This window comes from Sinomonas sp. RB5 (assembly GCF_054063535.1).
In genome coordinates, this window is the sequence record NZ_JBSSGJ010000002.1 from 333,256 (window position 1) to 388,295 (window position 55,040).

General features: G+C 72.4%; 55 protein-coding genes (2 of these 55 only partly in view). 25 read left to right on the plus strand and 30 right to left on the minus strand.

From position 1 onward, the window contains the following. A protein-coding gene (locus tag ACVWWH_RS04240) for an alcohol dehydrogenase catalytic domain-containing protein (protein ID WP_457315744.1) crosses the window boundary here: on the plus strand, positions 1–527 show its 3' end. 568 nt of this gene lie to the left of the window's left edge; 527 of the gene's 1,095 nt are visible here — the last part of the coding sequence; its start codon lies beyond the left edge, outside the window; it ends in the stop codon at positions 525–527. Next, entirely contained in the window at positions 524–2,191 is a 1,668-nt protein-coding gene (locus tag ACVWWH_RS04245) for an FAD-dependent oxidoreductase (RefSeq protein ID WP_066501419.1), read from the plus strand. Before ACVWWH_RS04240 ends, ACVWWH_RS04245 begins: the two co-directional genes overlap by 4 nt. Here ACVWWH_RS04245 and ACVWWH_RS04250 read toward each other — a convergent pair. Continuing rightward, the gene (locus ACVWWH_RS04250; RefSeq protein WP_457315745.1) at positions 2,161–2,958 is read right to left on the minus strand and encodes an IclR family transcriptional regulator; all 798 of its coding nucleotides are present in this window, start codon (positions 2,956–2,958) and stop codon (positions 2,161–2,163) included. The genes ACVWWH_RS04245 and ACVWWH_RS04250 overlap by 31 nt on opposite strands. 23 nt (positions 2,959–2,981) lie before the next feature. Between ACVWWH_RS04250 and ACVWWH_RS04255 the strand changes: the two genes are divergently transcribed. Beyond that, positions 2,982–4,160, plus strand: coding sequence for an MFS transporter (locus ACVWWH_RS04255; RefSeq protein WP_457315746.1), 1,179 nt, complete (start codon positions 2,982–2,984; stop codon positions 4,158–4,160). A 32-nt stretch (positions 4,161–4,192) separates the two neighbouring features. Here the strand turns inward: ACVWWH_RS04255 and ACVWWH_RS04260 are convergent, their stop codons facing one another. Beyond that, positions 4,193–4,498 (minus strand): hypothetical protein, encoded by a 306-nt coding sequence (locus ACVWWH_RS04260; protein WP_066501421.1) that lies wholly within the window; start codon positions 4,496–4,498, stop codon positions 4,193–4,195. A gap of 253 nt (positions 4,499–4,751) precedes the next feature. Here ACVWWH_RS04260 and ACVWWH_RS04265 point away from each other — a divergent pair, with 253 nt between their 5' ends. The 4 genes from ACVWWH_RS04265 to ACVWWH_RS04280 all read left to right on the plus strand — a co-directional run bounded on the left by ACVWWH_RS04265 (position 4,752) and on the right by ACVWWH_RS04280 (position 8,040). Continuing rightward, on the plus strand, positions 4,752–5,126 hold the full coding sequence (locus ACVWWH_RS04265) for a cupin domain-containing protein (protein ID WP_457315837.1): 375 nt from the start codon (positions 4,752–4,754) through the stop codon (positions 5,124–5,126). Positions 5,127–5,196: 70 nt separating this feature from the next. Continuing rightward, entirely contained in the window at positions 5,197–6,285 is a 1,089-nt protein-coding gene (locus ACVWWH_RS04270; RefSeq protein ID WP_457315747.1) for an NADH:flavin oxidoreductase/NADH oxidase, read from the plus strand. 475 nt (positions 6,286–6,760) lie between these two features. Then, on the plus strand, positions 6,761–7,726 hold the full coding sequence (locus ACVWWH_RS04275) for a patatin-like phospholipase family protein (RefSeq protein WP_457315748.1): 966 nt from the start codon (positions 6,761–6,763) through the stop codon (positions 7,724–7,726). An 89-nt stretch (positions 7,727–7,815) separates the two neighbouring features. Next, positions 7,816–8,040 carry a hypothetical protein gene (locus ACVWWH_RS04280; RefSeq protein ID WP_066501429.1) on the plus strand — a complete coding sequence of 75 codons (225 nt, stop codon included), beginning with the start codon at positions 7,816–7,818 and terminating at the stop codon, positions 8,038–8,040. A gap of 100 nt (positions 8,041–8,140) precedes the next feature. Here ACVWWH_RS04280 and ACVWWH_RS04285 read toward each other — a convergent pair whose 3' ends face one another. The 8 genes from ACVWWH_RS04285 to ACVWWH_RS04320 all read right to left on the minus strand — a co-directional run bounded on the left by ACVWWH_RS04285 (position 8,141) and on the right by ACVWWH_RS04320 (position 15,679). Further along, positions 8,141–8,338 carry a hypothetical protein gene (locus ACVWWH_RS04285; protein WP_457315749.1) on the minus strand — a complete coding sequence of 66 codons (198 nt, stop codon included), beginning with the start codon at positions 8,336–8,338 and terminating at the stop codon, positions 8,141–8,143. 100 nt (positions 8,339–8,438) lie between these two features. After that, positions 8,439–9,470, minus strand: a complete 1,032-nt coding sequence (locus tag ACVWWH_RS04290; protein WP_066501437.1) for an aldo/keto reductase — start codon at positions 9,468–9,470, stop codon at positions 8,439–8,441. Between the two features lie 260 nt (positions 9,471–9,730). Beyond that, positions 9,731–10,933 carry an MFS transporter gene (locus tag ACVWWH_RS04295; RefSeq protein WP_457315750.1) on the minus strand — a complete coding sequence of 401 codons (1,203 nt, stop codon included), beginning with the start codon at positions 10,931–10,933 and terminating at the stop codon, positions 9,731–9,733. Next, on the minus strand, positions 10,933–11,916 hold the full coding sequence (locus ACVWWH_RS04300; RefSeq protein ID WP_457315751.1) for an aldo/keto reductase: 984 nt from the start codon (positions 11,914–11,916) through the stop codon (positions 10,933–10,935). Before ACVWWH_RS04300 ends, ACVWWH_RS04295 begins: the two co-directional genes overlap by 1 nt. A 40-nt stretch (positions 11,917–11,956) precedes the next feature. Then, positions 11,957–12,568, minus strand: a complete 612-nt coding sequence (locus ACVWWH_RS04305; protein ID WP_457315752.1) for a TetR family transcriptional regulator — start codon at positions 12,566–12,568, stop codon at positions 11,957–11,959. 5 nt (positions 12,569–12,573) lie between these two features. Continuing rightward, positions 12,574–14,643: an MDR family MFS transporter gene (locus ACVWWH_RS04310; protein ID WP_457315753.1), complete on the minus strand. Its 2,070-nt coding sequence runs from the start codon at positions 14,641–14,643 to the stop codon at positions 12,574–12,576. A gap of 162 nt (positions 14,644–14,805) precedes the next feature. After that, a complete protein-coding gene (locus ACVWWH_RS04315; RefSeq protein ID WP_066501450.1) occupies positions 14,806–15,147 on the minus strand; it encodes a hypothetical protein in 342 nt (113 codons plus the stop codon). Positions 15,148–15,226: 79 nt separating this feature from the next. Continuing rightward, a complete protein-coding gene (locus ACVWWH_RS04320; RefSeq protein WP_457315754.1) occupies positions 15,227–15,679 on the minus strand; it encodes a MarR family winged helix-turn-helix transcriptional regulator in 453 nt (150 codons plus the stop codon). Between the two features lie 132 nt (positions 15,680–15,811). Here ACVWWH_RS04320 and ACVWWH_RS04325 point away from each other — a divergent pair, with 132 nt between their 5' ends. The 3 genes from ACVWWH_RS04325 (at position 15,812) to ACVWWH_RS04335 (ending at position 18,409) form a co-directional block, all read left to right on the plus strand. Next, the gene (locus tag ACVWWH_RS04325) at positions 15,812–17,017 is read left to right on the plus strand and encodes an MFS transporter (RefSeq protein WP_457315755.1); all 1,206 of its coding nucleotides are present in this window, start codon (positions 15,812–15,814) and stop codon (positions 17,015–17,017) included. A gap of 206 nt (positions 17,018–17,223) precedes the next feature. Continuing rightward, on the plus strand, positions 17,224–17,391 hold the full coding sequence (locus tag ACVWWH_RS04330) for a hypothetical protein (protein WP_457315756.1): 168 nt from the start codon (positions 17,224–17,226) through the stop codon (positions 17,389–17,391). Positions 17,392–17,464: 73 nt separating this feature from the next. Continuing rightward, positions 17,465–18,409 (plus strand): aldo/keto reductase, encoded by a 945-nt coding sequence (locus tag ACVWWH_RS04335; protein WP_457315757.1) that lies wholly within the window; start codon positions 17,465–17,467, stop codon positions 18,407–18,409. 72 nt (positions 18,410–18,481) lie between these two features. Here ACVWWH_RS04335 and ACVWWH_RS04340 read toward each other — a convergent pair whose 3' ends face one another. The 7 genes from ACVWWH_RS04340 to ACVWWH_RS04370 all read right to left on the minus strand — a co-directional run bounded on the left by ACVWWH_RS04340 (position 18,482) and on the right by ACVWWH_RS04370 (position 26,248). Further along, a complete protein-coding gene (locus tag ACVWWH_RS04340) occupies positions 18,482–18,706 on the minus strand; it encodes a hypothetical protein (RefSeq protein ID WP_066501459.1) in 225 nt (74 codons plus the stop codon). A 312-nt stretch (positions 18,707–19,018) separates the two neighbouring features. Then, the gene (locus ACVWWH_RS04345) at positions 19,019–21,019 is read right to left on the minus strand and encodes a TIM barrel protein (protein WP_457315758.1); all 2,001 of its coding nucleotides are present in this window, start codon (positions 21,017–21,019) and stop codon (positions 19,019–19,021) included. Further along, entirely contained in the window at positions 21,019–21,924 is a 906-nt protein-coding gene (locus tag ACVWWH_RS04350) for a shikimate dehydrogenase (RefSeq protein ID WP_457315759.1), read from the minus strand. The genes ACVWWH_RS04345 and ACVWWH_RS04350 overlap by 1 nt, the downstream gene beginning before the upstream one ends. A gap of 47 nt (positions 21,925–21,971) precedes the next feature. Beyond that, entirely contained in the window at positions 21,972–22,793 is an 822-nt protein-coding gene (locus ACVWWH_RS04355) for an IclR family transcriptional regulator (protein ID WP_457315760.1), read from the minus strand. 97 nt (positions 22,794–22,890) lie between these two features. Beyond that, positions 22,891–23,658 (minus strand): enoyl-CoA hydratase/isomerase family protein, encoded by a 768-nt coding sequence (locus ACVWWH_RS04360; RefSeq protein WP_457315761.1) that lies wholly within the window; start codon positions 23,656–23,658, stop codon positions 22,891–22,893. Next, the gene (locus tag ACVWWH_RS04365; RefSeq protein ID WP_457315762.1) at positions 23,655–24,926 is read right to left on the minus strand and encodes a CaiB/BaiF CoA transferase family protein; all 1,272 of its coding nucleotides are present in this window, start codon (positions 24,924–24,926) and stop codon (positions 23,655–23,657) included. The genes ACVWWH_RS04360 and ACVWWH_RS04365 overlap by 4 nt, the downstream gene beginning before the upstream one ends. Continuing rightward, complete coding sequence (locus tag ACVWWH_RS04370) at positions 24,923–26,248, minus strand: MFS transporter (protein ID WP_457315763.1); 1,326 nt, start codon at positions 26,246–26,248, stop codon at positions 24,923–24,925. Before ACVWWH_RS04370 ends, ACVWWH_RS04365 begins: the two co-directional genes overlap by 4 nt. Before the next feature lie 227 nt (positions 26,249–26,475). On the opposite strand from ACVWWH_RS04370, the gene ACVWWH_RS04375 reads away from it, so the two are divergent. The 3 genes from ACVWWH_RS04375 (at position 26,476) to ACVWWH_RS04385 (ending at position 29,868) form a co-directional block, all read left to right on the plus strand. Beyond that, entirely contained in the window at positions 26,476–27,324 is an 849-nt protein-coding gene (locus tag ACVWWH_RS04375; RefSeq protein WP_084249836.1) for an IclR family transcriptional regulator, read from the plus strand. Between the two features lie 125 nt (positions 27,325–27,449). Then, complete coding sequence (locus ACVWWH_RS04380; protein WP_457315764.1) at positions 27,450–28,424, plus strand: LacI family DNA-binding transcriptional regulator; 975 nt, start codon at positions 27,450–27,452, stop codon at positions 28,422–28,424. Between the two features lie 79 nt (positions 28,425–28,503). Next, positions 28,504–29,868 carry an MFS transporter gene (locus tag ACVWWH_RS04385; protein WP_447420312.1) on the plus strand — a complete coding sequence of 455 codons (1,365 nt, stop codon included), beginning with the start codon at positions 28,504–28,506 and terminating at the stop codon, positions 29,866–29,868. 124 nt (positions 29,869–29,992) lie between these two features. Here ACVWWH_RS04385 and ACVWWH_RS04390 read toward each other — a convergent pair whose 3' ends face one another. After that, positions 29,993–31,831 carry a glycoside hydrolase family 15 protein gene (locus ACVWWH_RS04390; protein ID WP_457315765.1) on the minus strand — a complete coding sequence of 613 codons (1,839 nt, stop codon included), beginning with the start codon at positions 31,829–31,831 and terminating at the stop codon, positions 29,993–29,995. A gap of 1 nt (position 31,832) precedes the next feature. Further along, positions 31,833–32,882, minus strand: coding sequence for a glucose 1-dehydrogenase (locus ACVWWH_RS04395; RefSeq protein ID WP_457315766.1), 1,050 nt, complete (start codon positions 32,880–32,882; stop codon positions 31,833–31,835). 215 nt (positions 32,883–33,097) lie between these two features. On the opposite strand from ACVWWH_RS04395, the gene ACVWWH_RS04400 reads away from it, so the two are divergent. After that, the gene (locus tag ACVWWH_RS04400; RefSeq protein ID WP_457315767.1) at positions 33,098–33,952 is read left to right on the plus strand and encodes a VanW family protein; all 855 of its coding nucleotides are present in this window, start codon (positions 33,098–33,100) and stop codon (positions 33,950–33,952) included. A gap of 85 nt (positions 33,953–34,037) precedes the next feature. Here ACVWWH_RS04400 and ACVWWH_RS04405 read toward each other — a convergent pair whose 3' ends face one another. The 5 genes from ACVWWH_RS04405 to ACVWWH_RS04425 form a co-directional block, all read right to left on the minus strand. Continuing rightward, entirely contained in the window at positions 34,038–34,442 is a 405-nt protein-coding gene (locus tag ACVWWH_RS04405; RefSeq protein ID WP_066501489.1) for a DUF779 domain-containing protein, read from the minus strand. Next, positions 34,442–35,485, minus strand: coding sequence for an alcohol dehydrogenase AdhP (adhP, locus tag ACVWWH_RS04410; RefSeq protein ID WP_457315768.1), 1,044 nt, complete (start codon positions 35,483–35,485; stop codon positions 34,442–34,444). The genes ACVWWH_RS04405 and adhP overlap by 1 nt, the downstream gene beginning before the upstream one ends. Before the next feature lie 109 nt (positions 35,486–35,594). Next, positions 35,595–37,118, minus strand: a complete 1,524-nt coding sequence (gene adh, locus ACVWWH_RS04415) for an aldehyde dehydrogenase (protein ID WP_457315769.1) — start codon at positions 37,116–37,118, stop codon at positions 35,595–35,597. A gap of 130 nt (positions 37,119–37,248) precedes the next feature. After that, positions 37,249–37,485: a hypothetical protein gene (locus ACVWWH_RS04420; RefSeq protein ID WP_457315770.1), complete on the minus strand. Its 237-nt coding sequence runs from the start codon at positions 37,483–37,485 to the stop codon at positions 37,249–37,251. Continuing rightward, a complete protein-coding gene (locus ACVWWH_RS04425; RefSeq protein WP_457315771.1) occupies positions 37,482–37,688 on the minus strand; it encodes a hypothetical protein in 207 nt (68 codons plus the stop codon). Before ACVWWH_RS04425 ends, ACVWWH_RS04420 begins: the two co-directional genes overlap by 4 nt. A gap of 78 nt (positions 37,689–37,766) precedes the next feature. On the opposite strand from ACVWWH_RS04425, the gene ACVWWH_RS04430 reads away from it, so the two are divergent. Next, the gene (locus ACVWWH_RS04430; protein ID WP_066501502.1) at positions 37,767–38,429 is read left to right on the plus strand and encodes a response regulator transcription factor; all 663 of its coding nucleotides are present in this window, start codon (positions 37,767–37,769) and stop codon (positions 38,427–38,429) included. A 39-nt stretch (positions 38,430–38,468) separates the two neighbouring features. On the opposite strand, the gene ACVWWH_RS04435 is transcribed toward ACVWWH_RS04430, so the two are convergent. Both ACVWWH_RS04435 and ACVWWH_RS04440 read right to left on the minus strand, forming a co-directional pair. Next, positions 38,469–39,428 carry a CapA family protein gene (locus tag ACVWWH_RS04435; protein ID WP_457315772.1) on the minus strand — a complete coding sequence of 320 codons (960 nt, stop codon included), beginning with the start codon at positions 39,426–39,428 and terminating at the stop codon, positions 38,469–38,471. A gap of 24 nt (positions 39,429–39,452) precedes the next feature. Continuing rightward, a complete protein-coding gene (locus ACVWWH_RS04440; RefSeq protein ID WP_066501507.1) occupies positions 39,453–40,166 on the minus strand; it encodes a hypothetical protein in 714 nt (237 codons plus the stop codon). Positions 40,167–40,290: 124 nt separating this feature from the next. Here ACVWWH_RS04440 and ACVWWH_RS04445 point away from each other — a divergent pair, with 124 nt between their 5' ends. Next, positions 40,291–40,794: a LysM peptidoglycan-binding domain-containing protein gene (locus tag ACVWWH_RS04445; protein WP_066501510.1), complete on the plus strand. Its 504-nt coding sequence runs from the start codon at positions 40,291–40,293 to the stop codon at positions 40,792–40,794. Positions 40,795–40,828: 34 nt separating this feature from the next. On the opposite strand, the gene ACVWWH_RS04450 is transcribed toward ACVWWH_RS04445, so the two are convergent. Together ACVWWH_RS04450 and ACVWWH_RS04455 are read right to left on the minus strand one after the other, a co-directional pair. Then, a complete protein-coding gene (locus ACVWWH_RS04450) occupies positions 40,829–42,634 on the minus strand; it encodes a glycoside hydrolase family 15 protein (protein WP_457315773.1) in 1,806 nt (601 codons plus the stop codon). 11 nt (positions 42,635–42,645) lie between these two features. Next, positions 42,646–43,122, minus strand: a complete 477-nt coding sequence (locus ACVWWH_RS04455; protein WP_066502927.1) for a hypothetical protein — start codon at positions 43,120–43,122, stop codon at positions 42,646–42,648. Between the two features lie 275 nt (positions 43,123–43,397). Here ACVWWH_RS04455 and ACVWWH_RS04460 point away from each other — a divergent pair, with 275 nt between their 5' ends. The 9 genes from ACVWWH_RS04460 to ACVWWH_RS04500 all read left to right on the plus strand — a co-directional run bounded on the left by ACVWWH_RS04460 (position 43,398) and on the right by ACVWWH_RS04500 (position 54,183). Beyond that, entirely contained in the window at positions 43,398–44,768 is a 1,371-nt protein-coding gene (locus tag ACVWWH_RS04460) for an MFS transporter (protein WP_457315774.1), read from the plus strand. A 111-nt stretch (positions 44,769–44,879) separates the two neighbouring features. Further along, positions 44,880–45,527 carry a GntR family transcriptional regulator gene (locus ACVWWH_RS04465; protein ID WP_066501516.1) on the plus strand — a complete coding sequence of 216 codons (648 nt, stop codon included), beginning with the start codon at positions 44,880–44,882 and terminating at the stop codon, positions 45,525–45,527. A 38-nt stretch (positions 45,528–45,565) separates the two neighbouring features. Next, positions 45,566–46,354, plus strand: a complete 789-nt coding sequence (locus ACVWWH_RS04470; protein ID WP_457315775.1) for an aspartate/glutamate racemase family protein — start codon at positions 45,566–45,568, stop codon at positions 46,352–46,354. Further along, positions 46,351–47,859, plus strand: a complete 1,509-nt coding sequence (locus tag ACVWWH_RS04475) for a dihydroorotase (protein ID WP_457315776.1) — start codon at positions 46,351–46,353, stop codon at positions 47,857–47,859. The genes ACVWWH_RS04470 and ACVWWH_RS04475 overlap by 4 nt, the downstream gene beginning before the upstream one ends. A 2-nt stretch (positions 47,860–47,861) precedes the next feature. Further along, positions 47,862–48,587 (plus strand): maleate cis-trans isomerase family protein, encoded by a 726-nt coding sequence (locus tag ACVWWH_RS04480; RefSeq protein ID WP_457315777.1) that lies wholly within the window; start codon positions 47,862–47,864, stop codon positions 48,585–48,587. A 156-nt stretch (positions 48,588–48,743) separates the two neighbouring features. After that, positions 48,744–49,349: a dihydrofolate reductase family protein gene (locus ACVWWH_RS04485; RefSeq protein ID WP_457315778.1), complete on the plus strand. Its 606-nt coding sequence runs from the start codon at positions 48,744–48,746 to the stop codon at positions 49,347–49,349. Between the two features lie 126 nt (positions 49,350–49,475). After that, positions 49,476–50,498 (plus strand): 3-oxoacyl-ACP synthase III, encoded by a 1,023-nt coding sequence (locus ACVWWH_RS04490; RefSeq protein WP_457315779.1) that lies wholly within the window; start codon positions 49,476–49,478, stop codon positions 50,496–50,498. Next, complete coding sequence (locus ACVWWH_RS04495; protein WP_457315838.1) at positions 50,492–53,191, plus strand: alpha/beta fold hydrolase; 2,700 nt, start codon at positions 50,492–50,494, stop codon at positions 53,189–53,191. The genes ACVWWH_RS04490 and ACVWWH_RS04495 overlap by 7 nt, the downstream gene beginning before the upstream one ends. Next, on the plus strand, positions 53,188–54,183 hold the full coding sequence (locus tag ACVWWH_RS04500; protein ID WP_066501530.1) for an NAD-dependent epimerase/dehydratase family protein: 996 nt from the start codon (positions 53,188–53,190) through the stop codon (positions 54,181–54,183). The genes ACVWWH_RS04495 and ACVWWH_RS04500 overlap by 4 nt, the downstream gene beginning before the upstream one ends. Before the next feature lie 10 nt (positions 54,184–54,193). On the opposite strand, the gene ACVWWH_RS04505 is transcribed toward ACVWWH_RS04500, so the two are convergent. Beyond that, complete coding sequence (locus tag ACVWWH_RS04505) at positions 54,194–54,484, minus strand: hypothetical protein (protein ID WP_457315780.1); 291 nt, start codon at positions 54,482–54,484, stop codon at positions 54,194–54,196. A gap of 100 nt (positions 54,485–54,584) precedes the next feature. Further along, on the minus strand, positions 54,585–55,040 hold the 3' portion of the coding sequence (locus ACVWWH_RS04510) for an SDR family NAD(P)-dependent oxidoreductase (RefSeq protein WP_457315781.1). It continues 264 nt past the right edge of the window; 456 of the gene's 720 nt are visible here — the last part of the coding sequence; its start codon lies off the right edge, out of view; it ends in the stop codon at positions 54,585–54,587.

Sequence of the window (55,040 nt, forward strand, 5' to 3'; positions counted from 1 at the left end):
CGGTGCTCGACACCTACACAGAGCGCCTCGGCCTCGCGGCCGGGCTCGGCGCCGCCCACACGTTGGCCGTGGAGCGGGGGTTCCCCGACGTCGCCCACCGCGCGGTCCTCGATGCCTGGACCGACGGACAGGGCCCCTCCCTCGTCATCGACGCAACCGGAGCCCCCGCCTCGCTCGCTACGGCAGTGGACCTCGTGGCCCCCGCCGGGCGAGTGGTCGCGGTCGGCATCAGCGACCGCGAGCTCACCCTGTCCATGCGCTCGCTGCCCATCAAGGAAATCGACCTGCTCGGCTCGCGCAACTCCCTGCATCTCGACGACGCGCTCGCGCTCCTGGACCGCAACCAGGACGCGTGCCGGCCCCTCATCACCCACCGCTTCGGCTTCGCCGAGCTCGACGGCGCCTTCCGGCTCCTGCGCGACCGCACCCAGCGGGTCGGCAAGATCGCGGTCGACCTGCCGGCCGCGGCCCCCGACCCCAGCGCCCGGGATGCCACTGCGCTCTGCGCCCGAGGCGGCCGCTCGTGACCGCGCCCTTCCTGACCCCCGTCGCCGAGCTGGCTCCGGCCTACGACCTCGCGGTCATGGGCTCCGGCGCCGCGGGGCTCGTGGCGGCGTGCCGGGCCGCCGCGGCGGGGCTGCGCGTCGTCGTCCTCGAGAAGGCCTCCCGGCTCGGCGGGACCAGTGCCACGGGCGGCGGCGTGATCTGGGCGCCCGACAACCCACTCATGTCCCCCGGCACCGACTCGCCCGGGCGCGCCGCGGCATACCTGCGTGCGGCCACGGAGGGAGCGATGACGGAGGAGGAGATCGACTGGTACCTGCGCACCTCGCGCAGGGCCATCGAGTTCCTCGACCGGGAGACCCATGTTGCGCTCAGGCCCCTCGACCGGCCGGACTACCACATGGAGTGGCCCGGCGCCGTGGCAGCGGGCCGCAGCCTTGACAACGACCCCTTCAACCCGGCCGACTTCCCCGGCGCCCCCGGCCTCGCCGAGGCCCTTCGGCCGCCCACTTACCTGCCGCTCATCTCGATGAACGAGCGCGACCACCTCCACGGCGCCTCCCCCGATCCGTCCTTGCTCCAGCGGCGCGCCGTCGCCGGGGTGCGCACCATGGGCGGGGCGCTCGTCGGCACCCTGATCGCCACCGCGCTCGAGCGCGGCGTGCACCTCGCCGTCTCGGCCCCCGTGACCGGGTTCGAGGCGCACGACGGCGAGGGCTGGCTCGTGCGCATCGGCGACGGTAGCGCACAGCCCGCCACGCTCGAGGTCCACGACGTCCTCATCGCCTCCGGCGGGTTCGAACGCAACGAGGCCCTCGCGGGCTCGCTCCTGAGGTTCCCCATCACCCCCATCGGCGCGCCGTCCAACACCGGCGACGGGCTGCTCCTCGGGCTCAGGGCCGGTGCCATGCTCGCCCAGACGGGGGCGATCTGGGGCGTTCCCGTGATCGCCCCCGACGGCTGGGAATACGACGGCGCGCCGACCGGCCGTATGGGCAACGTCGAGATGACCCTGCCCGGCTCCATCACGGTCAACGCGGCGGGGCGCCGGTTCGTGAACGAGGCCATGAACTACCACGACCTCTCCCGGGTCTTCGCGAACGTGGACTCGGGCACATCGAAGCCCGCGAACAGCCCTGCGTGGCTCGTGTTCGATGCCGCCTACCGGTCGCGGTACCCCGTGGCCGGGAGCCCGGTCGGGACGGTGCCGGAGTGGATGCACCGGGCCGAGACCCTCGCCGGGCTCGCCGAGGCGATCGGAGTGGACGCCACGGCCCTCGCCGTGACGGTGCGGAGGTTCAACGCCGACGCCCGGGCGGGGGTCGACGCGGAGTTCGGCCGGGGCTCCACCGAGCAGGACCGGCACCTCGGCGACCCGGCGGTCGGGCCCAACCCGTGCCTTGCCCCGCTCGAGACGGCGCCGTTCTTCGCGGTGCGCCTCCACGCCGGGGCGCTCGGCACCGCAGGCGGCCTCGCGACGGACCTCGACGGCCGCGTCCTCACGCCGGGGGGTGAGCCCATCCCGGGCCTGTACGCGGCGGGGAACTGCTCCGCCACCGTGTTCAAGGACGCCTACCCGGGCGGCGGTGCAACCCTGGGCTCGGCGGTCACCAAGGCGTTCGCCGCCGCCTCGCATCTCGTAGAACGGCGGGCCTCCTACCGTCGCATCCACGCCCCCACACCGTAGGGGCGGCGCTCGGCACCCATGGCCCGGGACAGGCCGCGGCCAGTGGCCACGAGGACCGGCAGCACGAGCTCGGCGCGGTCCTCGTCGCGTGGCATGACCACCGAGACCGCCCCGATCACGGCCCGTCCGGCGCCGAAGACCGGCACCGCGTAGCCCACGTTGTCCTCGCCGAGGGCGCCCACGAGCCGGCTGTAGCCGATGCGGCGCACCTCGGCGAGGGTCGCGCGGAGGTGCGGGCCGGCGTCGTGCGCCGAGGGCTCCGGAGAGGCGGCAGCAGCGGCGATCACGCGCTCGCGCACTCCGGGCTCCTCGTGGGCGAGGATGGCGAGGCCGGTCGAGGTGCCGGTCAGGGCCAGACGGGCCGCAACCTCGCCGAGGTTCCCCTCGGCGTTGCCGTGCCGGTCGAGGCGCTCGATGTACAGGACGGTGCCGCTCTCGAGGTCGGGGACGGCGAGGGAGACGTGCTGGCGGACGGCGGCGTGGACGCCCTCGAGGAACGGCAGGCCGCGGCGGCGGAACTCCTCGAGCGGGTTGGAGCGGGCGGCCAGCTCCCACATCCGCGCCCCCACCGCGAACCGGCCGTCCTCAGTGCGCGCCAGGAGCCCTTCTGCGGCGAGCCCGGCGGCGAGACGGTACGCCGTGGACGTCGAGAGGCCAGTGGCGCGGGCCAGCTCGGCCGAGGTGAGGGCCGGGCGCTCACGGGTGAAGGCCTCCATCACGCGCACCACGCGACGGATCACTGATTCGCCTGACGCGCTGTTGGCCATGGCTCCAGCCTAGGCTTGAGGCCGTGGCAGTGACCAAGGAAGGCGCGCAGCAGACAGCGCCGGGCACCATCCCGGACCGGGTGCTGATGTCGATCGGCTTCCTGTCCTTCTTCGACCGGTTCGCCACTCCCCCGATGCTCGTGGTCCTCGCGGCCCGCACGGGGCTGACCCTGGCCGAGGCCGTGGGGCTCGTGGCCGCCTACTCGCTCCTGTACGCGCTCGGGCAGCCGGTGTGGGGGTTCATCAGCGACCGGTTCGGCCGCGTGGCGGTGCTCCGCACGGCGCTGGTGGGCCTGGCCCTCGCCGCGGTGGCCAGCACCCTGTTCAGCGCGCACGCGCCGCTGCTCGTGGCTCGCTCCGCCGCCGGGCTCATGGCCGGCTGCCTGTACCCGACGCTCCTGACGGTCATCGGCGACACGCGCAGCGGCGTCGCCAAGGCCCGCGGCCTCTCCGAGCTGCAGGTCTACTCGGCCCTGGGCACCACGGCGGCCACCCTCGCGGCCGGCAGCATCGCCGCCTTCACCGACTGGCGCGTGGTGTTCGGGCTTCCCGCCCTCGGCTGCCTCGCCCTTCTGGTCCTCCTCCGCCGCGCGCACGACGGCGGCACGCACCGCCGCGGGCCCGTCGACTTCCGCGCGGCCTTCTCGGGCGCCGCGCTCGGGGTGTACGGGGTAGCGGTGCTCGAGGGCGCCGTGCTCATGGGCGTCCTGACGTACTTCGTGCCTGCCCTGCAGCACGCGGACGTGCCGATCGCCCTCGCCGGCGTGCTCGCGGCCGGGTACGGCGTCGGGGTGATCGCGGGCGCACGGCTCATGCGCCGGCTCGTGCAGCGACTCTCCCGCACGCGGCTCATGGGGCTGGGCGGGACGGTCCTGCTCGCCGGGTACGCGGCGTCGTCGGTCGCGCAGAATCCGGTGACGATCACGGCCACCGCGGTCCTCGTCGGCGCCTCGAACGCGATCCTGCACTCCTCGCTGCAGGGCTGGGCCACCGAGGTCGCGCCCGCGGCGAGGGCCACGGCGGTGGCCCTGTTCGCCTGCGCGCTGTTCCTCGGCAGCTCGGTGGGCACCTTCCTCACCGCGCCGCTCGCGGGCGCCGGCCAGTACGGGGCGATCTTCCTGCTCGGGCTCGGCGCCACGGCGGTGCTCATCGCCGTGGTGACGGCCGGGCACGCGGCGTGGGAACGGCGTCGTGCGCGGTGAGGGCGGCGGCCTTGATGGGCCGGGTGAGTCGGTCAGAACGAATCGGGTGAGTCGATCCGCTCCCCGACGGTGATCTGCGGGGCCGCGGTGAGGTCGGCGCCCACCGTCCCCATGAAGTCCCGCAGCTGGGGGTCGCTGAAGAAGCTCTCGAACTCTTGCGCGGACTCCCACTCGTCGTCAATGAGGATGTAGCCGTTTCCCACTCCGAAGCGGTGGTGGAGGGCGCCGTGCTCCTTGGCGCTTTCGGCGATTTTCCGGTACTCCTCCGCGCGGTCCTCGAGAGACTTCGTGAAGACGCCCGTGTCCCCTGGAACCTTGACGGTGACGATGACAGACATGGCAATCGACCTCCTGCTCAGTGAGACCGGTGCTCATGGTAGGAACCCCGGCACTGGCCTGCAAGGGCGCGCGCTGACCTCTTGGGGGCGCGCCCGGAGACGATTCCCGCAGCGCTTCGCCGGCCGAATCGCCCTTCCGGCCACCGCCGGGCGGCCCTACCCTGAAACCGTCCTGATAGACCGTCCCCGCTGGGAAGCTGGAGGCTCGTCCGGGGCGGCTTCGAGCCAGAAGGAGCGCGCCATGAGCACCCATATGTCCGTCAACGTCGTCACGAGCCTGAACGTGAAGTCGCACGACGATCCGGACGAGAAGCGCCGCCCGGACAAGTCCGAGATCGACCTGGTCACCGTGGGCGACTACACCATCGGGCGGTTCACCTTTGCCCCCGGCTGGCGCTGGTCGGAGTGCATCAAGCCGGTGGTCGGAACCGACAGCTGCCAGAACAACCACGTGGGCTACTGCGTGGCCGGCACCCTCGAGGTCCACCTGGCCAACGGCGAGACAGCCACGATCACGGCCGGCAGCTCGTACACGATCCCGCCTGGCCACGACGCGTGGGTGGTCGGCGACTCGGCGTTCGTGGGGCTCGAGTTCCTCAGCGCGGCGTCCTTCGCGAAGCCTGACTGACCCGGCCTAATCTCCGACGCCGACGGCCCGGCATTTGACGCTGCCGGTCCGGCGCGGAAATCTTGGCAGCATGCCTGCCGAGAAGCTCTTCACCCCCGTCGACATCCGGGGCGTCCATGTCCGGAACCGCCTGTGGGTCTCGCCCATGTGCCAGTACTCCGTCGAGGAATGGGACGGGGTGCCTACCGACTGGCACCTCGCCCACCTCGGCTCCCTCGCCCGCGGCGGCGCCGGCCTCGTGATGACCGAGGCCACCGCGGTCAACCCCGAGGGGCGGATCACCAACTGGGACACGGGGATCTGGAACGACACCCAGGCGGACGCGTGGCGCCGGATCGTCGGCTTCATCCACTCGCAGGGCGCCACCGCCGCGATGCAGCTCGCCCACGCGGGCCGGAAGGCCTCGACGTTCCGGGAGTGGAGCGGGAAGGGCAGCCAGGCGGTCGAGGACGGCGGCTGGGAGACCGTGGCGCCGTCCGCCGTCGCCTTCGACGGCTACGCCACCCCCCGCGAGCTGACCGTGGAGGAGATCAAGGGCATCGTCGCCGACTTCGCCGCCGCGGCGCGCCGGGCCCTGGATGCGGGATTCGACGGACTCGAGATCCACGGCGCCCACGGCTACCTCGTGCACCAGTTCCTCTCCCCGCTCTCCAACCTGCGCACCGACGAGTACGGCGGCAGCCTCGAGAACCGCGCCCGATTCCTGCTCGAGATCGTCCGGGCCCTGCGCGCCGAGGCGGGCGACGCCGTCCCCCTCCTCGTGCGCCTCTCGGCCACGGACTGGGTGGACGGCGGCTGGAACCTTGAGGACACGATCACCGTGGCCGGATGGGCCGCGGCGGCGGGCGCGGACTGGTTCGACCTGTCCTCCGGCGGCCTCGTGGCCCGGGCCAGCATCCCGGTCAAGCCCATGTACCAGGTGGGCTTCGCCACCGCCGTCCGCGAGGGCACCGGGATGCCGGTGAACGCGGTCGGCCTCATCACCACGCCGCAGGAGGCCGCCCAGATCGTCGGCAACGACGAGGCCGATGCCGTCATGGTGGCCCGCGAGTTCCTCCGCGATCCGCACTTCGGCCTGCGGGCCGCCCACGAGCTCGGCGTCGAGCTGGACTACTGGCCGCCGCAGTACACGCGCGCGGCCTGGCGCACCGGGGCCTAGTTCCCGCGGTCCCGGTCGGGGCGTCCGCTCCTGCCCTGATGGGCCGCTAACGGTCGGCGTGTCGTCCGGGACGCGCCGACCGGCTGGCCCAGTCCGGGGCCCAAACTGGCACCGGGCTCGCCAGCGGGGCCATCGCGGGCCCGGGCGAGATCGTGCTGTCCTTCAGGGACATGGACCGGATCCTCGAGGTCTCCTCCGCGAACCGGCTCGCCGTGGTGCAGCCCGGCATCCTCAACCCGGGCAAGGTCTTCGCCGACTAGCGCAGGCCTGGCGGCCGGCGGGGCCGGGGCGGCCGGCAGCCGGTTGCGCGCCCGGCACCCGTGTGCGATCGTTCAGGGGAATCGTGACCAACCGGCAGGAGGTGAGACCCGTGAACGCAGCATCAGTGGGTGCTCCCCCGCGGTCCACGATCACGCGGCTGGCATAGTCGCCACCGGGAGCGCCCTGCCGGCACCGTTTCCGAAAGGCGACTCCCATGGACGCAACCCCTTCATCACCTTCCCGCGCTCCGCTCCCCCACCCCGCTGGGGAGCAGATCGATGCCACGGGCCGGATCTCCGCCTCCGGCCGTGCGCTGGTCCTCCACGGCGGAGGTTCCGTGGGCAACGCCTGGGAGATCGGCGTCATCGCCGGCCTCTGCGAGGGCGGCCTGGACGTGACCGCGGCAGAGGTGATCATCGGCACCTCGGCCGGATCGACTGCCGCGGCCCAGATCACGGGCGCGAAGCCCGCAGAGCTGCTGGCCGCCATCCTCGATGCCGGACCCGGGCAGCCGCCCGCCAGCAAGGGGCGCCCCGGCTCCGGGCAGCCGGGGCGGCCCGCGGCGGACCACCTCGAGCGGACCGGGAGGATCATCGCCGCCGCCCACTCGGCCGCGGACATGCGCCGCCGGATGGGAGCCGCGGCCCTCGAGCTGGAAGGGGCCTCCGACGTCTCGGCCCGGGAGCGCTGGCGTGCCACGGTCGCCGCCCGACTGCCCCAGCAGAGCTGGCCGGACCAGACGATCCTCATCACAGCTGTGGACGCCCTCTCCGGCGAACCGGTCGTCTTCGACCGCCGCAGCGGCGTCGACCTCGTGGACGCCGTCGCGGCGAGCTGCTCGAGCGGCATCCCGTACATGATCGGGAACCGCCAGTACATCGACGGCGGCTACCGCCGCAACGAGAATGCCGACCTCGCGAGGGGCTGCAGTCGGGTGCTGGTGCTCTCACCCTTCGGCGGCAGGACGCGCCACCCGCTCGAGTGGCGCATGCAGCTCGCATCCCAGGTCGAGGAGCTGCGCGCCGCCGGCAGCGTGGTGGAGACAGTGTGCCCGGATGGCCCTTCACGCCAGGCGTTCGGCGGCAACATGATGGATCTGTCGGCACGGCCCCCGGCCGCCCGCGCGGGCCACCGCCAGGGCAGGGCTCTGGCGGATGAGCTCAGCGCCTTCTGGCGCTGACCCCCGCGGGATTGGGTGCCGCTCCGGCGGGTAAGTCGGCAGTGCGGGACGCGGCAGCGCCCCGCACCTGCGAACCGAAGGAGTGGATCATGATCGAACGCGGCAGCAACAAGCACGGTCCGGAACTCGACGAGCAGATGAAGCACGAGGTCGAAGAGGAGGTCAGGGGCGGACTGCCCTCTCCCGACCAGGACTGGCAGAATCCTGAGCCGTTCCCGGACGACACCGACGATGTGGAGACCCGGGCCGCGGTGGACCGGGACCTCGGGCCCGATTCCGACCCCGAGGCACGGGCCGCCCGCGAGACGGAGTAACGCCCAGAGGCTGACCCGGACACCAGAAACCGGGCACAGCAGATCCGGCCCCGCGACGCCAGGCGTTGCGTGGCCGGATCTGTGCTCTGTACGCGGACGGCTAGCCCGGGAGGGGCACGTTCGGCGGCTCGTCGTCGCCGCCGTAGGCCTTCTCCTCAAGGTCCTTGGCCTTCTGGTCGCCCTTGTCGGACGCGATGCCGGTGTCCCGCTGGAACCCGTCGAGGCGCTCCTGGTCGGACTGGAGCTCGTCGGGCTGGACGTCCTCGGGCCGGGTGTCCCGGGGCTGCTCTTCGCTCATCGTTCCTCTCCCTCTGCCGGTTGTCGGGTACGGACGCCCTTGCTCCTACCCGGCCCCGAGAAGATCAACCCCCGCGAGCAGGTCAACCCCGAGGCCGCCCCTACCGGCCGCCCTCGACCTTGCGGCTGCGCTGCTGGACCGCCTGGGTGCCGTAGGGGTACACCTCGTGCTCCGGCTCACTGATGCGCGTGAGCTCGGCGCTCTCCTCCGGGCTGAGCCGCAGGTCCGCAGCCGCGAGGTTGTCCGCGAGCTGCTCGCGGGTGCGGGCGCCGAGGATCACGGAGGTGACGGCGGGCTGGTCCGCGACCCAGCGCAGCGCAACCTGGGCGTGGGAGACCCCGTGCGCCTGGGCCACCGAGCCCACGGCGTCGATGATGTCCCACGTCTTCTCGCGGGCGTTGCGCGGCCCCCACGCCTCCATACCGCGCTGCGGGTTCTCGCCGAGGCGGGTCGCGCCGGTCGGCTCGGTGTCGCGCTGGTACTTGCCGCTGAGCCAGCCCCCGCCCAGGGGAGACCACGGGAGGAGCCCCATGCCGGCGTCGAGCGCGGCGGGCACGATCTCCGCCTCGATCCCGCGGACCAGGAGGCTGTACTGCGGCTGCAGGGTCACCGGCGCGGCCCAGCCGTGCGCCTTGGCCTCGTAGACCGCCTTGGTGAGCTGCCAGCCGAGGAAGTTGGAGAAGCCGTAGTAGCCGATCTTGCCCGCGGCGACGGCGTCGTCGAGGAAGCGCAGGGTCTCCTCGATCGGCGTGTGCGGATCCCACGCGTGCATCTGGTAGAGGTCGATGTGCTCCACCCCGAGGCGGCGCAGCGACGCGTCGAGGGCGGTGCGCAGGTGGCGACGGGAGGTGCCGAGGTCGTTGGGGCCCTCGCCCATCGGGAAGCGGCCCTTCGTGGCGATCACCATCTGCTCGGCCTTCGACGGGTTCGCGGCGAGCCACCGGCCCACGATCTCTTCGGAGGTGCCGCGCGTGTAGACGTCGGCGGTGTCGAGGAAGGTGCCGCCGGCGGCAGCGTAGTCGTCGAGGATGGCGTGCGACGTCGGCTCGTCGGCCTCCGCTCCGAACGTCATGGTTCCGAGGGCGAACTCCGAGACGATGGCGCCGCTGCACCCGAGCGTGCGGTACTCCATGGCTGCTCCTTTGTAGGACGGGGACTGGTGGGATCTCTGTCCACCCTAGGGGCGGCTGAGGTCCGCGGGAAGGGCGTTGCCGCCGCTGAGGGTGGGCCTGCGAGGTCCCCCCAGCCCCCGCCTTCTGAGAGTCACGTCCTGAAGGTCACCTCCTGGGAGTCACGTCCTGAAGGGCACCTCCTGCGGGTCTACTCGCAGGAGGTGACGTTCAGGAGCTGACCTTCAGGAGGTGCCTTTCAGACGGGAGGGGGCGCCGGGGCTCAGCCGGTCACGAGCGGCCCGCGGCGGCCGAGCCCCCACGCCGCGAGGGCCACGAGGCTCAGGCCGGCCCCGGCGAGGCTGACCGCCGTCCAGCCGCCGGCGGACCAGAGCAGGGCCGCGGCGCCCGAGCCGATGGCCCCGCCGATGAAGTTGGTGGTCACGTAGACCGTGTTGATCCGGCTGCGGCCCTCGTGCGAGAGCGAGAGCAGGCGCGTCTGGTTGAGCACGTTCTGGCCCTGGATCGCGATGTCGAGGAGGAACACCACGAGCACGAGCATCCACACGGCCGAGCCCGAGAACGCCCCGATGACGAAGGAGGCGAGCACGAGCACCCACGCGATCCCCGTGGCCGGCAGGGACCAGCCGCGGTCGTGGAGGCGCCCGGCCCGCTGCGCCGTCACGGCCCCGGCGATCCCGACCAGCCCGAACAGGCCGATGACCGATACCGGGTAGTGGAACGGCGGCCCCGCGAGCAGGAACGTCAGCGAGGTCCAGAACAGGGTGAACACGGCGAACCCGGTCGTGGACAGGATGAGCGTCCACCGCACCGCGCGCTCGCGGACGACGACGGCACCCACCGAGGCGAGCAGCTTCGGGTACGCGACACGCGCCTTGCGCTCGAGCGGCGGCAGCGCGCGCCACACGAGCCCGGCCAGGAGCACCATCGCGACGGCCGCCGCGCCGTACACGAAGCGCCAGCCGCCGACGCCGGCGACGAGGCCGCTGACGGCGCGCGAGGCCAGGATCCCGGTGAGGATCCCGGCCACGACGGTGCCGACGATCCGGCCCCGGTGCGCGTCGTCCGCGAGGTCGCCGGCGAGCGGGGTGAGGATCTGCCCGGCGATGGTCGTGATCCCGAGCAGGCACAGGGCCACGAGCAGGAAGGCGAAGGCCGGCGCGAGGGCGCAGGCGACGAGGACGCCCGCCGAGGCCAGCATCATCGCGGCGATGAGCCGCCGGCGGTCCACCACATCGCCCAGGGGGACGATGAGCAGGATCCCGACCGCATACCCGATCTGGGTGGCCGTCACGAGCCAGCCCGCGGACGCGGTCGTGGTGTGGAACTCGCGGGCGATGGTCTCCAGGAGGGGCTGCGCCCAGTACAGGTTGCCGACCGCGGCGCCGGAGGCGAGGGCGAACAGGAGGGTCAGGCCGCGCGTCATGGACGGCTGGCGCGCGGCGGTCCCGGTCTCGGCTGCCACTACGTCCAGGTCCCGCCGAGGGTCTCGGTCCGGTCCGTGGCCGGGGGCGGAGTCGGGGAGAGCTCGGAGACCTTCCGCCGCAGCTCGGGCGTCATCTCGACCTCGAGCGCGGAGAGCGAGCCCTCGAGCTGGTCGAGGTTCCGGGCGCCGATGATCGGCGCGGTGACGCCCGGGTGTCCCATCGCCCAGGCGACGGCGAGCGCGGCGGGCGCGATCCCGGCGTCGTCCGCGAAGGCCGCGAAGCGCTCCGCGGTGGTCCGGTCGCCCTCGAGGCCGTAGCGCCTGGCGTACCGCTCGTTCTCGACGAGCCGCCCGCCCTCCGGCTGCTGCCCGCCGCCGTACTTTCCGGTCAGCAGGCCGCCGCCGAGGGGGCTGTAGGTGATGACGCCGAGGTTCGCAGCCTGGGCCAGGGGCAGGATCTCGACCTCCGCCTGCCGCTTGACGAGGTTGTACATCGGCTCGATGAGCTCGAACCGGGCCAGCCCCTCGCGGGCGGAGATGCCGAGCGCGGTCGCGATCTGCCAGGCGGCCCAGTTGCTCACGGCCGGGTAGAGGATCTTGCCCTGCTGCTGGAGGTGGTCGAGCGCCCGCAGCGTCTGCTCGATCGGGGTGCGCGGGTCGAACGCGTGGACGAAGTAGAAGTCGATCCGGTCCGTGCCGAGGCGGCGCAGGCTGGCCTCGACGGCCTGCACGATGTGGCGGCGCGAGAGGCCCCCCGCGTTCGGGTCCTCGCCGGTGGGGAAGAAGACCTTGGAGGTGATGACGAGGTCGTCCCGCTCGCGGGCCGCGAGCCGGCCGAGGATCTCCTCCGACCGGCCGCCGCCGTAGATGTCCGCCGTGTCGAAGAAGTTGATGCCGAGCTCGCGGGCCCTGCGGTACATCGCTGCCGAGGCCTCCTCGTCCGCCTCCGAGCCGAACGACATGGTGCCGAAGCACAGCGGCGAGACCTGGACGCCCGTGGCGCCCACCGTCCTGTAGTCCATGGGACTCCTTCCGTCGGGCTCTGATGTACCCGGTCCGGGGTCAGCCCGAACCGGATTCCCCCTCGCCCCTGCCCACGGCGCACAGCCTAGCCACGGTCTGGCGCAGGTCGGCCGGGGAGGCCGGGCCGGTGCCGCCGGAGTAGGAGGTGTCCGCGTGGAGCATGAGTGCGGCGAAGACGAGTCCCACGGCGAGCCGGGCGCGCTGCGGCGTGGCGCGCTGCTCGGCGAGCCGGATCACGCCCTTGCGGGCGCCGGAGGACCACTGGTGCAGGGCCGCGAGCAGGTCCGGCTCGAACCCCATGAGCTCCTTGATCCGCGGGATGTCCCCCTCGGGTCCGCCGGCGATGCCCGAGACCAGCTCGCAGAGGTCGTCCACGAGCGTCCCGGGGCCGGCGAGGAACGCCTGCTCCTGCTCCTGGGAGAGGGCGGTGGCGGGCAGGCCGAGCACCGCCGCGGCCTTGGAGGGGAAGTAGTTGAAGAACGTCCGCTCCGAGATGCCGGCGCCCGCGCAGATGTCCGCCACGGTCACCTGCGCGAGCCCCCGCTCGGCCGCGAGCGCGAACGCGGCGTCGTGGATGGCGCGCCGGGTCAGCTGCTTCTTGCGCTCGCGCAGCGTTCCCGGCCCGTCCTCGACGGCGGTGCCGTGCTCCATCTCGCTCAGCCCCGGTGGACCCGGACCGCGCCGCTGTCCGGGCCGGTCGGCGAGCCGGTCTCGGCCGCGGCGAGGGCGGCGTCGGAGCCGAGGTCGTCCGCGGTGCCGGCGGCGTCGGCCTGCTCCTGCAGGGCGGAGCGCTGGCGCAGCGGCGGGACCTTGAAGAACCACGAGAGGATGAACGCCAGGACGATCACGCCGAAGCCGACCCAGTAGATGGCCACGGCGGAGCTGTTGAAGCCCGCCATGAACGGCCGGGTCAGCCGCGCGTCGGCGCCCTTGAGGAAGGACGTGTCCGAGGTCGTGGAGGACGCGGAGCCCTGGGAGGAGCTGTTCTCCTTCAGCTTCTCGATCAGGGTGGGCGCGACCTTGTCCACGATCGCGCCGCGCTGGCCCTGGTCGGCGTAGTCGACGGCGAGCTTGCCGTTGACCACGGACGCGCCGGCCTTCTGCGCGGCCATCTGGAGGGCCGACTGCTCCGCGGCGGGCTTGGCGGCGGCGACCTGGCTGTCGATGATCCCCTGCGCGGCCGACGCCGGGATCCTGCCGGCGGCGACCTGCTTCTGGACGGCGGCCGTCACCTGCGCGGTGACGGCCTGGTCCGCGGCCTGCTTCGCGGCGGCCGCGCCCTGGTCGAGGCCGGACTGCACCTGGGCCTGGATCGGCGTCACGATCGGGGACCAGATCTGGTCCATGACGCCCTTGTTGGCCGGGTTGCCGGCGACCGAGGGGGTCAGGGCGGCGTCGAGGGCGCTCGTGAGATCGCCCTTGTTCTGCATGCCCGTGGCGATGTTGGCGGGCATCAGGGCGAAGAGGATGGAGAGCAGCACGGCGGTGCCCATGGTTCCGCCGATCTGGCGGAAGAACGTGGACGAGCTGGTGGCCACGCCCATGTCCCGCGGCGCCACCGAGTTCTGCGAGGCGAGCACCAGCGACTGCATGAGCTGGCCGAGGCCGAGGCCGATCAGGAACATGGCGCCCATGAGGTACCAGAGCGGCTTGTCGATCGACATTCCCGTCAGGACGAGGTAGCCCATGGCCACGAGGAACGTGCCCGTGATGGGGAAGATGCGGTACTTGCCGGTGCGGGAGACGATCTGGCCGGAGGCGATCGAGGCGATCATGAGGCCGCCGATCATGGGCAGCGTCGCGAAGCCGGACTCGGTGGGCGTCAGGCCCGTGACGAGCTGGAGGTACAGCGGCAGGGTCAGCATGGCGCCGAACATCGCGAAGCCCACGAGGAAGCCGAGGACTGTGGCCATGGAGAACGTGCGGGAGTGGAAGAGGCGCAGCGGGATGATCGCGTCCGGGCCCATGGCCCGCTCGATGAGGATGAACGCGATGAGCCCCACGCCGCCGACCACGAAGCACGTGATGGACGCGGTGGATCCCCAGCCCCATTCGCGGCCCTGCTCGGCCACGAGGAGGAGCGGGACGAGGGTGACGACCACGGCGGTGGCGCCCCACCAGTCGATGCGCGGCGCGGTGTGCTTGTGGAACTTGGGCAGGTGCAGGAAGGCGAGCACCATGAGCAGGGCGACGACGCCGATCGGGACGTTGATGAGGAACACCCAGCGCCAGCCGGTGATCCAGGCGATCTGGCTCGCGTCGGCGAAGACGCCGCCGATCAGCGGCCCCACCACCGAGGAGACGCCGAAGACGGCGAGGAAGAAGCCCTGGTACTTGGCGCGCTCGCGCGGGGCGAGGATGTCGCCCATGATCGCCAGCGGCAGCGACATGAGCGCGCCCGCGCCGATGCCCTGGAACGCACGGAACGCGGCGAGCATGATCATCGAGGTCGAGAACGAGGACAGGAACGAGCCCAGGATGAACACGAGCAGGCCGAAGATGTACAGCGGGCGGCGGCCGAAGATGTCCGAGAGCTTGCCGTAGATCGGCGTGGCGATCGTCGAGGTGATCAGGTACGCGGTCGTGACCCAGGCCTGCTGGTCGAGGCCGTGGAGGTCGTCGCCGATCGTGCGGATGGCGGTGCCGACCACCGTCTGGTCGAGCGAGGAGAGGAACATGCCGGCCATGAGGGCGTAGATGACCAGCATGATCTGCCTCTGGGTCATCACGGCACTCGACGCCGCGGCGTTCGTCGAGGGGCCTGTCGCTGCTTGAGACATGAGGGGTCCGGATCTCTCGGGAAGGGTGTGGGAGTGGCCGCAACTTTGCAGGCTCTGCAAGTTTACACACTCTGCAAGAAACTGCCCACCTCCCGAGAGGTGTGATCCCTACGACTCGTCGATCCTCTTGAGCAGGTCGCCGAGCGCCTCGCGGATCTCGTCGTGGTCGTACTGCGAGGCGCGGCTCTCGCCCGAGATCACGGCGCAGCGGTGCACCTTCTTCAGGTCGCTGAAGGGGAACTTGTACTTGGCCTTGCTGCCCTCGGGGGCGTCGTCGTCAATCCCGAGGAACCACTGCGAGTACTCGCCTTCGCCGTGCTTGTCGAGGAACGTGCTCAGCTCCTTGGTGGACGGCGAGTGCTCGCTCCAGTCGTCGCGCGAGTCCCGCACCACCTTGCCCTCGCGCACGAGCGCCTTGGCATGGTCGTAGGCCTTCTTATTCAGCTTCATGCTGAGTCACCTCCCTGGCGTTACGCGGACGACGACGTGGCGCCGCCCCTTCCGCAGGGAGGGCTACTGAACCGCCGGGCTACTGAACCGCCGGGACCGGGAGGCTGTGGAGGGCGCGGGCGAGGACGGCGAGCTCGGGCTGACCCTCCGCCTCGGCGAGGACGCGCTCGAGGGCCTCGTCGTGGAGCGGCCTGGCCTCGAGGTACAGCTCGCGCCCAGACGCGGTGAGCTCGGTGTAGATCCCGCGCCGGTCGTCGGCGCAGAGGATCCGGGTGAGCAGGCCGCGGTCCTCGAGCCGCGTGACGAGGCGCGTGGTGGCACTCGGACTGAGGGCCGTGGCCCGCGCGAGCTGCTGCATGCGCATGTGCCAGCCGTCCTGGCGGCTGAGGGCGTCGAGCACGGTGTACTCCACCACGGAGAGTCTGAGGGCCGCGAGGGCGCGCTCGAGCTCCGACTCGATCATCCCGTGCAGCGCGGCGAGCGTGCGCCAGCCCTGCGCGCGCACCTCGACGGCGCCGTCGTCGATGCTCATGCGGACCTCCTGGCGGGGACGGGGACGTGCGGCCGGGTTGCAGACGAGTCTTTGCGTGTGCAACTATTGCGTTTGCAATCGCAATATCCAGCGTCTGCAACTAATTCGAGTTTAGCAGAGAGGTCATCTGCCATGCCCCTGGGGCTTCTTGCGCTGTCGATCGGCGCCTTCGGAATCGGGCTCACCGAGTTCGTGATCATGGGGCTGCTGCCCGAGGTCGCCGCCGACTTCGCCGTCTCGGAGGCGAGCGCCGGCTGGCTCATCTCCGGGTACGCGCTCAGCGTCGTCGTCGGCGCCCTGCTCCTCACCGCCGCCACCACGCGGCTGCCGCGCAAGCGCGTGCTGCTGGGGCTGCTGGTCCTCTTCATCGCGGGCAACGCCCTCTCCGCGGTGGCCGGCGACTACGGCACCATGATGGCCGGGCGCATCATCGCGGCCCTGTGCCACGGCGCCTTCTTCGGCATCGGCTCCGTGGTCGCCACGGGACTGGTCGCGCCGGCACGCCAGGCCCGCGCGGTCGCGATCATGTTCACGGGGCTGACCGCGGCCAATGTGCTGGGCGTGCCGTTCGGGACCTTCCTCGGCCAGCAGGCCGGCTGGCGCGCCACCTTCTGGGCCATCTCCGCGATCGGCGTGCTCGCCCTGATCGGCATCGCCGCACTCGTCCCGGCCGATTCCGGCGCCCGGGAGGCGCCGAGCCTGCGCCGCGAGCTCGCGGCGTTCCGCAGCGGGCAGGTGTGGCTCTCCCTCGTCGTGACCATCCTCGCCTACGGCGGCATGTTCGGCGCCTTCACCTACATCGCCTACACGCTCACCGAGGTCTCCGGCTTCGCGCCGGCCGCCGTGCCGTGGCTCCTGGTGCTCTTCGGGGTGGGGCTCTTCGCGGGCAACGCGCTCGGCGGCCGGTTCGCCGACCGCGGGATCGACGGCACCCTCATCGCCTTCATCGCCGCCCTTGCGGCCGTCCTCGTGCTCTTCGCGCTCCTGGCAGCGGTTCCGGCCGCGGCCGCCGTCGCCCTCTTCCTCATGGGCGGGTTCGGGTTCGGCACCGTGCCCGGGCTGCAGGCGCGCATCATGCGCTACGCCGCCCACGCGCCGACCCTGGCCTCCGGAGCCAACATCGGGGCGTTCAACGTGGGCAACGCGCTCGGGGCGTGGGCCGGCGGGCTCGGGATCAGCGCCGGGCTCGGCTACACCTCTCCCCTGTGGATCGGAGCCCTCATCACGGTGCCGGCGCTCGTGGTGATGGTCGGCGCAGCGTGGGCGGCCCGGCGTCGGACGGCTGGCGGGACCGCTGCTGGGCCCGCTCCCGAGGCTGAGGCCGCCCGCGTGGGGTAGCCGGCACGGGGGCGCTCCCCGAATCCGACCGGCTTTCCCCGGCAGGCGGGCCTGTCCCCCGGCGTGTCCCACCGGACACGCCGGGGGACGGGCCCAATCCTGGTCGGGATCGCTCCTGCCGGGCCTCAGGCCCCACGTAGAGGGCGCATCCACGGACTGGGGGAGAACTCGCCTCGAGGTGTCCCCCGTCCACGGCGGCGAGGACGGTGACCACGGTGGACTGCTGGAGCACCATCGACACGCGGTATGGTGCGAAGGACTTCTACCACATCATCGCGGGCAGCTATCAGGGCAAGAGCTACGCGGGCCGCTGGCAGGAGGACAACAACGTGACCATCGGCGGTCCGGCGCAGAGCGGCGTGCCGCACTGCTGACGGGCGCGCGGGCGGCGCTCGGTCCGCGCCCGCAGGGCGCGGCCCCGCTGACACCGGACAGAGGAGGATGATGATGGCTTCCCGCCTCATCTATGGATGCATGGGCCTCGGCGGCCCCTGGGACGCGCCGGGCTACGGGTCCGCGGAGATATCGCAGGCGGAGAAGGCCGTCGAGGCCGCCCTGGCCCTCGGGATCACGCGCTTCGACCATGCGGACATCTACGGCAGGGGCCAGTCCGAGGCGGTGTTCGGCGAGCTCCTGCGGCAGGACCCGGGCCTGCGGGACCGGGTCCAGCTCCAGAGCAAGGTCGGGATCCGGCTCGGCGGCCCCGGCGGATTCGGGCACTACGACCTCAGCGCGGCGGCGATCCTGGACGGCGTGGCCGGGACGCTCCGCCGGCTGCGCACGGACTACCTCGACGTGCTCCTCCTGCACCGCCCCGATCCGCTGCTCGACCCCGCCGAGGTGGGCTCCGCGCTCGCCCGCCTGATCGCCGACGGCGCGGTCCGCGCGGTGGGCGTCTCGAACATGTCCGCGGCGCAGATGGCCGCCCTCCAGGACCACCTCCACGTGCCGCTCGCCGCGGACCAGCTCGAACTGAGCCTGCACCGCCACGACTTCGTGGACAGCGCGGTGCTCGTGAACCATCCGGACGGCGCCGCCACGAGCTTCCCCCACGGCACGCTCGAGCACTGCCTCCGGCACGGGATCGAGGTGCAGGCGTGGTCGCCGCTCGCGGGCGGCCGCTACACCGGGCGGACCGCGGCGCATGCGGGCCCGCACGACGGCGCCGCAGCGGCTCTCGTCGCCGAGCTCGCCGCCGCGAAGGGCACCACGGGCGAGGCCGTGGTGCTCGGGTGGCTCCTGCGCCACCCGGCGCGGATCTCCCCCGTCATCGGCTCGGCCAATCCGCAGCGCATCGCGGCGTGCGCCGACGCCGAGGCCGTGGCCGGCTCGATGACCCGCGAGGAGTGGTTCACGCTCTACCAGACCGCGCGCGGGCGCAGCATCCCCTGAGGCTGCTAGGGCTGAGGTTGGGGCACCGGCGACTGCCCGTGGTGCTGCAGCCGGGTGCGGTCCCCCGGTGCGTCAGGCGCTGACCAGCTCCGCCTCGGCCGCGGCGTCCCTCCTGAGGGCGTGGAAGTGCTCCACGAGCGCGCGCTCAGGATGGTCGGGGTGCTGGGCGATGAGGAGGCGCAGGCGGTCCTTGGCGCTCTCCGGAAGGCTGCTGCCTTCGAGGACTTCGTGGAGTATGGCCCGCACTTGGCCTGCGAGCACGCTGTCATCCGGGCGGAGGCCGGTCACCTGCGTCATAGGCCGACCCTATGACGGCGGGGCGCCCGGGGGCCGCGCGGCGCGCCGATCGGGACCCCTGCGCGCGCGATGGTGCGAGGGCACTTCGAGCTGGAGCGTCGGGGCCAGGGGCAGGTGCTCCCGGGCTCGGCCATCGGAACGCCTACCGTCCCACCCGCGACCTGACGCAGGCTTCCCCGGAGCGCCGGGGCTGGGGACCGGGCGTCGCCACGGCTTACCGGCGAGTCCGTGCCTCGACCGCTATGCCTGTGGGGAAGCCTGCGCGCACGTGCGGCAGCGGCGACACCGAGCGGCCTGCCGGCGCGCCCTTCCTCAGCCCCCGTGCCGCGCCGCGTGCTGCACGGCGTGCCGCACGGGCGCGTTGGGGGCGCCGAAGCCGTCGTACCCGCCGAGCCGCTGCACCACCTCGAAGAACACGCTGCCCACGCTCGCGGTGTAGAAGTGCAGGAACGCGCCCCGGGCGTCCCGGTCGTAGAGCAGGTCCAGCTCGCGCAGGGTCGCGAGGAACGCGGGCTCGAGGTCGTACCGCGCGTCGAGGTCCTCGTAGTAGTTCTCGGGGATCGGCAGGAACGGCAGACCGCGGCCCCGGCACGCCCGGGCGTGCGCCACGAGGTCGTCCACCTCGATCGCCACGTGCTCCTGGAACGTGTCCGTCCGCGCGCCCTTGACCGAGTCCGACTGGATCCACGGCGCCAGGTTCAGCGCGAGCCGCACGGCCCTTCCACCCGGCCGGTCCGCCGTCTGCATGACCTGGGAGCGCACGAGCCCCGACGGACTCGAGACGTCCTGCGACGCCTCGGGCGTGAGCGCGAGCACCGAGGAGTAGAACAGCACGGCCTCGTCGAAGTGCTGCCACGGCTGGGCGAGGTTGATGTGGTCGATCCGCGCCGTGCCGGCTCCGCCGGAAGTCTGGCCCGCGGAAGTCTGGCCCGCGGAGCCGGTTCCGGCGGACGACGGCGACCGCTCGCCGTCGTCCGTCCCCCCGCCTTCCGCCGGGGCGCCGGCCTGGTCCTCGCCGAACTCGGCGACCCAGCGGGTGTCCTCGCAGAGGAAGACCTCGGTGCCGTCCGGGGCGTTGACGGCCTGGAGGATCTCCTCGTTGGCCTGGGACGGCCGCGGCACAGGGACGGCCCGCAGCTGCACGGCCCGCGCGGCCGCGGCGACGCCGTCCTCGACGTCGAAGCCCAGCGCGGAGATGGCCGGCTCGAGCCCGCGGGCCTGCTGCCGGTTGAGCACGATCCGGGCGTCGCCGAGGGTCCACAGCGAGACGGGCTTGGTGCGGTGCTCGCCCCGGGAGGCGAAGCCGAGCTGGGCCAGGAGCCGCTCGAGCTCGGCGGTGCGGGGGGCGCCCTCGGCCGCGATGACCTCGGCGAAGTTGATGCCGGTGGGCGGGGCGACCTGCGGGAGCGTGGTGAGGGGCATGGCGTAGGCGCGGGAGGCCCGGGCGAGCTCGGCCGGCGACGGCGCGCCGGCGCCGCGCCCCGCGGCCTCGGCGGCGAGGTGCCGCGCGGTGCGCTCCTCGAGCCAGATGAGGGAGCGCATCGCGTCCACGGCGGTGCGCTCCACGTCGGCCTGGCGGAAGGTGTCGTTGAAGACCTCGAGCGACACCGGCCCGTTGTAGCCCGCCCGTGCTACATGCCCGAGGAACTTGGGCAGGTCGAACTGCCCCTCCCCCGGGAACACGCGGTAGTGGCGGCTCCACGAGAGCACGTCCATGGAGAGCTTGGGGGCGTCGGCGACCTGGACGAAGAAGATCTTCTCGCCCGGGATCTTCTCGATCGGCTCGGTGTCCCAGCCGCGGGAGAGGATGTGGAACGTGTCCAGGCACGTGCCGAGGTTGGGGTGGTCTGCGTCGGCCACGATCTTCCATGCGTGCTCGTAGTCGTTGACGTACGTGCCCCACGCGAGGGCCTCGTAGGCGACCTTGACCCCGTGGCGCGCGGCGAGCTCTGCCAGGCCGTGGAGCTGCTCGGCGCGCAGGGCGTCGTCGTCGATGCTCGCGGTGGCGACATTCGAGCACACGAGGACCGTGTCCATCCCGAGCCGGCCCATGAGGCGGAACTTCGCCTCGGCGCGGCGCAGGTTGGCCCGGTAGAGCTCCTCGGGCACGGAGTCGAAGTCCCGGAAGGGCTGGTAGAGGTCCAGGCCGAGGCCGAGGTCCGCGGCCAGGGCGCGCACGTGCTCCGGGCTCAGGGGCGAGGTGACGAGGTCCGTCTCGAAGATCTCGATGCCGCCGAACCCCGCCTTCGCGGCCGCGCGGAGCTTCTCCTCGAGCGTGCCGGACAGGCAGACGGTCGCGATCCCGGTGCGCATCAGGCGGCCCCCGCCGCAAGCGCCTCGCGCCGGTTCTCCTCCTCGATGAGCCCGAGGAAGTGGGCGCGCATCCGCTCGGCGTCCGGCTCGAGGCCCGTGAAGATCCGGAACGCGTCCACGGCCTGGCCCACGGCCATGCGGCCGCCGTCGAGCACGCGGCAGCCGAGGGCGCGGGCCTCGCGCACCAGCTGGGTCTCGATGGGCCGGTAGACGATGTCCGCGACCCAGTGCCGCGGCGTCAGCAGCGCGGTGTCGAAGGGCGTGCCCGGGTGCGCGGCCATCCCCACGGGGGTGCAGTGCACGACGCCGTCGGCCTCCGCGAGCAGCGAGGCGAGGGCCGCCGTCGTGCCCGCCGTGACGGACGCGCCGGGGAAGAGCGCGGACAGCTCGGAGGCGCGGCCCTCGGCGCGGACCGGGTCGATGTCCACGATGGTGAGGTGCTCGACGCCCGCGGTGAGGAGGGCGTAGGCGACCGCGGAGCCCGCGCCGCCAGCGCCCAGCTGGACCACGTGGCCGAGCGCGGCGTCGGGCAGGCCTGTGCGGAACGCGGTGAGGAAGCCGGAGAAGTCGGTGTTGTGCCCCACGGTGCGCCCGTCCGTGCCGATCACCACGGTGTTCACGGCGCCAAGCCGGGCGGCGTTCTCGTCCACCTCGTCGAGGTGTTCGATGACCAGCTGCTTGCAGGGGTGCGTGATGTTCAGGCCGTTGTAGCCGAGGTTCCCGGCCGCCCGGACGAGCTCGCCGACGCTCTCGGGCGGGAGCCCGAGCGCGGCCAGGTCGATGGGCCGGTAGAGGTAGAGGAGCCCGTGCGCGGCCCCCTCGCGCTCGTGCATTGCGGGGGTGAGGGACGGGGTGACGCCGTCCCCGATCAGGCCGATCAGGTACGACTCGGTGGGCAGGCTCACTTCGGATTCCTTCAGTCTCGGGCGGGAGGCGGTGCGGCGGGGGCCGCTCAGCTGCGGGGCAGGCGGGCCGCGAGCTCCTCGGCGGCCTGCTGGAGGGCGGGGAGCTGGTCGATGAGCTCGCCGACGCCCATGCGGACGGTCGGGGCGGAGCAGGCGATGGCCGCGAGGGCGCGCGGCTCGCCGTCCCCGGAGACCGCGAGGACGGGCACGGCGATGGCGCGCATACCCACCTCGTTCTCCTCGTCCATGACGGCGTAGCCCTGGGCGCGCACGCGCCCGATCTCGGCGCGGAACGCCTCGCGGTCCGTGATGGTCCTCGGCGCGACGGGCACGAGGTCCACCGAGTCCATGAGGTGCTCGCGCTCCTCGGCCGGGGCGAAGGCGATGAGCGCCTTGCCGAACGCCGAGCAGTGGAGGTGGCCGCGGTAGCCGGGATCGCTCGTGACGCGGAAGGCCTTGGGGCCGTCCACCTTGGCGACGGTGAGGAAGCGGTCGTTGTCGAGGACCGCCAGGATGCTCGCCTCGCCGGTGGCCTCGGTGAGCCGCTCGAGCACGGGCGTGGCGGTGCCCGCGAAACCGAGGCTGTTGGAGACGTACAGGCCGAGCTGGAACACGCGCAGGCCGAGGCTGTACTTCTTGCCCTCCGGCTCGAAGTCCACGAACCCCGCGCGCTGGAGCGACTGCAGGAGCCGGTACGCGGTGCTGAACGGCAGGTCGGCGCGGCGGGAGAGGTCCGCCGCCGTCGTGGCGCCGGGGGCGTCGCCGAGCATGGTGAGCAGGCTCAGCGCCTTGCCCACCATGTCGGTCTTTCCGCGCTTCTCGTCGCCGACGGCGGCGTCAGCGGCGTCGTCGGACGTGATGGAGGTCATGCACCGATGGTCGCATGATTTTCACATCGTGGCAACGCCATTCGCTTTGTGGCAATTGGAGGCGGACGACGCCGCGTGGTCGGGTCGGCGCGGGCCCTCACCTCCGCCGGTCGAAGAAGGCGGCGATGCGTGGCGGGAAGTCCTCCGCGTCGACGGCCGGCCCCGGCGGCTCCCGCCGTGCGGGGCCGGTGAGCGGCTGCAGCCCGCGGTCCACGGCGGCCTTCGCCGCGCGCAGGGACGCGGGGGCGAGCTCGGCCCACTGGGCCAGGACGCGCCCGAGCTCCGCGTCGACCTCTGTGTCCGCCACGAGCGTGCTCACCAGGCCGATCCGGTGCGCCTCCTCCCCGCTGAGCATCCGGCCGCCGTAGAGCAGGTCCTTGGTCCGCGACGGCCCGATGCGCAGGGCCATGCGGGCGGCGAAGGAGGCCGAGGGCAGGATTCCGAGCCGGGAGATGGGCATGCCCACCTGCGCGGTGGCGGCGGTGATCTGCAGGTCGCAGGCGAGCGCGAGCTGGCAGCCGCCGCCCGCGGCCACGCCCTCGATGACCGCCACCGTGGGCATGGGCAGGTCCTCGATGGCCCGCAGCGCCTGCTCGAGCTGCCAGAAGCTGCGGTCCACCTCGGCCATCGGGGCGTGCTCCCACTCGCGCAGGTCGGAGCCGGCGCAGAACACGCCCCCGCGGCCGCGCAGCACCACGGCGCGGAGCCCGCTGCGGCCGGCCAGGGAGGCGGCCGCCTGGGCGAGGGCCTCCCAGTGCTCCGTCCGCAGCGCGTTGAGGCGCCGCCCGGTGCCGAACGTCACGACGGCGAGCGAGCCGTCGTCGTCGACCGTCACGTCCGCGGCCTGCACCGCGACGCCCGTCATCCGAGCGCCCCCGTGGCGTGCAGGCGCTCGAGGTCGTCCTCGCTATAGCCGAGCCCCGCGAGCACCTCGTCGCTGTGCTGGCCGAGCAGGGGCGGGGGCATCCGCACGGTGGCGGGGGTGCGGGTGAGCCGGACGGGGCAGGCCAGGGTCTTGAGCGGCCCCGCGGTGGGGTGCTCGACCTCGGCGACCATGCCCCGGGCGAGGACCTGCGGGTCCCGGACCGCCTCGGCGACGGTCTGGATCGGGCCCACGGGGACGCCGGCGGCGTCGAGCGCGGCGAGCCAGTCCGCCGTCGGCCGCGTCCGGAGGATCTCCTCGAGGAGGGGGATCAGCTCGTCGCGGTGGGCCACGCGGAGCGGGTTGGCGCGGAAGCGGGGGTCCTCGGCGAGTTCGGGCCGGCCCACGGCGTCGGTGAACCGGCGCCAGAGCCCGTCGTTCCCCACGGCGATCATGATCCAGCCGTCCCGGGTGGGGAAGGCCTGGTAGGGGGCGATGGTCGGGTGGGCCGAGCCGTAGCGCTTCGGGACGTCCCCGCTGGCGAAGTAGCCGCTGGCAACGTAGGTGAGCCAGGAAACGGAGCCGTCGAGCAGGCTGATGTCCACCCACTGGCCGCGGCCCGTGCGGTCGCGCTCGTGCAGGGCCGCGAGGATCCCGATCACGGCCCACGTCCCCGCGATGAGGTCGGAGCCGCTCATGCCCACGCGCACAGGCGGTCCGTCCTCCTCGCCGGTGACGCTCATGATCCCGCTGCGGGCCTGGGCGATCGCGTCGTAGCCGGCGCGGGAGGCCTCGGGCCCGGTCTGGCCGTAGCCGCTGATCGAGGCGTAGATGAGGCCCGGGTTCTCGGCGGCGAGGTCCTCGTAGCCGAGGCCGAGCCGCTGCGCGGTGCCCGGGCGGAAGTTCTCGACCACCACGTCCGCGCGGCGGGCGAGCCGGCGGACGGCGGCGAGGCCTTCCGCAGACTTCAGGTCCACGGCCAAGCTGCGCTTGTTGCGGTTCACGGAGAGGTAGTAGGCCGCCTCCTCCCCCTGGAAGGGCGGGCCCCACTGCCGCGTGTCGTCGCCGTGGCCGGGCTGCTCGACCTTGATCACGTCCGCGCCGAGGTCCGCGAGCGTCATCGTGGCGAACGGGCCGGAGAGGATCCGGCTCAGGTCCAGCACCACGAGGTCCCGCAGCGGGCCCTCCGCCCCGGACGCCGGCCCGGGCGCGGCGCCAGGAACGGACCCGGGCGCAGCGCCGGGGCGGACGCCCGCCTCGTACACCGTCACGCGTGCCTCATCGACTTGTGCGACCGGGCCGCCGGGGCGGCGGCACCCGCCGTGCGCCGGCTCGGGAGGAGCAGGAGCGCGGCCATGCTGACCACGGCGCAGAGGATGATGTAGATCGAGATCGCGGTCGAGCTGCCCGTGCCCGCCAGCAGGGCGGCGGCGATGAGCGGGGCGGGACCGCCGGCGATCACGCTCGCGAGCTGGTAGCCGAGGCCCGCTCCGGTGTACCGGATGTCGGCATCGAAGCTCTCGGCGATGAGCGCGGCCTGGGGCCCGTACTGGATGTCGTGGAAGATCAGGCTCACCACCACGGCGATGCCGATGAAGAGCGCATTGCCGGTGTTCATGAGGCCGAAGTACGGGAAGGCGTACGCCGCCGTGAGGACCACGCCGATGCCGTAGACGAGCTTCCTGCCGAACCGGTCGGAGAGCCTGCCGAACACCGGGATGCTGATGAGCCCGAGGGCCGCGGCGATGAGGGTGTCCACGAGGATCGCATCGCTGTTGAACTTCAGCTGCTTGGTCGCGTAGGTGATGACGAACGTAATGAACAGGTAGAACGGCGCCTGCTCCGAGGTGCGCACGAGGGCGGTCAGGAGGATCTCCTTGGGCTGGCGGCGGATCGCCTCGACCAGCGGGACCCGGACCACCTTGTCCTGCTTGCGGACTGCCTCGAACTCCGGGCTCTCCACCACGCGGAGCCGCACGAACAGGCCGACGCCGACGAGGATGATGCTCAGCAGGAACGGGACGCGCCAGCCCCAGGCGGAGAAGTCCGCGCCGGTGGCGCCGGAGGTTATGCGGACCAGGCCGGTCGAGAGCACGAGGCCCAGCGGGACGCCCATCTGCGGCCAGCTGGCCGAGAGGCCGCGGCGCTCCTGGTGGCCCCACTCCATGGCGATGAGGACGGAGCCGCCCCACTCGCCGCCCACGCCGATGCCCTGGATGATGCGCAGCACCGTCAGGAGGATCGGGGCCCAGACGCCGATGGCCTGGTAGGTGGGCAGAATGCCGATCAGCACGGTGCCGAAGGCCATGAGGAACAGGGTGACCATGAGTGTGGTCTTGCGCCCGATCCGGTCGCCGTAGTGGCCGAAGATCGCCGCGCCGACGGGGCGCGCCACGAAGCCGACGAACTGGGTGCCGAAGGCGGCGATAATCCCGGCGAAGTTGTCCCCGCCCGGGAAGAACAGGTGCGGGAACACGAGGGCGGCAGCCGTGCCGTAGAGGAAGAAGTCGTACCACTCGATCGTGGTGCCCACCACGCTCGCGTAGGTGGCTCGGCGCACGGCCTGTTCGCGGGTTACTGCTTGAACACTCATCAGTCCTCCATTGGCATGATGCGGGGTCCAGTGGGCCCTGTCTTCGGGGCGATCTCCCGGCTCGTCTGCAAGCGCTCCTGTGCTCGTCTTCGAGCTGCGAAACCCGTATTGTGATTTGCGTACCCATATTCCGGGTTGAACAAACGGCATGTCAACGCTTTTTCCCGAGAGAATGTGAGCTGGGCCACGGCGGCTGCGGCTGAAGCATGAAGGAGGGCATCGCAGTGATGGCAAGGGAATCGGGCAGCGTGGGCGCACCTCTCCTGGTGCTCGCGAAAGTCTCGGCGATCCTGGACTGTTTCTCGGCGGAGGCGCCCGAGCCCACGCTGCAGCAGATCATCCGGGGCACGGGCCTGCCCGCGAGCACGTGCCAGCGCCTCGTGCAGAACATGGTGCGCGAGGGCTTCCTCGACAAGGACGGCGACACGTACCGGATCGGGATCCAGCTGGTGCGGTGGGCCACGCCGGGCACGATCGGCCTGGACATCGTCCGCACGGTGCGGCCCATCCTCCACGCCCTGCGGGACGAGACCGGGGAGACGGCCTGCCTCTACGTGCGCGACGGCGCGCACCGCACCGTGGTCTCCGTGGCCGAGACCCGGCACGTGGTCATGCGGCCCTTCTACGTGGGCCAAGTGATGCCCATCCACGCCGGCGCCCCGGGGAAGATCTTCCTCGCGTTCGATCCCGAGGCCAGGGCCGCGATCCAGGACGCCGAGCTGACGCGTTTCACCACCCACACCCCGGACAGCTGGGAGCAGCTGGACGAGCAGGTCGAACTCGCCCGCTCGCAGGGCTTCTTCGCCGCCTTCGGCGAGCGCAACAGCGACGTGGGCTCCATCAGCGCCCCGGTCTACAGCCACACGGGGGAGCTCGCGGCCGTGCTGGGCGTCGGCTTCCCGGTGCAGCGGGTCGGGCCGGACGACGTCGAGCGGCTCGGTCCCGCCGTGGCACGCGCCGCCCGGGAGGCGAGCCAGGCCATGGGCTACCGGCCCCCGGAGCCGCACCCGACCGCCGCGCGGGCCGCCGCCGCTCCTCCCGCGCGCGCCGGGCGGCTCTCCGCGGCGGGGACCTGAGCGCCTCGCTGCACCGTTCCAGAGAATTTCTGCAACAGCTTGACGCGTTGCAGAAACGATGTCACTCTTGAGTGGTCGCTGTGATGGCGGCCACAAGAGGTGCGAACCGGAACGAGGAGGTCCCGATGGCGACGATCGCTGACATCGCCAGCGCCGCCGGCGTCTCCAAGTCCACGGTCTCGCGGTCCTTCACCCGCCCCGACTCGGTCAACGCCGAGACCCGTGAGCGGGTGCTGGCCGTAGCCGCACAGCTGGGCTACAGCGCCGCGCCGGCGAAGGCCGAGTCCACCGGCACCGTGGCGCTGTACATCCCGGACATCTCCAACCCCTACTACCCGCCGCTCGTGCGCGCCATCCAGTCCGCGTGCCGCAGGCAGTCGCTCTCGCTCATCATGGTCGACGGCGACGACGATCCCGAGGCCGATGCCGAGGAGCTCGAGCGGATCATCGGGCGGGTGGACGGCGCGATCGTCTTCGCCCCGAGGCTCGACGCCGCCCGCATCCACGCGCTCGACGCCGTCTCCCCCGTGGTGCTCATCAACCACGTGGTCGAGGGCCTGCCCTCGGTGATCCTCTCCGCACCGGAGGGGGCCCGCCAGGCGGTCGAGCACCTTGCGGCCCTCGGCCACCGGGCCATCGCGTACCTCGCGAGCTGGGAGGACAACTACACCTCCCGGGTCCGCCTGGCCGCCGCGGAGGAGGCCGCCGACCACCTCGGCGTCACCCTGCGCGTGCTCACCCATGCCGAACCGACCTACATCGCCGGGGTGCGGGGGGCGGACCTGGTCCTCGCCGAGCCCGTCACCGCGGTGATCGCCCACAACGACCTCATGGCCTTCGGGTGCATGAACCGACTCGCGGACCGCGCGGTCCGCGTGGGCAAGGACGTCAGCGTCGTCGGGTTCGACGACGTCTGGCTCGCCTCCGCCTCCCGTCCCACCCTGACCACGGTGAACACACCGTACGAGCGGGGCGGCGCCGTCGCCCTCCGCATGCTGACCGAGCGCATCGGTGACCCCGACCGCCCGGCCAGCACGGTCCACCTGTCCGGGGACCTCGTGGTCCGCGACAGCACTGGCCCCGCCCCGGCGCTCGCCTGACCGGCCCGCACCGCTCCGGTCGGCTCCCCTGCCGTACCACCCCCCATCCGTTCCGCCTTCAGTGACGAAAGACGAGCTCATGAGCAGCTACTCCGACACGCCGTCCGGCATCGTCGACCCCGACATCGCAACCCCCGAGGAGCAGACGCGCCGCGTCCGGCGGGCCAAGAAGGCCGCCCTCGCCGCCTTCCTCGGCGGTGCCCTCGAGTACTACGACTTCTTCGTGTACGCGACCGCGGCGTCCCTCGTGTTCTCCAAGATCTTCTTCCCCGCCGGCGACCCGGTGGTCGCGCAGATCTCCTCGTTCGCCACGTTCGGCGTGGCCTACGTGGCGCGGCCCTTCGGCGCGATCGTCTTCGGGCACCTCGGCGACCGGATCGGACGCAAGAACACCCTCGTGCTCACGCTCGTGCTCATGGGCGCCTCGACCTTCCTCATCGGCGCGCTCCCGGACTTCCACGCCGTCGGCTACCTCGCGCCGGTCCTGCTCGTGGCCCTCCGCCTGCTGCAAGGCCTCTCGGCCGGTGCCGAGACGGCCGGGGCCTCGGCCCTGACCATGGAGGAGTCGCCCGTCGGGCGCCGCGCCTTCTTCCCGTCGTTCTCGATGAGCGGCATCTCCACGGGCATCGTCCTGGCCTCCCTCGTGTTCCTCCCCGTCGCCGCGATGTCCAACGCGGACCGCCTCGCCTGGGGCTGGAGGATCCCGTTCTGGTCCTCGATCGTGGTCCTCATCGTCGCCTTCCTCGTCCGGCGCACGCTTGAGGAGCCCATCGTCTTCGAGGAGAAGGCCCAGCACCACGAGCTGGTCAAGGTGCCCTTCCTCGACATGCTCAAGACCCACCCGGCGCAGTTCATCCAGGTGGCCCTCATGTCCTTCGAGACCGTGACGAACACGTTCATGCAGTCCTTCGGCCTCGCCTACGCCGTCTCGGTGGGCATCAACGCCCAGACCATGCTGTGGGTCAGCATCGTCGGCAACGTGCTCGCCATCGCCACCCAGCCGCTCTCCGCGATGTTCGCGGACAAGTTCGGCCGCAAGCCGATCTTCATCGCCGGCATCAGCGGCTCCACGGTTCTGATCTTCGTGTACTTCTGGGCGATCTCGACCGCGAACATCCCGCTGATCTTCGTGATCTCGACCCTCATCACGGCCGGCACCTACGCGATGTCCAACGCCATCTACCCGGCGTGGTTCGCGGAGCTGTTCAACGTCCGCGTCCGCTACTCGGGCATGGCCGTGGGCCTCCAGATCGGCATCCTCTGCGCCGGCTTCACCCCGCTGCTCGGCACCGCCCTCGTCGGCAAGGTCGCGGCGAACTGGGGCCCGGCGGCCTGGATCGTGGCCGGCTCCACGATCCTCGCCCTCATCGGTGCCATCTGGGCCCGCGAGACCTACCGCACGCCGATCCACGAGCTCGGCAACCCGGTGCGCGGCTCCAAGTAGGGATCTGACCCCGCGATAGGCCAGACCTGACCCCGGGATAGCAAAGACGTGACCCCGCGTCGGCAGATGCCGACGCGGGGTCACCTTTTCTCCAACGCGGGGTCAGGTCTCCCCCGACGCGGGGTCAGGTCCCTGTCGATGCCGGGTCCTTCTGGGGGCGCCGACGGCGCTTGTGCCCCTCCACGGGCGCGTTGCTGCCGTGGGCGCCGCCGTGGTGCAGCTGCATCGCGGTGGTGATGAGCGCGAAGTGGCTGAACGCCTGGGGCGTGTTGCCCAGCTGGCGGCGCGCGTCCGGGTCCCATTCCTCGCTCAGCAGGCCCACGTCGTTGCGCAGCTCGAGGAGCCGGCAGAACAGCTTCTCGGCCTCGTCGCCCCGCCCGGCCCCGAGGAGCGCCTCGACGAGCCAGAAGGAGCATGCGACGAAGATGCCCTCACGCCCGGGGAGCCCGTCGTCGCTGCTCTCGGGCTGGTACCTCAGCACGAACCCGTCCTGCGTGAGGTCGCGCTGGATGGCCTCGATGGTGCCGATCACCCGGGGGTCATCGTGCGGGAGGAAGCCGACGCGCGGGATGAGGAGCAGGCTCGCGTCGAGCTGGTCGCTGCCGTAGGACTGGACGAAGGTGTTGCGCTTCGCGTCGAAGCCGTGCTCGAGCACGTCGGCGTGGATCCGGTCCCGCAGCTCGCGCCACCGGTCCAGGGGGCCGGGAAGGCCGTCCTCCTCGACGCCCTTGACCATGCGGTCTGCGGCCACCCAGGCCATGACCTTCGAGTGGGTGAAGTGCCGGCGCGGCCCGCGCATCTCCCACAGGCCGTTGTCCGGCTGGTCCCAGATCTTCTCCAGGTGCTCCATGATGGCGATCTGCAGGTCCCAGGACTCGTCGCCGTCGTCGGAGAGGGTGTTGCGGGTCAGGGCGAGGCCGTCCAAGACCTCGCCCCACACGTCCAGCTGGAACTGCCCCGCAGCGGCGTTCCCGATCCGCACGGGGGAAGACCGCTCGAAGCCGGGCAGCCAGTCGAGCTCGGCCTCCGGCAGTCGCCTTGCCCCGTGGAGCGAATACATGATCTGCAGGTCGGCCGGGTCACCGGCCACCGCGCGCAGCAGCCAGTCCCGCCATGCCGCGGCCTCGTCGGTGTACCCGCCCGCCATGAGGGACTGCAGCGTCCACGTCGCGTCGCGGAGCCAGCAGTAGCGGTAGTCCCAGTTGCGGGGGCCGCCGATCTGCTCCGGCAGGGACGTCGTCGCGGCCGCGACGATCCCGCCCGTAGGCATGTACGTCAGCGCCTTGAGGGTGATCAGCGAGCGCTGGATCGCCTCGCGGTACGCCCCGGTCGCCTGGCTCCGCGCCGTCCACTGCTCCCAGTAGTCCATGGTCCGCTGCAGGGCCTTCTCCGCGTCCACGGCCCGAGGGCGGGACTCGTGGCTCGGACCCCACGTGAGGACAAAGGTCTCCCTCTCGCCTGCCGAGACGGTGAACTCCCCCGTGGTGCGGAAGTGCGCGCCGTGGAGGGTGACGGTGCTGGCCAGGTAGACGGAGTCGGGGCCGGCGACGGCGTGCAGGCCCCTCTCCGTGCGGCGCACCCAGGGGACGACGTGCCCGTAGTCGAACCTGAGGACGAGCTCGGTCTGCATCGTGACCGTCCCGCGGACGCCCTCGACGACCCGGACCACGTCCGCCACGCCGTCGCGCGGAGGCATGAAGTCGATGACCCGGACGGCGCCGTCCTCGGTCTCCCACTCCGTCTCGAGAACGAGGGTGCCCTCGCGGTACTGGCGGCGGGTGCACCTCGAGGCGCCGTCCGGGGCGATGATCCACCGCCCCGCCTCGGGGTCGGCCAGCAGGGAGGCGAAGCAAGCCGGCGAGTCGAAGTGCGGCAGGCACAGCCAGTCGATGGAGCCGTCCATGCCCACCAGCGCCGCCGTGTGGAGGTCGCCGATCAGCGCGTAGTCCTCGATCCGCGGCATGTCAGGCTCCCTGGACGTCGAGGACGACCTTCACGTCGTCCTCCTGGCGCTCGAAGGCCTTCCCGAAGTCGTCCAGCGGCACGCGGCGGGTGATCAGCCGGGCCAGCCAGTCGCCGTCGGCCTTCTTCAGCGCCTCTGCGGCGGCCTCGTAGTGGCCGCGGTTGGCGTTGACGGAGCCGAAGACGACGTCGTTGCCGAGCACCGCCTCACGGTTCGCCGCTCCGACGTCGACCGGGAGGCGCTTGCCCGTGGACGAGACGCCGGTGAGGCAGGTGACGGCGTCGAGGCCGTGCTTGGTGATGGTCTCCATGACGACTGACGGTACGCCGGTGCACTCGATGAGGACGTCCGCGAGGACCCCCGAGTCGGTCAGCGTGTCCGTGTGGTACGTGGCACCGAGGGCCTTGACGAGGTCCGGCTTGGGGCCGTCCTCCACCTGGTCGAAGACGTGCACTTCGAGGCCGCGCTGGACTCCGAGCAGTGCGGCGAGCAGCCCCACCGGCCCGGCTCCGGTCACGACCGCGACCTTGGGGTCGAAGAACGCCCGCTGCCCGATCGCCTCCGTATGCTGCCAGGCCTTCGCCACGATGGTGGTCGGCTCGAGCAGGACGCCCACGCCCTCGAGCGCGGGGTCGAGCTTGACGAGGGCATCCGGCTCGGCGCGGTACTGCTCGCGGGCGAATCCGTGCAGGCCCTTGATGCCGTGCTCCGTGTACTTGCCGTTGCGGCACATGTCCCACTGGCCCTTTGCGCACGCCGCGCACGGCTCCGGGTCGGGACGGCGCACGATGCCCACCACGAGGTCGCCCTCCGCCAGGCCGGAGCCCTCGGGGGCCGAGACGACACGGCCGAGGTTCTCATGGCCGAGGATGAGGTGGTCGCTGCCGGCCGGCGCCTCCCCGTACTCGCCGGAGACGATCTCCTTGTCCGTCCCGCAGAGGCCGACGGCGATCACCTCCACGAGCACGCTGCCCTCCGCCTCCCCCGGCGCGTCCACCTGCAGCAGCTCGAGGGAATCCTTCACACCCGGCCGTACGCCCAAAGCCTTCACGGGGTTCACCTTCCACGCGCTCGCTGAACTTCTCGCTGTGCTGAACTTCTCCGCTGTCGTGGAAAGCCTTCCCGCGCGCGGGGACCCCGAAACGGATTCTGAGCGCACGCCGAGGCAATACCCAGCCGGCTCCCGGCCGGGTGTCTCCGCCCGGATCCGGCGCGGGGAGCTCGTATGCTGGGGCTATCATCGCCAGCAGCAGGACGAGGTGGACCATGGCGCGCAGGCTATTCGGCGAGATCCACCCCGTCACGTACCGCATCTCCGTGGCGAAGGGCAGGTTCCTGCGGAACGTGAGTGACCTGCGGCCGACCCTGCACCTGGCGCGGACCCGCGATGTGGCAGACCTCCCGGCGGTGGTGTACCGGCACAGCTCCCTGATCCGCAGACGCCTGGGCAACGTCAATCCGGAGCTGCAGGAGAACAAGGCCGTGAGCCTGTCCATCGCGCCGAAGGTGGACGGCGTGCTGATCCGGCCCGGCGAGGTGTTCTCGTTCTGGAATCTGGTCGGGCCGGTGAGCGCGCGGCGCGGCTACAAGGAGGGCCTCACGATCGACCACGACCGGGCCGCGAGCGGGATCGGCGGCGGGATGTGCCAGTTCACCAACCTGATCCATTGGATGGTGCTGCACACGCCGTTGGAGATCGTGGAGCACCACCACCACTCGGGGCTCGACCTCTTCCCGGACTTCAATCGCCAGATTCCGTTCGGCACGGGCACGTCCATTGTGTACAACTACCTGGACTACCGGTTCCGGAACCCGACCTCGCAGACCTTCCAGCTCCGGGTCTCGGCCGGAGCTGAGTACCTCTCCGGGGAGCTCCGCGCGGAAGCGCCCCTCCCGCTCAAGTACCACGTCCACGAGCAGGATTCCTGCTTCTTCCGGAAGGACGGCAACGTCTACCGGCACAACTCCATCTACCGGACCGCGCGGGACAAGCGGACCGGGCTCGAGGTGCTGCGGCAGCACGTGTCCACCACCACGGCGCTGGTCTGCTACCCGGAGGAGCTGATCCGCTTCCCGATCCTCGACGAGCGCCCCACGGGCGCCACCGCCGAGGCCCGCTGATCTGCGCCCGGGCCCTGGCCTGCGCCCGAGCCCGTCCGTCCGTGCCCACTACGGGCGGCCCCGGGCGCGCAGGAAGGGACACGCCCTAGGGGATGTCCAGGATCTCGCTGCGGATGAGGAACCGCTTGCCCTCGGGGGCCTCGAGCGAGAAGCCGCTCCCCCGCCCCGCCACCACGTCCACGGTGAGACGGGTGTGGGACCAGTACCCGAACTGCTCCCGGGACATCCAGAAGGGCAGCTCCCCGCGCCCGGGCACATCGAAGACGCCCAGGAGGACGTCCGCGTCGCCCGTGAGGAACTCCCCGGCCGGGTAGCACATGGGCGCCGACCCGTCGCAGCACCCGCCGGACTGGTGGAACATCAGCGGCCCGTGGCGCTCCCAGAGGGTGTCCAGGAGGGCCAGCGCGGGCGCGGTCAGCGCGACCCGGGAGAAGTCCTCCCCGGGCAGCGCCGGCCGTGCCGCGAGGGCTGCCTCGTGCTCGGTGGCCATCAGTACTTGATGACCACGCGGCCGTCGATCTTGGCGTGGTGCATCTCGTCGAAGACCTGGTTGATCTCCTCCAGGTCCCGGGTGTGGAACGTGGGGTGGATGAGGCCGCGCGCGTAGAAGTCGAGCGCCTCCTCGAGGTCCTGCCGCGTGCCGACGATCGAGCCGCGGATCGTGAGGCCCTTGAGGACGATGTCGAAGATGGGCGCCGGGAAGTCGCCCGGGGGCAGGCCGTTGAACACGATGGTCCCGCCGCGCCGCGTCATGCCGATCGCCTGGCCGAACGCGGCCGGGTGGACGGCGGTGACGAGGACGCCGTGGGCGCCGCCGGTGGCCTCCTGGATGGCCGACGCCGGGTCCTCGGCGAACGCGTTGACGGTCACCTCGGCGCCGTGCTTCCTCGCGAGGGCCAGCTTCTCGTCCGCGACGTCGACGGCCGCGACGCGCATGCCCATCGCGACCGCGTACTGCACCGCGATGTGGCCCAGGCCGCCGATGCCGGAGACGACGACCCACTCGCCCGGCCGGACCTCGGTCTGCTTGAGGCCCTTGTACACGGTCACCCCGGCGCACAGGACCGGCGCGACCTCGTACGGGTCCGAGCCCTCAGGGATGCGGGCGGCGAACTTGGCGTCGACGAGCATGTACTGCCCGAACGAGCCGTCCACCCCGTAGCCGCCGTTCTGCTGCGCCTCGCACAGGGTCTCCCAGCCGGTGCGGCAGTACTGGCAGGCGCCGCACGCGCTCCACAGCCACGCGTTGCCGATGAGGTCACCTATCCGGATATCAGTGATGTCGCTGACGCCCTCGCCGAGGGCGACGACGGTGCCCACGCCCTCGTGGCCGGGCACGAGCGGCAGCTTGGGCTTGACGGGCCAGTCGCCCTGGGCCGCGTGGAGGTCGGTGTGGCAGACGCCGCTCGAGATGAGCTTCACGAGCGCCTGGCCGGGGCCCGGCGCGGGGACCTGCAGGTCGTCGATGGTCAGTTCCGTGCCGAAGTCGTGGACGACGGCGGCCCGGAAGGTCTCGGGGATGGCAGCGGTCATGGTCATGCTCCTTTGCATGGCGGGGGGTGGTGAGGGGTGCGGGAGGCGGGACGCACGACGGCGGCGGGTCGCCGCCGTCGTGCGTCCCGCGGTGGGGACGGGGTACGGCCTAGAAGAAGCCGAGCTTGGACTCGGCGTAGGAGACGAGCAGGTTCTTGGTCTGCTGGTAGTGCTCGAGCATCATGAGGTGGGTCTCACGGCCGATGCCGGAGGACTTGTACCCGCCGAACGCGGCGTGCGCGGGGTAGGCGTGGTAGTTGTTCACCCACACGCGGCCGGCCTGGATGTCGCGGCCGGCGCGGTAGGCGGTGTTGCCGTCGCGGGACCAGACGCCGGCGCCGAGGCCGTAGAGGGTGTCGTTGGCGATCTCGAGGGCCTCCTCGTAGTCGGAGAACTTCGTGACCGAGACGACGGGGCCGAAGATCTCCTCCTGGAAGATGCGCATCCTGTTGTTGCCCTCGAACACGGTGGGCTCGACGTAGTAGCCGCCCGCGAGCTCGCCGGGCAGCTCGGCGCGGCGGCCGCCGGTGAGGACCTTGGCGCCCTCGGCCTTGCCGATCTCGATGTAGGAGAGGATCTTCTCGAGCTGGTCGTTGGAGGCCTGCGCGCCGATCATCGTCTCGGTGTCCAGCGGGTTGCCCTGCTTGATGGCACGGGTCCGCTCGACCACGTCGCCGAGGAACCGCTCGTAGATGCCCTCCTGGATGAGCGCCCGGGACGGGCAGGTGCAGACCTCGCCCTGGTTGAGGGCGAAGAGCGTGAAGCCCTCCTGGGCCTTGTCGTAGAAGGCGTCGTCCTTCGCGGCGACGTCGTCGAAGAAGATGTTCGGGCTCTTGCCGCCGAGCTCGAGGGTGACGGGGATGAGGTTCTGGGACGCGTACTGCATGATGAGCCGGCCCGTGGTGGTCTCGCCGGTGAAGGCGATCTTGCGGATCCGGGGGCTCGAGGCGAGCGGCTTGCCGGCCTCGACGCCGAAGCCGTTGACGATGTTGAGCACCCCGGCCGGGAGGAGGTCGCCGATCAGCTCGGCGAGGACGAGGACGCTCGCCGGGGTCTGCTCGGCCGGCTTGAGGACCACTGCGTTGCCGGCCGCCAGGGCGGGGGCGAGCTTCCACGTGGCCATGAGCAGCGGAAAGTTCCACGGGATGATCTGCCCGACCACGCCGAGCGGCTCGTGGAAGTGGTAGGCGGTGGTGTTCTCGTCGATCTGGGAGAGCGAGCCCTCCTGGGCGCGGATGGCGCCGGCGTAGTAACGGAAGTGGTCGACGGCGAGCGGCAGGTCCGCGGCCAGGGTCTCGCGGACGGGCTTGCCGTTGTCCCACGTCTCGGCCACGGCGAGCAGCTCGAGGTTCTCCTCGATGCGGTCCGCGATGCGGTGCAGGATGAGCGCGCGCACGGCCACGGAGGTCTTGCCCCAGCCGGGGGCGGCCTTGTGGGCGGCGTCGAGGGCGAGCTCGATGTCCGCGGCCTGCGAGCGCGCGACCTCGCAGAACACCTTTCCGGTGACCGGGGTGATGTTCTCGAAGTACTCCCCGCCGACGGGGGCGACCCACTCGCCGCCGATGTAGTTCTCGTAGCGGTCCTTGAAGGTGACCTTGGATCCTTCGGTGCCGGGGAAGGCGTAGACGGTCATGGCGAAACTCCCTTGTCTCCTGGTGCCGGTGGACCGGCGTTGCAGTGAGCGTAGGAGCGGAGGGGTTGCAGGCGGGTTGCACGCCTGTGGCGTGGATCACAGCCGGGTGGCGGGCTGCGGCGCCCCCGGGTCAGCGGCGGATGCGGTACGGGCCGCTGAGCTGCCCGACGGGAATGGGCACACCCGCCCACGGCAGCGTGGTCCCCGGAACGAACACCGACTCGGCGTTGAAGCTGCGCTGCCGGCGCCGCCCGGAGGCGACCTCCCAGACGACGTAGATGCGACCGCCGCCGGATGCCACGGCGTACCCGTGGACCTCCATCCCGCCGTCCCTGGCGATGACCCTCTGGGCGTCAGGGGAACTCACGTGCGGTCTGCCCCCTGGGCGTGGAACGGGAGGCCGCGCTGGTGCAGTGCGGCGACGATCTCCTGCTCGCGCTCGGCCAGGGCTTCGGCGGCTCCGAGCGTCCCGCGGGCGCCCGCCTGGCGCAGGGCATCCTCCACTTCGGCGAGCTCGACGATGAGTTCGCGGACGGTGGCGTGGTCCTTTTCGGCTGGCATCTGCAACATGGGGTCCACGCTAGTGGGGGACAGACAAGTCTGTCTTCACCCCCAAGGGTGAAGTGGGGACGCGTAGAGTGAGGGGTTATGGGTGCGATTCGCGCGGCGCTGGTGAACGACTACGAAGTGGTCGCACAGGGCCTGGTCAGCATGCTGCGGGAGTACCGGGACGCCATCCAGGTCGTCGAGGTGGACCTCAGCGGGACCGTGGGCCAGCCGGTGGACCTCACCCTGTACGACACCTTCGCGGCCACGCAGGGCGACAGCGAGGCCGTGCGCCGGCTCACGGCCAACCCGCTCGCGGGCAAGGTGGTGGTCTACTCGTGGAATCTGGACCCCGACCTCGTCTCGGCGGCGCTCGCCAACGGGGCCACGGCGTACCTCTCCAAGAGCCTCCCCGCGCGCCACCTCGTCTCGGCGCTCCAGGCTGTGCACCGCGGCGAGCTCCGGGCGCTGGCACCGGCCGACGGAGCGGGGACCGGAGTCCGCGGCGACTGGCCGGGCCGGGCGGAGGGTCTCACCCCGCGCGAGGCCGAGGTGCTGGCCCTCATCACCCAGGGGTTGGGCAACGCGGAGATCTGCGAGAGGACGCACCTCTCCATCAACTCCGTCAAGACGTTCATCCGCAGCTGCTACCGCCGGATCGGGGTGACGAACCGGAGCCAGGCGATCCTGTGGGGCATCGAGCACGGCTTCCGCCCGGACCGGGCACGGATCCGGGTCGACGAGGCGGGGCGGGAAGAGCGCTAGGCTTCCCGGCAGCCCGCGGCGGCCGGCCGCCGTCGTGCGTCAGGCGAGCGCCAGGGCCAGGCGCCCCTCGCCCGGCTCCCACACCGCCGGCGTGCCGAGCGCGGCGCACAGCCGTTCCATCCGGGCGGCGATGGGGCGGCCGGACCGGCCCGCGAGCATCGCGCGGCGGTCTGCGATGAGGGTCGGCCAGAGCGCGAGCCCCACGGCAGCGCCGCCGCCGTCGAAGTCCACGCCGAAGATGAAGGACTGGTCGTTGCGCTCGACCGGGTCGACCGCGTAGTCGTCGATGAAGTCGCCCGCGCCGTAGATGATGAGGCGGCCGCGGTGGACCTCGATGCCCCGGACGATGTGCGGCGAGTGGCCGAAGACGAGGTCGGCGCCGTCCTCCACGAGGAGGTGCGCGAGGGCGCGGTGCTCGGCGGGCACCTCGGCGCCCCAGTTGCCGCCCCAGTGCGCCGAGACGATGAGGACGTCCACCGCGCCGCGCGTGGCCCGGACCAGCTCGCGGAGCCGGCGCCCGAGCGGATGCGCGGCGTCCACCGGGGCGTACGCCACCCCCGCGCGCCGCGGGGCCGCGGCCCACTCCGGGGTGTTGTCGGTGAAGGCGACGAGGCCGACGTCGAGCCCTCCCGCACGCACGACGGCGGGTGCCCACGCGGCGTCGTCGTCCCACCCCGCGCCGGCGTGGCGGATGCCCGCGCCGTCGAGGAGGTCGAGGGTCTCCCCCAGCGCCTCGGGACCGAAGTCGAGCGTGTGGTTGTTCGCGAGCGAGACCGCCTCGACGCGGGCCGCGGCCAGGCACGCGACATTGCGGGGTGCGGAACGGAAGTGGAAGACCTTGCCCGGCCAGGGCGAGCCGCCCCGGGCGAGGACGCACTCGAGGTTGGCGAGGCGCAGGTCCGCGTCCGCGAGCACTGGCAGGGTGTCTCCCCAGACCGAGGCGGGCGGCGCCGTGCGCAGCCGCTCGTCCACGAGGCGGCCGAGCATGATATCGCCCACCAGCGCGATCCGCATGTGCGCCCGCTACCCGGCGGCGGGCTCCCTGCCGCCGACCGCCACGAGGTGCTCCATGCGGGCACCGAGCGCATCGATGCCGGGGCCGAACTGGCCCCCCAGGCCCGCGATCCGCACGTAGCCCTCGAAGGCCAGCAGGAGCAGCGCGGCGAGGTGCGCGTCCAGTGCGGGCTCCCGCTCCTTGGGCAGGAGCCGCAGGAGCCATCCGTGCCGGTCCGCGGACTCCTCGAGGTAGGCGGACGCGCTGGCCGTGCCCGGGTGGGACTCCCGCTGCGCGCGGGTGAAGAGGCGCAGGAGGTCGGAGCCGCCGTCCGGCTCCACCGCCTTGCCGAGGTGGTCGTGCTGCAGGGCGCCGAGGAGCTGGAGCTCGTCCTCGCTCAGCCCGCGGCCGGCGTCGAGGTGCACCCCCACGAGGATCTCCACGGCCTCGGAGCGCTCGCGCCGGCCCGCCCACACGAGGCGGGCGGCGTGCTCCACGAAGGAGCACAGGAGCGGGGCGGCCTCAGTGCCGAAGCCGAGCCGGTCGAGCCCCAGCACGGCCTGGGCCGTGCGCTTGGCCCGCATGAGCCAGCCCCAGGCGACCGCCACGGCGCGCGCCTCGTCGAGCTCCTCCCGCGAGCCGTTCTCGATCCAGTGCGCCGGCGCGGGGATGGGATGGTCGATCAGGGCGACCAGGTCATCGAGGGCGTGGGCCCAGCTGTCAGCAGACGCGTTCTCCGCCATGCCACCAGTGTGCGCCCACCTGCGGGCCGCCGGGGAGGCCCATAGCCTCTGGTGCACGGGGCGCCCGGCCCGCGCGGGCCGCCCGGCCTTGTCGGCCGCGCCGCGCGGGCGTGAGACTGGGGGCATGTCGATCCTGCCGCAGATCAGCCTCCGCACCCCGCTCCCCTTCGACATCCTCGGCGCCCAGGTGGCCGTGACCGGGCTGGGGTCCGCGTTCGAGGGCGTGTACGGCTCCGTCGTGGTGCGGGACGGCGCCGGCCACGTGGTCGCCGAGTCGAATCTGCTCGGCGGGGGCCACGGGTTCTCGCTGTTCCACAGCGCGTTCGGCCTCGGGGTGCCGTCGACCCCCGAGGGCACGGTGACCGTCCAGGCGACCAACCCGAGCGGCCTGCCGGAGAACGCGGCCTCCGTGACGGTCCCGGTGACCTTCGGCCGCACGCTCATGGGCGGGACCTATTCCGGATTCACGCTGCACACGGTCGTGGAGGGCGACACGCTCTCGGGGATCGCGAGGGACGTCTACGGCGACGAGGGCAGGGCGGGGGCGCTCTTCACCGCGAACCGGGACATCCTGTTCGACCCGGACGTCCTCTACCCGGGCCTGGCGCTGCGCGTCCCCATGGCCTGATGGCCCGTATCGCGGGGGCTCGCCCTCGCTCCCGCTACGTCGCTGGAGGGCGAGGGGAGGCGGTGGCCCGCAGGGCGAGCGCAGCCTGCACCAGGGCCGCATGGGTGAGGCACTGCGGGAAGTTGCCGAGGTGTTCGAGGGTGTCCGGGTCCATTTCCTCGCCGTAGAGGCCCAGGGGCGTCGCCAGCCCCAGCAGGGCCTCTAAGGCGGCCTCCGCCTCGGTGCGCCGGCCGGTGAGTGCGAGCGCCTCGACCATCCAGAAGGAACAGGGGAGGAACGCTCCCTCGCCCCCGGGCAGCCCGTCCCGGCCGGGAGGGTACCGGTAGAGGAGCGGGCCGCCCGCCGCGAGCTCCCGGGCTATCCGCTCGACTGTGGCCGCGAGACGCGGGGATCCCGAATCCCCGAACCCCAGCCCCGGGATCATCAGCAGGGCCGCATCAGGATCGTCCGAGCCGTAGGCACGGCGGTAGGTCCCGGTGGACGGATCGACTCCCCGCGCCCTGACCTCGGCCTCGATCCCATCCCGGGCCTCCTGCCAGCGGCGCAGCTTCTGGGCGCGCGCCCCCTGCCGCGAGGCGATCCGCAGCGCCCGATCCAGTGCGAGCCACGCCATCACCTTTGAGTGCACGTGATGTGCTGGGGCGCCGCGGATCTCCCAGATCCCAGCGTCCGGGTCCTGCCAGCGCTCTGCCACGTAGTCGGCGAACGAGCGCATGGCCCGCCACATCTCGGAGGAGAGTCGGTGCCCGCCCTCGGCAAAGGCCCACGCCGCGTCCAGCACCCAGCCGTACCCGTCGAGCTGATGCTGGCTCGCCGCCAGATTCCCGACGCGGACGGGTTCGCTGCCCCGGTAGCCGGGCCAGCCCGGCAGGGTCCGCTCGACGGGCACGGGCGTGCCCCACAGCGTGAGCAGTGCTGGAAGGCGCGGCCGGTCCAACCGGCTGGCATGGAGCAGCCAGCCCAGGAACCGCGCGGCGTCGTCGGTCTTCCCGACAGCGAGGAAAGTGCGCGCTCCCAGACTCGCGTCGCGGGGCCACGTGTAGCGGTAGTCCCAGTTCCGTAGGCCTCCGAGATCCTCGGGCAGGGAAGTGGTGGGCGCGGCGACCGGGGCGCCTGAGGGAGAGAAGCTCAGCAGGCGCAGGGTCAGCAGGCTCCGCACCACGGCCTCCCGGTGCGGCAGGTCTTCGTCGACCTCCGCGCACCACGCCCGCCACCTGTCCTCGTCCGCGGCGACCAGGTCCCACGCCGAGGCGGGATCGAGAAGCACGAGGGGCTCACCGTGGGCGATGGAGAGCACCAGGGTGATTGGCCGCCCGGGCGCGACGACGGCCCGCGACGGCATGCCGGGCCGCACCGCCAAGGGCGGATCTGCCGTGAAGGACAGGGCCAGACGCCCGGCCTCGGCCACGAGGTGGGCTCCACGGCGGCTCCAGCGGCAGCGGGACCCGCCGGGCCGGGGGTCGAGCACGATCGAGACCTCGACAGGTCCTCGGGAAGCGCTGAGCCGGCGCACCAAGACAGAGGCCGGGGCCAGCGACCCGCCCGTCTCCGCCACCATCGCCTCCTCCAGCAGCAGCCGCCCGCCACTGGCATCCCACTCCGTCTCCAGCGTGGCTGTTCCGCGCCGGTACCGGCGGGCGGCAGGCGGCAGGGATGGTTCGGGGCCCGCGGCGAAGGACCCGGCCTGCTCGCCTCCCACAAGGGCGCCGAAGACGGGAAGGCCATCGAAGGAAGGCGCACAGAGCCAGTCGACGGAGCCGGCGGAGGACACCAGTGCCGCCGTGCGTGTGTCGCCCAGCAGCCCATAGTCAGCGATCGGCACGCCAGGAATGCCGGCCATCATTGCGCCCCCTACTGTGGCCCCAGGAGCAAGCCGAGGACCACACCGTACAGAACATGGGCTACCGCCGTCACGACCGGGGTCTGGATCCCGTAGTTCAGTCCGAGGAGGCCCGGTGGTTCGAGAACGGCCCGGGTGGACGGGCCCGAGCGCGCCGTGGCCATCCTCGGATGGGCCCCCGGCAGGAGGGGCAGGACCACCGTCAGGGCAACCGCAGCGTGCAGCATCCCCAAGAGGGCCCCCGCCCACCAGCTGCTCGCGCCCAGCAGCGCAAAGGCCGCGGCGTAGCCGAGGGCGAAGCACTGCCCCGCCGCCAGATGCAGGAAGAAGCCGAGGACCCGCGCCCGGTCCGGATCCGGCGTGAACATGGTGCCCAGGAGCAGGGGCAGGTCCATCCGGGTGAGTCCTGCCATCTGGGCGAGGATCATCGCCGCGGTCAAGGCGCCAGTCGCCATGAGCCCGAAGACCGCCCACCTGGCCCAGTCCATCTCGGCCCCTCTCCTGAACACTCCGAAGCGCATCCATAAATCTTGTTTAGAATTTTAGAGGCTCCAGGGGCATGCAGAAAGACCTCCTCAGGGGCGCCTCAAGACTCCTTGGATTTGGGATCCCAACTGCTTGACTGTGTCGAGCCTCACCCCTTACTCTCTTTTTGGGATCCCAAGAAGGTATCCCAAAGAGAATTCTCGATCCGTTGCGCAGCCCATTCGGGCACGGCAGGCACCCCGCCTGCCCTTCTCCCCCCTGCCGTCAAGGAGGACGCATGTCCCTTCGAGAAGAGAACCCAGACCAGGCGTCCCTCGCCGACGCCCCGGCGCTCGTCGCCGACGAGTCCGGGGCCCCGTCCACCCGGTCCGCCGCCAAGCCCACGGGCGTCCGCTGGAAGCTGTTCATCCTGCTGCTGGTCCTCGTGACCGTGAACTACGTGGACCGCGGGTCCATCTCGGTCGCGCTGCCCATCATCCAGAAGGAGTTCGCCCTCTCCCCCGAGCTCGTCGGCCTGCTGCTCTCCGCCTTCTTCTGGACCTACGCGCTCATGCAGGTCCCGGTAGGCTGGCTCATCGACCGCTTCGGCCCCCGCAAGGTCGTCACCGCCTCGTGCGTCGGCTGGGGCGCGGCCACCGCCGCCTCCGGCATGGCCGGCGGATTCCTGAGCATGTTCATCGCCCGCGCCGCCATCGGCGTCACCGAGGCCGGCGTGATGCCGGCCGGCGGCAAGCTGAACGCCCTCTGGATGCACTCCAAGGAGCGCGGACGCGGCGCCACGATCCTCGATGCGGGCGCACCCCTCGGGGCCGGCGTCGGCGGCATCCTCATCACCTGGCTCATCGCCGCCACCGGCGGCTGGCGGATGTCCTTCGTGATCGCCGGCATCGCCACCGTGGCCCTCGGCGCCCTCATCTGGTGGTACGTGCGGGACAACCCCCGCGACCACAGGGCCGTCAACGCCGCCGAGGCGGAGTACATCGAGGCCTCGCACGCCGCCGAGGACGCCGAGGCCGCGGCCGCCGGCAGCACGTCCAAGCGCGGCCTCCTGCCCTACCTGAAGTTCCGCTCGTTCTGGGCCATGTGCTTCGGCTGGCTCGGCTTCAACGGCGTCTTCTACGGGCTGCTCACCTGGGGCCCGCTCTACCTGGCCCAGGCCAAGCACTTCAACCTGAGCTCGATCGGCTGGTCCACCTTCGTGATCTTCGGTGCAGGGTTCGTCGGGGAGATCCTCGGCGGCACCCTCGCGGACCGGCTCCGCGCCCGCGGCCACGGCGCCAACCTCGTCATGCGCTCCCTCCTCGGCGTCTCGAGCCTGATCGTCGCCGGCGGCCTCGTCGGGGTGACGGTGGTGGGCGATCCCCTCACCGCCGTGGCCCTCCTGTCCGTGGTCCTGTTCTTCCTGCGCTGGGTCGGCCTCTTCTGGGCCGTCCCGGCCACCCTCGGCGGGCGCACCAACGCGGGCGTCCTCGGCGGCGCGATGAACCTCAGCGGCAACATCGCCGGCTTCGTCACCCCGATCGCCGTCGGCCTCATCGTGGGCGCGACCGGCGGCTACACCTGGGCGCTGCTGTACTTCGTCGGATCCGCGATCATCATGGGCATCTCGGTGCTCACGCTGGACTACAGCCGGAGGCTTCCGGTCTGACCCACTCCCCCGGCGGGCGGCCCTGCGCCGCCCGCCGGGAACCGCCGTGGTCGAATGGACCACATCAGGCGCGCCGGCCCGCCGGCCCCGACCATCCGTCAGGAGCGTTCAATGGCACAGCCAATCGAGGAGCCCCTCCGGGACCGGCCCCTCCGCGAGGTCATCCGTGACACCCTGCGGACCCGCATCTTCGAGGGCTACTACGCGCCGGGGACGCGGCTGATCGAGCGCGACCTCGCCGCGGAGTTCAACGTCTCCCGGCTGCCGGTCCGCGAGGCCCTGCGGATGCTCGGCCAGGAGGGGCTGCTCGCGGAGCGGGCCACCCGCGGGTCCGTCGTGGCGTCGCTGAGCGAGAAGGAGGTCGAGGACCTCTTCGACGTGCGCGCCTCCCTCGAGGTCCTCGCGTGCCGGCTCGCGTCCCAGCGGGCCACCCCGGAAGACCTCGCCCGACTCGACGGCCTCCTCGCCGACGCCTCGGACGCCCTCGCGCGCGGCAGCATCAACGAGGCGCACCGCTTCAACAACGACTTCCACGACGAGGTCACGAAGATCGCGGACAACACCTTCCTCCGCACGGCGCTCGAGCCCCTCCAGGGCCGCATGCACTGGCTCTTCCGCCACGTCACGGACCTGCCCGAGCTGATCGAGGAGCACCGGGCGCTCCTCGCGGCCATCGCCAGCGGCGACCCCGAGCGGGCCGCGGCCCAGTCGGCCAGGCACATCGGCAAGTACAGGGAGCAGTACCCGGACACGGTCTGACCGCGTCCGGGGCCCCCACCCCCACCCAAGGAACCACCATGAGACTTCTGGTCATCAATCCCAACATCAGCGAGGACGTCACCGCGCTGATCCGCTCCGAGGCCGAGCGGTCCGCAGCCTCCGGCACCGAGCTCCTCGTGCGCACCGCCGGCCACGGCGTCGAGTACATCGAGACCCGCTTCGAGTCCCTCATCGCCGCCGGAGCGGTCGCCGAGCTCATCGCCGAGCACGCCGGCGAGGTCGACGGCGTCGTGGTCGCCGCCTTCGGCGATCCCGGCATGCCGGCGCTCAAGGAGCTCGTCGACGTCCCCGTCGTCGGCATCACCGAGGCCGCCCTGTGCGCCGCTGCCCTGACCGGCCGGCGCTTCTCCATCATCGCGATCTCGGACCGCATCACCGCCTGGTACCGCGAGTGCGTCGAGGGCTTCGGCCTGGGCGCCCGGCTCGCCTCGATCCGCTCCATCAGGGACGCGCTGCGGGGCATCGGGAGCGTCCAGGAGGACTTCCGCCCCACCCTCGTGGAGCTCGCCCGCCTCGCCGTCGCGGAGGACGGCGCCGACGTGGTGATCCTCGCCGGGGCACCGCTCGCGGGCCTTGCGCGGGACGTGGCCGAGGAGATCCCCGTGCCGGTGATCGACGGCATCGCCGCCGGGATCCGGCTCACGGAGGCCCTCGTGGGCCTGTCCACCGGGGTGCACCGGGCCGGCTCGTTCGCCGCGCCGCCGCCGAAGCGCCGCGCCGGGCTCTCGCCCGCGCTGGACGCCGCGCTCGACGCCGGCCAGCTGGCCTCCCACGGTGCCGGCACCGCCGCCGGGGGCCGGGCATGAGCGCCGCCGGCGCGCCCGGGACCGGCGTGGCCGACCTCGTCATCGCGCACGGCCTCGTGGTCAACGCCACCGGCCGCGGCCTGGCCCACGTGGTGGTCGACGCCGGCCGCGTCACCGCCGTCGTCGACGCCGCCGAACCCGTGCCCGCCGCCGAGCGCGTGATCGATGCCTCCGGCCGCGTGGTCGTCCCCGGCGGGATCGACGGACACTGCCACGTCGCGCAGGTCACCGGTCGGTGGCGCACCCTCGACGACTACGCGGTCACCTCGGCGGCCGCCCTCTGGGGCGGCACCACCACGATCCTCGACTTCGGCATCCCGCGCGACGCGGGCGAGACCCCGCTCGAGGCCGCGGCGAACAAGCTCGCCCTCGCCGCCGAGGCCCGCTGCGACGTCGCCCTCCACGGCGCCGTCATCGACTGGGACGAGACCGTCCCGGCCCAGCTCGAGGAACTCGCGCGGCTGGGCATCCGGTCCGTGAAGATGTACATGACCAACCGCGGCTCGACCATGGCGGACAACGACACGGTCCTGAAGGTCATGCGCGAGATGGTGCGCCTCGACGGGCTCACCTACATCCACGCCGAGCACGACGCGATGATCGTGGACTGCACCCAGGAGCACGCGGACGCGGGCAGGATCGGGATCGGGCACCTGCACGAGACGCGGCCGGAGCTCGCCGAGGAGGCCTCCGTGCGCGAGGTGCTCGCCATGGCCGAGTACACGGGCGCCCCCGTGTACTTCGTCCACCAGTCCACCCCGGGCGCCGTCGACCTCGTGGCCGAGGCCCGCGCCCGGGGCGTCGAGGCGCACTCCGAGACGTGCCCGCACTACCTCGTCCTCGACGACGGCGTGTACTCCTCGCAGTTCCCGGAGTGGTACGCGTGCTGCCCCCCGATGCGCTCGGCGGAGACCGTCGCGGCGCTGCGCGGGCGCTTCGCGGACGGGTCCATCCACACCGTCTCGAGCGACCACTCGTGCTACGACCTGTCCCAGAAGCGCGAGCGCACCGACGACATCCGGCACATGCCGCACGGGCTCCCCGGCGTCGAGACCCGTATGCCGGTGGCCTTCACCGCCCTCGCGGAGGGCTGGCCCGGCGGCACGGGTGCCACCGGCGACGGCGCCGCGCCGAACGGTATCGGCCTCCTCGAGCGGTTCGTCGACCTCTTCGCCGCCGCGCCGGCGCGGATCAACGCACTGCCGGGCAAGGGCGCGATCGCGCCCGGGTTCGACGCCGACCTCGTGGTCTTCGACCCGTCCGAGGCCCGCACCGTGGACGGGGCCGCCCTGCACATGGGCACCGACTTCTCCCCGTTCCACGGCCGCAGCCTGCGCGGCTGGCCGCAGCACGTCGTCGCGGGTGGCCGGGTGGTCCTCGACCAGGACGGGTTCCACGACCCGGGCCCCGTGGGCCGCTTCGTCCCACGCCTCGGGTACCGCGAGTCGCTCGCCGCACCCGCCCCCACTCCCGCGGCCGCGGCCGCCGCCCCGGAAGGACAGTGACCATGGTGCAGACCGCACGCCCCGTCCGCGTGGGCATGATCGTCCCCTCGTCCAACACGTGCCTGGAGCCGATGAGCTACCGGATCCTCGGCGGCCGGGAGGACGTCACGATCCACTCGGCCCGCATCCCGGTGACCCGGATCGCCCTCGACGCCGGATCGGACCGGCAGTTCGACGTCGAGGGGATGCGGGCCGCGGCCGAGCTGCTGGCCACCGCGGACGTGGACGTCATCGCCTGGAACGGCACGTCCGGCTCGTGGCTAGGGCTCGAGCACGACCGCGGGATCGCCGCCGAGATCACCGCCGCCACCGGGGTCCCCGCGACGACGTCCACGCTCGCGTACTTCGACGCCTTCGCCCAGTTCGGCACGCGCACGATCGGCCTGCTCACCCCGTACACCGAGGACGTGAACGAGCAGGTGATCGCCCGCTACGCCGCCGAGGGCGTCCGCACCAGCGGGCACCGCGCGCTCGGCCTCAGCGACAACGAGTCCTTCGCCCGGGTGGCCCCCGAGGAGCTCGTGCCCGGCTCCCTCGAGCTCGCCGAGGACCGGCCCGACGCCCTCGTGTACCTGTGCACCAACCTCTACGGCGCCCCCGTCGCAGCGGAGATCGAGGAGCGCACCGGCGTTGCGGTGCTCGACTCCGTGGCCGTGACCCTCTGGCGCTGCCTCCAGCTCGCGGGCGCCCCGCTCCTCGAGACTCGCTGGGGCAAGCTCCTCGCCTGAGGCGGGGGAGGCCGAGGGGAGCGCACGACGGCGGGAGGGCACCCGCCGTCGTCCGCTCCCCGGCACTGAGGGGTCCCCGTGGGGACGGCCGCGTGCTAGCATCCCCACCATTCGCTGACAGCCCCATGCACGTCGCACCCCTCCAGGAGGCCCGCGGTGCCGGACACCACCTGCCACATGTCGATCTCGCTGGACGGCTTCGTCGCCGGGCACGACCAGAGCCGCGAGAACCCCCTGGGGCGGCGCGGACAGGAGCTGCACGCCTGGCATCTGGGCGACCCGCGGGCCAATGACGCCGACCGGACCGCGGCCGGATGGCTCATGCGCCCGCGCGGCGCCTACGTCATGGGCCGGAACATGTTCGGGCCCGTCCGCGGGGAGTGGGACGAGGAATGGACCGGGTGGTGGGGCCCCGAACCGCCCTACCATGCGCCGGTGTTCGTGCTCACCCACCACGCCCACGACCCTATCGAGATGGAGGGCGGGACGACCTTCCACTTCGTCACCGAGGGCTTCGACGCGGCCTACGCCGCCGCGTGCCAGGCCGCCGGGGACAGGGGCGTGGACATCGCCGGCGGGGCATCGGCCGTCCGGCAGGCGCTGGCGGCCGGCGTGGTCGACGAGCTCACCCTCGACATCGCCCCGGTCCTGCTCGGCTCCGGCGAGCGCATCTTCGACGGGTCCGAGTCCTTCGGCTTCGAGCCCGTCGAGGTGCTGCACTCGCCGCTGGCCACCCACATCCGCTACCGCCGGGTCGGCTGACCCGGTACAGGATCCGGGCCCGCACGGGCATAAGCTACGCTCCTGGCTTGCTGTTGCGTCTGGCCCACCGCCCAGGTGGGTACAGTCACCGCATGGATGCAGCACGGATACGAACAGGGGCGTGACTTGGCAGGGAATGCGACCTTCCGGCACCGCAACACGGCGCTGCTCTCGGTCAGCAGCGTCGAGGCTCCGAGGATCGTGAGCTCCACGGACTTCGACCGGAGGCTGGCCTCGACCCTGCGGCGGCTGAAATTCCCCCCGCGGCTGCTGGAGCGGGTCGCCGGTGTGACGCACCGCCGCTGGTGGGCCGCCGGGACGTCGTTCGACGACGCTGCCCTCGAGGCGGGGGCGAAGGCGCTGGCGGAGGCCGGCGTCGAGGCCTCCGAGGTCGGGCTGCTGATCAACACCTCGGTGACCCGGCGCAACCTCGAGCCCTCGGTCGCGGTGAAGATCCACCACGGGCTCGGCCTGCCGTCCTCGGCCATGAACTTCGATCTGGCCAACGCCTGCCTCGGGTTCGTCAACGGCTTCGTCCTCGCGGCCAACATGATCGACTCCGGCCAGATCAGGTACGCGGTCATCGTCAACGGGGAGGACGCCCAGGCCACCCAGGAGGCCACGCTGGCGCGCCTGCAGCGGCCAGAGACGACCCGTGAGGACTTCAGCCGGGAGTTCGCCACCCTCACGCTCGGGTCCGGGGCCGCCGCGGCCGTCCTGGGTCCCGCCGACGAGCACCCCGGGGCGCACCGCCTCATCGGCGGCGTCATGCGCGCCGGAACTGAGCACCACGAACTGTGCGTGGGAGGCGTCGACGGCATGTCCACCGACACGAAGGGCCTGCTCGACGGCGGCCTCCGGCTCGTGGTGGATGCCTGGCACGAGGCCCAGCCCGAGTGGGACTGGGCGGCCATGGACCGTTACGTCACCCACCAGGTCAGCAACGCCTACACCCAGGCGATCATCAGCGCCATCGACCTGGACCCGGACAAGGTTCCCATCACCTTCCCGCACTGGGGCAATGTGGGCCCTGCCTCCCTGCCGATGACCCTTGCCGCCGAGGCCCAGTCCCTGGCCGCCGGGGACCGGGTCCTGTGCATGGGGGTCGGGTCGGGGCTGAACACTGCCATGATGGAAATCGTCTGGTGACTCCGCAGTGGCCCGGGGTCGACCCGGAATGGTCCCGGACCATCGCCGTCGGGTCCACCTCGGACGCCGACCCGCATGGCACCGTGCGCCGCTGGCATCTCCTCGCCAACGGCGCCCAGCTCGCCCGCCGCGGCCTGGCGCCCGCCGGCACCCTGCTGTGCGTCCACGGCAACCCGACCTGGTCCTACCTGTGGCGCACCCTGCTGGCCGCCGGATCCGATCCGGCCCACCCCTGGCGGGTGGTGGCGGTGGACCAGCTGGACATGGGCTACTCGGAGCGCACCGGCACCTTCCGGCGCCTCGCCGACCGGATCACTGACCTGGGCGACCTCACCGACGCCCTGGAGCTCGCCGGGCCGGTGGTCACCGTGGGCCACGACTGGGGCGGGGCGGTCAGCCTGGGCTGGGCGCTCGCGCACCCGGAGCTCCTCGCCGGGGTGGTGCTGACGAACACCGCCGTCCACCAGCCGTCCGGCGCCGGAGTCCCCCCGGCGCTGCGGCTCGCGATGCACCCCGCGGTGCACCGGTGGGGCACGACCACCTCGGACGCCTTCCTGCGCGTGACGCACGCCCTGGCGCGCCCGGCGCTGCCGGCCGAGGTCCGCAGAACCTACCTGGCGCCCTACCGTGGCGCCGGCCGGCGGGCCGGGGTGGGGAACTTCGTCGCGGACATCCCCCTCGACGCCTCCCATCCCAGCTTCGCGGCGCTCAACGGCGTGGCGGAGGGAGTGCGGGGCCTGCAGGTTCCGGCCCTGATGCTCTGGGGCCCGAAGGACCCGATCTTCTCCGACCGGTACCTCAAGGACCTCGTCGGCAGGCTTCCGCACGCAGACGTGCACCGCTTCGAGGGTGCGGGGCACCTTCTGGCCGAAGACCGGGACATCGCCGCTCCGATCTTCCAGTGGCTCGCCGAGCGGGACGTCGCCCGCGGCGGCGAGCGGCCGGCGTCGGACGCCCTGAACCGAGAGGCCGCCCCGCACCGGGAGGGGGAGCCCAAGCAGGAGCCGGGAGGGTTCCGGCCGCTGTGGGCCGCGCTCGGCGAGCACGCGGCCGGGCCGGCAGGGGACGACCTCGCCGTGGCGGAGATGTCGCCTGAGGGCGCCGTCAGCCGCTCCCTCAGCTGGAAGCAGCTGGACCGCAGCATCGCCGAGCTCGCCGCCGGGCTGCGCGAGGCCGGCGTCCACGGCGGCAGCCGCGTGAGCCTCATGGTTCCGCCCGGGGCGGACCTCACGGTGGCCCTCTACGCGTGCCTGCGGCTGGGCGCCGTGGTGGTGGTGGCCGACGCCGGGCTGGGCACCCGGGGCCTCAGCCGCGCCGTGAAGGGTGCGGCCCCCGACGTCCTCATCGGCATCGACAGGGCGCTGGCAGCTGCCACGGCGCTCGGCTGGCCGGGGCGGCGGATCAGTGTGCGCGACCTCCCGGCCGGGCGTCGCCGCGTCCTGGGCGTCGAGACGTCCCTCGCCGCTCTGGCCCGCCGCGGTGCGGCGCTGGGCGCGGATCCGGAGTGGCCTGCTCCGGACCCGGCGGCCCCCGCCGCGGTCCTCTTCACGTCCGGCTCCACCGGTCCCGCCAAGGGCGTGGTCTACACGCATCGGCAGCTGGCGGCGATGCGGGACACCGTGGCCCGGACCTTCGGAATCCATTCCGGCGCCCGGCTGGTGGCGGGCTTCGCACCGTTCGCCCTGCTGGGGCCGGCGCTCGGAGCCGTGTCGGTGACGCCGGCCATGGACGTCACCGCCCCGCGCACGCTGACGGCGCGCGCGCTGGCGGACGCCGCGGCGGCCATCGACGCGACGGTGGTCTTCGCCTCGCCGGCTGCGCTGCGCAACGTCCTGGCCACCCGCGACGGCGTCGATGCCGCGGGGCGGCAGGCGCTGGAGCGGGTCGACATGCTGCTCTCGGCCGGGGCTCCCGTCCCGGAACCCCTCCTGGCGCAGGTTCAGCAGCTGCTGCCGCGGGCCTCGCTGCACACCCCGTACGGGATGACGGAGGCGCTGCCGGTCACCGACATCAGCCTCGAGGGGATCCGGGCGGCCGACGCCGATGCTGCCGCCGGCACCGTGGCGGGCGCGGGCAACGGCGTCTGCGTGGGCCAGCCGGTCCACGGCGCCCGCGTCGCCGTCGTCCCGCTGGCGGCGGACGGCACCGCCCCCGGGTCTCATCCCGTGACGGCGGCCGGCGTGACCGGCGAGATCCTGGTCAGTGCCCCGCACGTCAAGGACGCCTACGACAGGCTCTGGCTCACCCAGCTGGAGAGCAGCAGCCTTCCCGGATGGCACCGCACGGGCGACGTGGGGCACTTCGACGCCGCCGGCCGGCTGTGGGTCGAGGGGCGCCTGGCCCACGTCGTGACCGCGCCGGAGGCCGTGGTGACGCCAGTCGGCGCCGAGCAGGCGATCGAGCGCCTGGACGGCGTGCGCCTCGCCGCCGTCGCCGGGGTCGGGCCGGCGGGCACCCAGGCCGTCGTCGCCGTCGTCGAGACCGCGCCTCCCGCCCGCAGGGCCGGGCCCGCGGCACCCCAGCTCGCCGGACGCGTCCGCGCCGCGGCCCGCACGGCCGGCGTCCCGGTCTCCGCCGTGCTCGCGGTCCCTGCGCTGCCCGTGGACATCCGGCACAACGCCAAGATCGACAGGACCCGACTGTCCCGCTGGGCGGCGCGGGTGCTCGCCGGCGGCCGTCCGGGGACGCCATGAGGGTCCTCGTCACCGGTGCCAGCGGGCTGCTCGGGCGGGAGGTCGCCGGGCTCCTCGTCCGCCAGGGTCACGCCGTGACCACGTTCCAGCGCCGCCCGTCAGGAGTAGAGGGCGCGGCGGACGTCCTCGGATCCGTCACCGACGAGGACGCGGTCCGCGCCGCGGTCCAGGGGGCCGAAGGCATCATCCACCTCGCCGCCAAGGTCTCCTTCACGGGCCGCGCCGCGGAATTCTCCGAGGTGAACGTCGAGGGGACCCGGCGTCTGCTCCGCCTCGCCCGCGCGGCCGGGGTGCGGGAGGCGGTGTTCGTCTCCTCCCCATCGGTGGCCAACTCGGGCGCAGCCATCGCCGGGCTGGGCGCGGAGGCCGCCGACCCGGAGCACGCCCACGGCGACTACTCCCGCACGAAGGCCGAAGCCGAGCTGCTCGCGCTGGCGGCGGACACGCCCGCGTTCCGGGTCGCGGCGGTGCGCCCGCACATCGTGTGGGGGCCCGGCGACACCCAGCTGGTGGAACGGGTGCTGGAGCGCGCGGGACGCGGGCGCCTGCCCCTGCTCGATGCGGGGGCGGCCCTGATCGACACGACCTACGTGGACAACGCCGCCTCCGCCATCGTCGCCGCACTGCACCGCATGGACCACGTCCACGGCAGGGCCGTCGTCGTGAGCAACGGCGAACCCCGCCCGATCGGCGAGCTGCTGGCGGGCATCTGTGCCGCGGGCGGCGTCCCGGCGCCGTCGTGGGCCGTGCCCGGCGCGGTGGCGCGGGGCGCGGGGGCCGTGGTGGAGAGGCTCTGGACCTGGGCCGGGCGCAAGGAGGAGCCTCCGATGACGCGGTTCCTCGCCGAGCAGCTCTCCACCGCCCACTGGTTCGACCAGCGCGAGACCCGCAGACTGCTCGACTGGACCCCCGCCGTCTCCCTCGACGAGGGCCTGGCGAGGCTGGCCGAGCATTACGGCGGGCGGCCCCCGGGCAGCGGTCCCCGCCGCTGAAACCGCCCGCTCAGAGGCGCGCCGCAACCTCCCTCGGGGCACCCAGCTGCCTTCGGCCGGAGGCCGCAACGGCCTCCAGCAGCCGGTGCTCGCCCGCCTCCCGGTACCGCTCCTCGAGCCCGGCCAGAGCGGGCTCGAGGAGCACACCGGCGTCCGGCGCCAGGCTGTGGAGCACGGCCCACACTGCGCCCACGGTCGCACAGACGGTCTGCCGTCCGCCGGGGGCCGAGACCACGAAACCGTCGGGCCTGGCCACGACCTTGACCCGACCCGTCAGAGACGGGCAGAGTTCGGCGATCATCTGGGCAGCGATCAGGTTTCCCCTGGTCGTGCGGCCGTCAGGGAAGACCGGGTCCTCAGCCACCGAGCGCCCGCAGGCACCGCACATTCCGGCTCCTCTCTCAGGGCATCACGTCGCCGGAGTTCGGCCCGAGGGTCTGGCCGACGAACAGGTTCCCTCCGGGATCGCTGGCCAGGAGAAGGGCGGTCGGGGCGACCTCGGCTGGGGTGCCGAACCGCCCGAGGGGCAGCTCGGCCCGCTTCGCCCTCTTCCAGTCCTCCGAGATCCCCTCGACGAGCGGCGTCTCGATCGGGCCGGGCGCGATGCTGTTGACCAGGACATTGCCCGGCGCGGCCTCGAGCGCCAAGGCTTTGGTGAAGCCGATGACCCCCGCCTTCGCCGCGCTGTAGTGGGCCAGCCCCACCCCTCCCTTGATGCCCAGCTGCGAGGCCACGTTGATGATCCTGCCCCATCGCTGTGCCCGCATCGGCTGGAGGACCTCGCGGCAGCAGAGGAAGACGCCCGTGAGATCCACGCGGATCGTCTCATTCCACGTCGCGAGGTCCATCTCCTCCAC

Coding starts and splice junctions, on each gene's coding strand:
- ACVWWH_RS04480 (WP_457315777.1), top strand. CDS start 47,862: ATGGTGCAGACCGCACGCCCCGTCCGCGTGGGCATGATCGTCCCCTCG.
- ACVWWH_RS04390 (WP_457315765.1), bottom strand. CDS start 31,831: ATGCCGCGGATCGAGGACTACGCGCTGATCGGCGACCTCCACACGGCG.
- adh (WP_457315769.1), bottom strand. CDS start 37,118: ATGACCGTCTACGCCTTCCCCGGCACCGAAGGATCCAAGGTCACCTTC.
- ACVWWH_RS04305 (WP_457315752.1), bottom strand. CDS start 12,568: ATGGAGCACGGCACCGCCGTCGAGGACGGGCCGGGAACGCTGCGCGAG.
- ACVWWH_RS04505 (WP_457315780.1), bottom strand. CDS start 54,484: ATGATCGCCGAACTCTGCCCGTCTCTGACGGGTCGGGTCAAGGTCGTG.
- ACVWWH_RS04280 (WP_066501429.1), top strand. CDS start 7,816: ATGATCGAACGCGGCAGCAACAAGCACGGTCCGGAACTCGACGAGCAG.
- ACVWWH_RS04475 (WP_457315776.1), top strand. CDS start 46,351: ATGAGCGCCGCCGGCGCGCCCGGGACCGGCGTGGCCGACCTCGTCATC.
- ACVWWH_RS04430 (WP_066501502.1), top strand. CDS start 37,767: ATGGGTGCGATTCGCGCGGCGCTGGTGAACGACTACGAAGTGGTCGCA.
- ACVWWH_RS04310 (WP_457315753.1), bottom strand. CDS start 14,643: ATGACCCAGAGGCAGATCATGCTGGTCATCTACGCCCTCATGGCCGGC.
- ACVWWH_RS04425 (WP_457315771.1), bottom strand. CDS start 37,688: ATGTTGCAGATGCCAGCCGAAAAGGACCACGCCACCGTCCGCGAACTC.
- ACVWWH_RS04450 (WP_457315773.1), bottom strand. CDS start 42,634: ATGGCCGGCATTCCTGGCGTGCCGATCGCTGACTATGGGCTGCTGGGC.
- ACVWWH_RS04465 (WP_066501516.1), top strand. CDS start 44,880: ATGGCACAGCCAATCGAGGAGCCCCTCCGGGACCGGCCCCTCCGCGAG.
- ACVWWH_RS04335 (WP_457315757.1), top strand. CDS start 17,465: ATGGCTTCCCGCCTCATCTATGGATGCATGGGCCTCGGCGGCCCCTGG.
- ACVWWH_RS04400 (WP_457315767.1), top strand. CDS start 33,098: ATGGCGCGCAGGCTATTCGGCGAGATCCACCCCGTCACGTACCGCATC.
- ACVWWH_RS04470 (WP_457315775.1), top strand. CDS start 45,566: ATGAGACTTCTGGTCATCAATCCCAACATCAGCGAGGACGTCACCGCG.
- ACVWWH_RS04385 (WP_447420312.1), top strand. CDS start 28,504: ATGAGCAGCTACTCCGACACGCCGTCCGGCATCGTCGACCCCGACATC.
- ACVWWH_RS04405 (WP_066501489.1), bottom strand. CDS start 34,442: ATGGCCACCGAGCACGAGGCAGCCCTCGCGGCACGGCCGGCGCTGCCC.
- ACVWWH_RS04440 (WP_066501507.1), bottom strand. CDS start 40,166: ATGGCGGAGAACGCGTCTGCTGACAGCTGGGCCCACGCCCTCGATGAC.
- ACVWWH_RS04260 (WP_066501421.1), bottom strand. CDS start 4,498: ATGTCTGTCATCGTCACCGTCAAGGTTCCAGGGGACACGGGCGTCTTC.
- ACVWWH_RS04290 (WP_066501437.1), bottom strand. CDS start 9,470: ATGGAGTACCGCACGCTCGGGTGCAGCGGCGCCATCGTCTCGGAGTTC.
- ACVWWH_RS04320 (WP_457315754.1), bottom strand. CDS start 15,679: ATGAGCATCGACGACGGCGCCGTCGAGGTGCGCGCGCAGGGCTGGCGC.
- ACVWWH_RS04315 (WP_066501450.1), bottom strand. CDS start 15,147: ATGAAGCTGAATAAGAAGGCCTACGACCATGCCAAGGCGCTCGTGCGC.
- ACVWWH_RS04285 (WP_457315749.1), bottom strand. CDS start 8,338: ATGAGCGAAGAGCAGCCCCGGGACACCCGGCCCGAGGACGTCCAGCCC.
- ACVWWH_RS04345 (WP_457315758.1), bottom strand. CDS start 21,019: ATGCGCACCGGGATCGCGACCGTCTGCCTGTCCGGCACGCTCGAGGAG.
- ACVWWH_RS04380 (WP_457315764.1), top strand. CDS start 27,450: ATGGCGACGATCGCTGACATCGCCAGCGCCGCCGGCGTCTCCAAGTCC.
- ACVWWH_RS04445 (WP_066501510.1), top strand. CDS start 40,291: ATGTCGATCCTGCCGCAGATCAGCCTCCGCACCCCGCTCCCCTTCGAC.
- ACVWWH_RS04340 (WP_066501459.1), bottom strand. CDS start 18,706: ATGACGCAGGTGACCGGCCTCCGCCCGGATGACAGCGTGCTCGCAGGC.
- ACVWWH_RS04500 (WP_066501530.1), top strand. CDS start 53,188: ATGAGGGTCCTCGTCACCGGTGCCAGCGGGCTGCTCGGGCGGGAGGTC.
- ACVWWH_RS04455 (WP_066502927.1), bottom strand. CDS start 43,122: ATGGACTGGGCCAGGTGGGCGGTCTTCGGGCTCATGGCGACTGGCGCC.
- ACVWWH_RS04375 (WP_084249836.1), top strand. CDS start 26,476: ATGGCAAGGGAATCGGGCAGCGTGGGCGCACCTCTCCTGGTGCTCGCG.
- ACVWWH_RS04370 (WP_457315763.1), bottom strand. CDS start 26,248: ATGAGTGTTCAAGCAGTAACCCGCGAACAGGCCGTGCGCCGAGCCACC.
- adhP (WP_457315768.1), bottom strand. CDS start 35,485: ATGACCGCTGCCATCCCCGAGACCTTCCGGGCCGCCGTCGTCCACGAC.
- ACVWWH_RS04275 (WP_457315748.1), top strand. CDS start 6,761: ATGGACGCAACCCCTTCATCACCTTCCCGCGCTCCGCTCCCCCACCCC.
- ACVWWH_RS04270 (WP_457315747.1), top strand. CDS start 5,197: ATGCCTGCCGAGAAGCTCTTCACCCCCGTCGACATCCGGGGCGTCCAT.
- ACVWWH_RS04355 (WP_457315760.1), bottom strand. CDS start 22,793: ATGACCTCCATCACGTCCGACGACGCCGCTGACGCCGCCGTCGGCGAC.
- ACVWWH_RS04265 (WP_457315837.1), top strand. CDS start 4,752: ATGTCCGTCAACGTCGTCACGAGCCTGAACGTGAAGTCGCACGACGAT.
- ACVWWH_RS04325 (WP_457315755.1), top strand. CDS start 15,812: ATGCCCCTGGGGCTTCTTGCGCTGTCGATCGGCGCCTTCGGAATCGGG.
- ACVWWH_RS04360 (WP_457315761.1), bottom strand. CDS start 23,658: ATGACGGGCGTCGCGGTGCAGGCCGCGGACGTGACGGTCGACGACGAC.
- ACVWWH_RS04300 (WP_457315751.1), bottom strand. CDS start 11,916: ATGGACTACAGGACGGTGGGCGCCACGGGCGTCCAGGTCTCGCCGCTG.
- ACVWWH_RS04460 (WP_457315774.1), top strand. CDS start 43,398: ATGTCCCTTCGAGAAGAGAACCCAGACCAGGCGTCCCTCGCCGACGCC.
- ACVWWH_RS04250 (WP_457315745.1), bottom strand. CDS start 2,958: ATGGCCAACAGCGCGTCAGGCGAATCAGTGATCCGTCGCGTGGTGCGC.